We start from the raw sequence: 56,108 nt of genomic DNA on the forward strand, positions 1-56,108 counted from the left end.
AGCAATGTTCCTGCGCTGGCCGCGATTGGAACCGAAGAGCAAGCGGAGGTGAGGCAACTAGTCGCGGCCTAAAAAGTTAGAATGAATCCCTCACCAATTAGGTTACGCTACGCAATTTCCCCGGACATCGGGGCACGGCCGTCCGCGAGGCCGCTGAATTCTATGAATAGCGCTTGCCGTCCGGCGCCGGCGTCGAAAATGTGGATTTGCCGCGCTTCGATGCCGAGCGCGCTCAATTGGGATTTAATGTCGTTTACAGGAGACTGGTTCAGCGCGGCCCCGGGTATGAAGCGGTTCGGCGGCGCGGGGATTACCGCCGAAGGCTCCTCCGCCCGGGAATCGCCCGAAAACGACCCAAAAGACTTCGGGAACAACAGCGCGGCACGCTCGGCCATTTCGGTCATTTTATCGTGGACGGCCTTGCCGTAAAGCATGCCCATAGGATTGGAAAAAGCCTTGACCATGAGGAGCAGGTCGGCCCTGGCCACATCAGGCAAGGAGCCGTCTCTCGTCGCGGCTTCCTCGTATTGAGCCAGTCGAGCCTCGAACTCATCTGTTTCCGCGAGAACAGAAAGCTCGGCCTTTTCTCTGAATTTCTCCAACCGTTTCACGAGATTCTCCCTTTCAGCGTACGACAGGCTTTCGACATCGAGCATGGCTTGCCCGATATTCGAGCCATTCCTTTCGGAGCCGAACATGGCATAAATAATGGGGCTAACGGAGGATAAGCCGTCGAGATCTTTCATTAGATCTCCGGGGACGGAGCTCCATGGCGAGTTCGGGTCTAAGATAGCGGCCCCCTGCGGGGAGTGGGCGAAGGAGATGAACGAGGCGAATGCGGGAACCCAGCCGCTGTCGGCAAAGGGACGGGGGTCGAAAACCGATGCCTGGATCGGTCCCGCGAATAGCACGGCCAGGATAACCGCCTTCATTGGAGTTATTTTATTACAAAGCGCGCCCCGGGGTCTGAGCCTTGTGGACCGTTTTGACAAGGCCAAAGGGCCTAGAAAATCTAGGCCCTGAATTTCTTGAGCGCGGCCTTGAGCGCGGCCTTGGTCTCGGGAGCCGCTTCGGTCAGGGGCAGGCGCAAGGTCCCGGAGCAGAGCCCCAGGATTTCCAGGGCGGCCTTGAGGGGGATGGGGTTGGTTTCTAGGAATAGCGTCTTTACTAGAGGAAATATTTTAAAATGAAGTTTCTTTGCTTTTGCCATGTCCCCCGATAGGGCCGAGCGGCAAAGCAAAGCGGTTTCCTTGGGGGCGACGTTGGCGACGACCGAGATCACGCCCTTGGCCCCGGCCGCCATCATGGGCCAGGTCAGGCTGTCGTCGCCGGAAAGGACGGAGAAGGGCGGGGGCATAAGGCCGAGGATTTCCGAGACCTGGTCGAGGCTTCCGGAGGCTTCTTTCACCGCCGCGATGTTGGGGCAGGCCTTGGCCATGCGGGCCAAGGTCTTGGGGAGAATATTCACCGCGGTGCGGCCGGGAATATTGTAGACCACCACGGGCAGGCGCGTTCCCAGCGCCACCGCGCAGAAATGGCGGTAGAGTCCCTCCTGGGTGGGTTTGTTGTAGTAGGGTGCGAGCACAAGGAGGGCGTCGGCTCCCAGACTCTCGGCCTCCCGGGCCATCTCCAGAGCTTTCCAAGTGGCGTTGGTCCCGATCCCGGCGATGACCGGCACCTCGCCCCGGGATTCCTCCAGGGATATCTCGATGCAGCGCCGGAACTCCTCGTGGGTGAGGGTCGCGGCCTCCCCCGTGGAGCCGCAGGCGACCAGCCCCGCGCTTTTGCCCGCGATCTGCCGGCGGATCAGGGAGCGCAAGGCCGCCTCGTCGAGAGTCAGGTCCTTCTTGAAGGGGGTGGCCAAAGCGGCGTAGGAGCCTTCGAATTTCATAGCTCGATCTCTCCTTGAAAGGCGATTCGCGCGGGCCCCTCGAGGCGGACCTCGGACAGGCGCTGTCCCCGCGCCCGGAAATGGACCTTGAGCGTGTCCCCGCCGCGCGTGAGCACGCGGACGGGGGGACGGCACTTGCCGAGCAGGAACCCCGCTGCGGCCGCGGCCACGGCCCCGGTGCCGCAGGCCAAGGTCTCTGCCTCCACCCCGCGCTCATAGGTGCGCACGGCGACCGTTCCCGCGCGTATGCGGATGAAATCCACGTTGGTTCCCATCGGCTTGAAGGCGGGATGGCGCCTTAAGACCCGCCCGAGATCGAGGACCTGGGTCTTCTCCAGGTCCGAGACCTCGAGTACCGCGTGGGGAGCTCCGGTGTCGAGGAAGTGGACGCGCAAGATCCGGCCCGCGGCTTTCAAGCTCAGGCCGAGTCGGATATCCCGGGGCTCGGGCATGGAGAGGGAGACTTTTCCAGGACCGGCGATCCGGGCCTCCAAGCGGCCCTGGCTCGTGAGGATGCTAAATTGCTTCTTTCCGCGGGTCCGGCCGCTCCGGTACAGCCACCAGGCCGCGCAGCGCGAGCCGTTGCCGCAGAAGGCCTGGGAGCCGTCCGCGTTGAAATAGTCGAGAGCGGGCCTTGTCCGGGAGCCGGACAGGACCAGGAGCCCGTCGGCCCCGACGCCGAGGCGGCGGTCGCAAAGCCCTCGGGAGAGCTTTCCAAGGTCGGCGCCGCGCGGGCGGCTCGGCAGAAGCGCGAAGTCGTTCCCGGCTCCGGAGAGCTTGAAGAAGCGGATTTTCACGGTTTGTCCGCTCTCAAAAGCTTGAGAAGGCTTGCCGCGGCCTGGGCCACGAAGGGCGTCTTGGCTCCGGCGCGGGAGGCGGCCTCGAGGTCGGCAAGGGCCGGGTTCGTGCGGTCGGTTCTCAAGTAAACCCGCGCTCGTATCCAGAGAGCGAGGGCGCTTTCCGGATCTTTTTTAAGGATAGGATCGACCACGGCCTCGGCTTCCGGGAATCTCTTGGCTTCGAGCAGCCACAGGGCCCGAGCCAGAGCGATCTCCAGGCGTCTCGGCTCGCGCGCCCAAAGCTTGTCCAAGGTCTCGATGGCTTCCGCCAGCCGCCCGCTTTTTCTCTGGATCAGGGCCAAGGTCATGGCCGAGTCGGAGTCTGGGGAAAGCTCCAGGGCCTTGCGGATCGAGAGCTCTGCCGTGCGCCAATCCTTGAGCTCCAGGAGGAGCTCGGCGTACTCGCGCCAAACGGAGGCGTTGTCGCCCATGGTTTCCAGGGCCTTCTCGTAATGCTGGGCGCTCTCCTCCAAAAGCCCGAGGTTCTGGTCTATCTCGGCCAGTCCCAGGTGGGCAATCTTGTTGTTGGGATGGATTTTAAGCACGCGCTGATAAAGGGGCTCGGCGGACTCCTCCAAACCCATGCGGTGCAGGAGATTGGCCAGCTCGCTCAAGAGATTGATGTCCTTGGGGAAAAGCTTGATCCCCAACTGGTAGACTCCCAGGGCTTTTTCCATTTGTTGGGACTGCTCATAGCTCGAGCCCAGGAAAAAGTAGGCCTGCCTCAAGTGCTCCCCTTTCAGCTTCTGCATGGCGTCCGGGGGCAGGCTCTCGATGTCGGAGGCGTAGTGGCGCTGCTGGTAGAGGGCTTTGGGTTTTTCGAGGGGATCTATGATCGAGCCCCAGAATCCGGCTTGGCAAGCCGGGGCGAGCCAAAGGAGCGCGAGCCAACCCCGCATCATAAATTCTTGGCCGGCCGGGGCGGGATATACTCTGGAAGCAGAGAGGGCATCGAGAACAGGATGTACTCCTCCATGGCGGGATTGAGCCGCTTCTTGGCCGCCACGATGCCCTTGGCGATGGCCTCCTTGGTCCGGGAGGTTTCGTACATCCCGATGTCGCCCACCGGAGGCTCGATGAGGAAGTTGGCCTGGCGGCGCTGCTCGCGGGAAAGAAGGGAGCCGCGGATGTTTATTACCTGCTCCAAACTCTCGAGCACGTTTTCGGGCTTGGAGTGGGTGTAGTCGGGCTCGGTGACGCTGGCCAGCACCCATTGCGCGCCCAGGAGCTTGGCGGCGTCAACGGGTATATAGTCCACCACGCCTCCGTCCACGAGGTAGCGGTGGCGGTACTCGACCGGGGCGAAGATCCCGGGAAGGTTCATGCTGGCCCGCACGGCCGCGGCGAGATCCCCTTCCCGGAGGATGATCCCCTCTCCGGAGTAAAGATCCATGGCCACGCAGGCGAAGGGCTTGGGAAGATCCTGGAAGCGGGTCTTGCCCAGCACCTCCTGGACCAGCTTCTCCGTTTTCTTGGAGGAGAGCAGTTTGTCGCTTAGAATGAGGGAGAGGAGCCGGAAAGTGTTGAGGTTGTTCCCAGAGTTGATTTTGAGGGAGTTGGCCACTTTCCAGATCGTGGCCATGGGCTTCTCGGCGGCGACCATGGCGCCTAGGACCGCGCCCATCGAGGTCCCGGCCACGGCATCCACCGGGAAATCCACCGAGTCGAGCACGGCCAGAACCCCAACGTGGGCCGTGGCGCGCAGGGAACCCGCGGAAAGGACGAGCCCGACCTTGGGCCGCCGCCCGGCGGGAAGGGCAGTGATCTCTCTCCAGAGATGATCGCGCAAAAGCGAGTCCTGGGAGAGGTCGGGAGCGGTCCGCCCGAGGGCCGGGAGGGCCATAAGCGCCAGGACGAAAGCCGCGTCCCGCGCCCTCACTGGGAGATTTCCCGCCCCACGGCGCGCGCGAGGCGCGCCTTGGCCAGGATATGCTCCATGACGGAGGAAAGATAGGCCAGGCGCAGGTCGAGGAGCGCCTTGCCGGCCCTGATCCGGCCGAGGGTCGGGCCGGAGCGGCGCGCCGACGAGTCATAAAGGGCCTGGATTTTTCGGAATTGGGCCTCGCGCATGGGCCATTCCTTCTGCCAATACTCCAAGGTCTCGTAGGCCTGGCGGACTTCCAAGCGCACCCGATCCTGGAGTTCGGCGCGCTTAAGCTCCCCTTGGCGCTGCTCGGCTCTCTTTTGCTTCAACTGGCTCCAATAGTCGTAGGCGAAGGGGATGCGTATGCCGAGGGTGGCGTCCCAATTGTTGCGCCTCAAGGGGAACTGCGTCCCGGTGAGCTCGTAGTCTCCGGCGAGGAAAACGGTGGGGATTCGCCGGGCCGAGGCCAGGCTCACGGAGATGGCGTCCATCTGGGCCCGGTAGGTCTCCGACTGGAGCTCGGGCCTGAGCTCCATGGCCCAAAGCACGGCCTTGTCTATGTCGATGAGGGCGGGCTTGGTCTCGAGGGTGCCCGCCACTTTGAAGGAGGTGTCGAGCTCGATGTTGAGGCTCTTGAGAAAGGCCAGTCGGCTCAAATCCAGCTGGTGGCGGGCCTCGGACACCTCTGCTCGGGCTTGGGCCGATAGGGCCTCCGCCTCCACTTTCTCCCAGGAGTCCAAAGAGGAGCTCGCGGCCCACTCCTGCGCGTTCTCCAAAAAAGTTTCCGCGGCCAAGACCTTCTCCTGGGCCAGGATGAGGCGGTAGAAGACTTGCTTGACCTCGAGAGTCACGTCCATGCGCACGGAGTCGTAGTTGCTGTAGGCCTGCTTCTGGGCGGCCTGGGCCAGCCGCAAGGTGTTGATGGTCTTTCGGCCCTCGTAGATGGGCATGTGCATGTAGGAGCGCCCGGAGTAGATGTTGCCCGTATTGGGGGCGAAAAGCTGGGGGACGTCTGGGAAAAGCAGGATGTTGCGGGAATCTCCGGAGAGGCTGAAGGGGTAGCGAGCCTCGAATTTTGTGGCGCTGGCCTGCAGGCCGAACTCGGGGAGGAAAAGGAAGCGCGCCTCCTTGACTCTTTGCTCGGCGATGATCTTGTCCTGCTCGGAGGTGAGCAGTCTCGCGTCGTTGAGCAGGGCCAGGTGCCGGGCGTCATCCAACGTGAATACCTTTTCTGGCGCCGAGGAAGGTGAAACGGACTGGGCCGACAGGAGAGCCGGGAACAGCCCCAAGATTAGGGCAAGACGGGAGGTTTTGAGCATTCGGCTAATTTTAAACCTTGAACGATTTCGTCAGATGATCGAGCTCCACCTTGAGAGACTCCAGGTCCTCGCGCGCGGTCGAGCCCGCCCCGTTGTCTGGCAACCTCCTCAAGGCCGCACTCACGCGCTCCGAGAGGCGCCCGGCCAGATTGCGGTCCTTCTGCACTAGGGACTGGAGGCTCGCCACCATGCCGTTGAACTCCTCCTGGAGCTCAAGGAGCTCGTCTCCCATGCGCAGGGAGACTCTGTGCGTGAGATCTCCCGAGGATATGATCTGGGCCGACTTCTCGAAGCGGTAGATGGGCCCCGCGAAGCGGTGCGAGACGTAGAGCGAGATGAGCAGGATCAATGCCAGGTACAGCCCGAGCTTGACCATGATGATGAGGTTGAAGTGGGCCAGGCTCGGCGCCAGCGCGGGGTTGTCCTCCAGTACCATGCGGGTCATGGTGTGGTAGACGTCGGCCCCAATGATGAGGCATGCCAAGAGCACGCTTACAAAGACCAGCCCGATGTACTTGAGCTGGAGGGAGCGCTTGACAAGGACCGTCTTTCGCTGGAACTTGGGGGGCTCAGGCATTGACCGGCGCTCCTTGGGCCGCGGTCCTCTCCGTCATGACGTCCATGAGCTCGAACCAATCCGGGGTCACGGTCTTGAGCTTGGCCGTGGCTTCCTCAAGAGGAACGGGAAGCACGGCGTCGCCCTTTAAGGCCGCCATGTGGCCGAATTTTCCAGCGTGGACGAGTTCCGCGGCCTTGACCCCGACGCGGGTGCCTAGAATGCGGTCGAAAAGCGTGGGTGCTCCGCCTCGCTGAATATGGCCGATCACCGCGGCGCGGGTCTCGATGCCGGTCGCCTTCTGGACGGCCTCGGCGATCCGTTCTCCCACCCCGCGCTCCTTCAAGATCATGTGCCCGAACTCGTCGAGCTTCTCCTCCTTTTCCTGACCGGTGAACTCCACCGCCTCGGAGGCCACGACCAGGGCCACGTTTTTTCGGGCGTGCGCGGCCGTGAGCTTCTTGGCCATGTCGTTTAGATCCACGGGCCTCTCGGGGATGCAGATGCAGTCGGCCCCGGCCGCGATGCCGGTGAAAAGAGCGACCCAGCCGGCGTGCCGGCCCATGACCTCCAGGATCATGATGCGCCGGTGGGAGCGTCCGGTGTCCACCAGGCGCTGGGCCGCGTCCACCGCGATGGTGACCGAGGTGTCGAAGCCGAAGGTGTAGTCGGTGGCGGAAAGGTCGTTGTCCATGGTCTTGGGCACGCCCACGATCCTGGCCTTGTGCTCGCGGAAAAGCTTGGCGGCCACGCCCAAGGTGTCCTCCCCGCCCATGGCCACGAGGGCGTCCAGGGAAAGTTTCTTGAAGGTCTCTAGCACGGCCTGGGGCCCGCCTTCCTTCTTGTAGGGATTGGTGCGCGAGGTCCCGATAATGGTCCCTCCTTGGGAGACGATGCCCTCCACGCATTGCCGGGTGAGAGGCTTGGCGTTTCCGGATATCATGCCCTTCCAGCCTTCCTGGATGCCCAGGCACTCGTAGCCCAGGGCCGAGGCCTTCATCACGACCCCGCGGATGGCGGGGTTGAGCCCCGGGCAGTCTCCGCCGCCGGTCAGGATGGCGATGCGCTTGGCCATGTCAATAATCCCCGTGCGTGGAGGCGGCCTTGCCGGCCTTCTCGCCCTCTCTTAGGTACCAGGTCGGGCTCACGGCAGAGGCCAAATCCTGGGTAGATATCCCGTAGCGCGTGGTCCAAGGTTGGGCCGAGGCGTCCACGATCCTGTTGAGGGTCTTCATGCGCTCAATGCCGGTCGCGGCCAGAAATTGCGCGCGGGCCTCGCGGGTTCCGTGGTCGAAATATTCATTGAAGATGGCGCGCCCGGCCATGTAGCCGGAACAGCCCGCCTTCATGGCGAGCTCCACCTGCTTGACGAAGAGGTCGAATTTCTCGCCCGCGGAGAGCAGGACCCAGGGCCGGATCGCGGCCTCGTTGAGCTTGCCCAGATTGTCTTGGAGCTGGGCGGGGCTTTCGGCCTTGATGTCCCCCGGGAACTCGAGCTTCAGGATGTCGGTGTGGGGACCGATGAGTCGGGTGGCTTCGAGGATGTTCTTGACCTTGCGCTGCTTGTAGGAGGGGGAGGACTTATCCTCGCCCTTGCGCGGGAAGGAGAGCTCCTCGGTCATGAGCAGGATGTCGTGGCGCGCGCACTCGCGCGAGACTTTCTCGACGAAGATGAGTTGGGCCTTCACGTTCTCCTTGTCTTCGGCGTCGAGGTAGACCAGGAGCTTCACGGCGGAGGCGCCCATCCTCTTGATCTTCTCCACAGACCAGCCCGGCTCGTACTCCGAGGGGAGGCCGGCGTCCTTGGAGGCCTCGGAGCGGACTATGAGCCCCGCCCCTCTGGGCAGGGCGAAGGAATTGATGGCCTGGCGGGCGCCGTAGTTCACGTCCAGGAGCACCGCGCTGGCGTGAGCCCCCAGCACCCCCACCATCTCGAGCTTGGTGTCGCGAATTTCCTCGTATCCGGGCTCGGCCGGTTTGCCCGCCTTCTCGTGCATGGCGCGCAAGGCCTTCTTGAAGGAATTGGACTGGTCCAGGGCCAAGACCTTGAAACGGTTGTTCTCGTCCGTGATCTGGCGCAGCCCCGAAAGCTTCCCGGCGCTCAACTGCAAAAAATGTTTCTTTAGATTCGAATCCGCCTTTACTGCGGTTGCGTTAGCCATGATGTTCTCCTTGCGCTACCTTCTGACACTAGCTGTTCCTGTTAAAAATTGCCGCTGTAGCGCAGCTGCACGACGCGTTCGGGGCCGCGGGGGTCTCCCCCGTTGAAGCGTCCTCCCTGCCCGACGCCGCGAAACGCGAAATCCAGGTGGAAATGGGGGGTCATGTACACCCGCAGCCCGGTGTTGAAGCGGCTGTCCGCGAAATTGTTGATGTTGTCCCACTCCACGAGGATGGAGGCCCTGTCCTGTATGTTGAAGCTCAAGGGCAGGGCGCCGAAAATGGAGTTGCTGTCGAAATCGGAGATGTTGAAGGAGGGGTGGGCCTGGAGGCCGGGAAGACCCAGTTCCTGGGTGGCTACGAAATAGAGCCCCCTCTGGCGGTGGTTGTAGCGCTTGTCCACCTGGTTGTACAGGTGGCCCTGGCCGTCGTAGCCCAGGGCCAAAGACGGGATTTGCCGGTCTCCGTCGAAAAAGCGGTACTTGATCTGTAGGTTCGGGGCGCGCAGGCGGACGGTGGAGTTGTTGCCGATGATGCCGTCCATGTTCAGGGAGGCGCCGAGGTTTAAGTTCTGGAAGACCCCGAAAGAGATGTGCTGCAAGACTCCGCCGTTGGCGAAGAATCGGCTCTGGGCCGCGTAGCCCCCGTAGTCGAGGACAGCCGTGGTCGGGGTGTCTATGGTGTCCACGTCGGGCTGGAGCAGCGCCCCTAGTTCCGCCCCCCCGGGCTCTCCTCTCTTGGGCCTGATCTTGACTGTCCCGCCCTCGGTTCCCGCCGGAACCGGCGGATCGGCGGCCAGGGCCGGCTGGGCGAGGCTCAAAGCCGCCAAGAACAGCCAAAGACAGCCCGAGCCCGACGGCGGCCGCGATTTCGTCATGAAGGCATTTTATCTTTCTTGCCTAAGCTTTCGCAAGAATTTTAGAGATTTTTTCATGAAGGGCGTCCATTTCGAAGGGCTTCTGGATGATTTCGTTGGCGCCGCTCATGAGGGCGATGCCCTTTTCCCGGTTCGTGTCGCGGCTGGTGATGATGAGGATGGGGGGGGCTTTGGCGCCGAGCTTGTTGGTGACCTCATATGCCACGTGATAACCATCGACGTAGGGCATCATCACATCGAGGATCAGGAGGTCCAGCCGGCCCGAGAGCGCGGCCTGGAGGGCTTCCTTGCCGTTGGTCGCGGTCAGGATGTCGTAGCCCTGGTAGCCCAGGTCCATCTTTAGAAGCTCAAGAAGGTCCGGGTCGTCATCGGCAACTAGGATGCGCTTTCGATCCGCCATGCTTTCTCCCCTAAAATTTTCTCGATAGAGTCTAGCAGTTTTTGCGACAGGCGCACGCCGTAGTCCAGCTCGAGCACGGCGGTTCCCTCCGGGGTCTCGTATTCCAGCGCCACGCGGCAGGAACCGTGGTGGCTTTCCAAGATTTCCTTGAGGGACTCGAGCAGGTTTCCCTCAAGGACGGAAGGGGGCGTTAGAAGTCGCAGTTTTTTCCCGCAGAGGAAAAGCGCCATGTCCAGGGGCATGATCTGCTCGACGATGAGCTCGGGTCCCGCCTCGACCTCGGTCCCTCCCGCTCCCCGAAAGCTGAGGCGTCCCGTTACCGCCACGATGGAGCCCACCTTGAGCTGGGCCCCGAGCCCCGCGGCATAGGACTTGGGAAACACAAGGAGGTTGATTTCCCCGGTCAGATCCTCGAGCACGCCCCGAGCCCATTGCTCGCCCTTGCTCTTGGTGACCATGCGCTTGATTTGGGTGATAAGACCCGCCAACCGCACCGGGCCGGTGATTTCTTGGCCGAGCTTGTCTATGGCGTGGCTGCTCACCGCCTTGAGCTTCTCCTGTATCCCCAAAAGCGGATGGCCGGAGAAGTAGAAGCCCAGCACTTCTTTTTCGGATTTGAGAAGGTCATGCTCGCTCATCGGCTGAACCTGGATCTTGGCTTCGGACGGATCCTGGGCCAGCGAGACCTGCGTCCCGAAGAGCAGCCCTTGGCCGCGCAGGAGATCCTCGCGCAGGCGGGTCTGTCGCCCCATGCAATCGTCGAGCCGGGCCGCTAGGTCGGCCCTTCCGGCAGCCGGGGGCGCGCCGGGGGCCAAGTTGTCCAGGGCCCCGGCCTTGATCAGGGACTCTAGGACCTTCTTGTTGCAGGAGTGCAGGTCCACGCGCGCGCAGAAGTCATCCAGGTCCTTGAAGGGGGCCTCTTTTCGGGCCTTGAGCATGGAATCCACCGCGCCCTCGCCCACGTTCTTGACCGCCACCAGGCCGAAACGGATGGCATTGGGGTCCTCGATGGAGAAGTGGGCTTGCGACTTTTGTATGTCGGGGGGCCGGATTTCGATGCCCATGGCGCGCGCCTCTTCCAAGTAGGTGACGAGCTTGTTCTCCTTCTCGTCGGTTCCGATGGCGGAATGCCCGATCTCTGAGGTCGCCACCGCGGCCATGAACTCCAGGGGGTAGTTGGCCTTGAGATGCGCCGTCTGGTAAGCGACGATCCCGTAGGCCACGGAATGGGAGCGATTGAAGCCGTAGCCGCCGAACTGGACCATATGGTCGTAGATCTTGTTGGCGAGCTTAGGCGAGATTTTGTGCCCGGCCGCGCCCTTGACGAAGGTGTCGCGCATCTTCTCTAGCTCTTCCGGGATCTTCTTTCCCATGGCCTTGCGCAGGCCGTCGGCTTGGCCCGGCGTGAAATCGGCGAGCTTCTTCGATATCTCCATGACCTGCTCCTGGAAAACCATGCAGCCGTAGGTGTCCTTGAGTATCGGCTCCAGGAGAGAATGGTCGTAGGATATCTTCTGCTTGCCGTGCTTTCGTTCGACGAACATGTCGAGCATGCCCGACTGCATGGGGCCGGGGCGGAAGAGCGCGATCAGGGAGACGATATCGTTGAAGTCCGTGGGTTTGAGGCGGACCAGGAGGTCGCGCATGCCCTGGCTGTCGAGCTGGAACACGGCCAGGGCCTTGCCAGAGCGCAGAAGCTCGAAAGCCTTGGGGTCGTCCATGGGTATCTTATCGATCGCGAATCCCGGGTCGTGCCGCGCCCGAATGGATTTGACGCAGTTCTCGATGATGGACAAAGTGCGCAGGCCCAGGAAGTCGACCTTCAGGAGGCCTAGCTTGGGCAGGACGTCGCCGTCGTACTGGGTCGTGATCACGTCGGACTTTCCGCCGCGGGAAAGCGGCGTGTATTTCACCACCGGCTCCTTGGTGATAACGGTGCCGGCCGCGTGCACGCCGGTGTGGCGCTTCAAGCCCTCGAGCTTCAAGGAGAGGTCGAGGAGCTTCTTGATCTGGGGGTTCTTGGCCGCCTCCTGGAGTTCTGGAGACTTCTGCAGGGTCTGGTACAAAGTGACGCCGGGCCCGCCCGGAATCATCTTGGCGATACGGTCCACCTCGGCCAGGGGGACGTTCATCACCCGGCCCACGTCGCGCACCACCAGGCGCGCCGCCATGGAACCGAAGGTGATGATCTGGGCCACGTTGGCGGCGCCGTACTTCTGGCGCACGTAGTCTATGACTTTGTCGCGGCCGGTGTCGGCGAAATCGATGTCCAAGTCCGGCATGGACTTGCGGTCGGGGTTTAGGAAACGCTCGAAGAGGAGGTTGTGCTTCAAGGGATCGGCGTCCGTGATGCGCAGGGCATAGGCGACTAAGGCCCCGGCGCCGGAGCCGCGGCCCGGCCCCACGGGGATCCCCTCGCGCCGGGCGTAGGCGATGAAGTCCCAGACCACCAGGAAGTAGCCGGAGAACCCCATTCTCCGGATCACGGAAAGCTCGAACTTGAGCCGCTCTCCGTACGCTGGCGCCATGGCGCCTCCGAGGCGGATTTGCAGGCCTTTTAGGCAGAGGTCCTCAAGGTAAGAATCCTGGGTGAAGCCCTCCGGCACTTGGAATTCGGGAAGGAGGAGCTGGTCCGTGGGAATCTTGATATGGCACATCTCCGCGATCTTGAGGGTATTGGCGAGGCTCTCGGGGGCGAAAGAGAAGAGGGCCTGCATCTGGGCCGGGCTCTTGAGGTAGAACTCGTGGGTCTCGAATTTGAGGCGGTTGGTGTCCTCGAGCTTCCTCCCGGTGGAGATGCAGACACGCGCGTCGTGGGCCTCGAAATCGTTCTTGTGGGCGTAGTGGCAGTCGTTGGTCGCGACCAGGGGGATGCCGGTGCGCTTGTGGAGCTCCAAAAGGGCTTGGAGGACCTGGCGCTGCTTCTCGAGGCCATGGTCCATGATCTCGAGATAGAAGCAATCCGGCTCCAGGCTGTCTCGGAACCACGCCGCCAGCTTCTCGGCCTGGGCCAGATTCCCGTCCATGATGGCCTGGCTCATCTCGGATTTGAGGCAGCCCGAAAGGATGATGAGCCCCTTGGAGTGCTTGGCCAGGAGTTCCTTGTCCACCCGCGGGTCGTAGTAATAGCCCTCGGTGAAGCCCTTGCTCACCAGCTGCATGAGGTTCTGGTAGCCCTCGAAGTTCCTGGCCAGCACCGTCAGGTGACAATTCTCCTTCTGAGAGTGGCCGCGGTCGGTGAGCTTTCCCTTGGAGAAGTACATCTCGCAGCCCACGATGGGGTTGAGTCCGAGGGAGGAGCACTGCTGGTAGAACTCGACGGCCCCGTACATGTTGCCGTGGTCGGTGATGGCCAGGCCCTTGGCTCCCTCCTGGGCCAAGTCCTTCAAGGCTTCAGAGGGCTTGCCGTCGCGGTCGGAAAGGCGGATCACCCCATCGAGGAGGGAGTACTCCGAGTGGTTGTGGAGATGGACGAACTCGGTTTTGGGCATTTTTTGTTATACTCAACTCACGGCCATGACTAAGACTTCCGCGGGCAAGGCTTGCCTCGTCGAGACTCTGATCAAGAAAAACCCCGTTTACCGCGGCAACGCGGTCGATTTCTGCGTGGACCGTGTGCGTCTTCCGGACGGCCGCTCGGCCACGCGAGAGTACTTGGACCACCCGGGTGCTGTGGGAGTCGTCCCCTTCCTAGACGCCAAGACCGTGGTGCTCGTTCGCCAGTACCGCCATCCCGTGGGCGAGATCACCTTGGAGCTGCCCGCCGGAAAGCTGGATCGCGGCGAGAAGGCCCTGGCCTGCGTCAGGCGCGAACTGCGCGAGGAGACGGGCTACTCCGCCGGGAAGATTCGATTCCTCCTCGATTATTGGCCGACCCCCGCCTTCGCCAGCGAGAGGCTCCACCTTTTTGTCGCCGAGGGCCTGGTCCCGGGTGTCCACGAGCCGGATTGCGATGAATTCATCGAAACGGAGGTCCTGCCTTTTAAAAGAGCCTTGGGCCTGGTCCGCTCCGGGAAGATACTCGATTCCAAGACCGTGATCGGGCTTTTGGCCTGCGCCTTTTGGGGCTAGGCCGTCCGAATTATACTAAATGCCCTGACCCTCTAAAATGACCCCTGAAGAAATCCCGGTCTGGGAGCCTTTTCTCAAGAGGGTTCCTCTTTTCTCCGGGCTATCCTTCGAGGACATCTCCCGCATCGCGGCGCGGATGCAGGCGCTCTCCTTGCCCAAGGGTTCGGTGCTCTTTTCCCAGGGCGACGAGCCGGACTCCCTCTACATCATCACTTCGGGTCAGGTGCGGCTCTTCCATTCCTTGAATGTTGGTGAGACCTTGGTGGCTTTCCTGGGCCGGGGCGAGACCTTGGGGGAGGGGGGGCTTTTGACCGGGGAGCCGCGCAGTGCCACCGCCAGGCTCAACACCACCTGCGAGTTCTTAAAGCTCTCGCGCAAGGACTTCGAGGCAATTTTAAGGGAGACTCCCTCCCTTCTCCTTCATCTCTCCCGGATACTCGCCCGCAGGCTGGTCCCGCAGGTGGCACCCAAGCCCAGCAAAAAGGTCTCGAGCGCCCAGCTCATGGCCTTCAACGCGGCCCTGGGCAGGGCCGACGCGGCTCTGTTTTCCTGCCAGCTGGGGCTGGCTCTCACCGAGCAGACCCGCAAGCGGACGCTTCTTGTGGACATGGGGACGGACTCGGGGGCTATCGCCCGGGCCTTGGGACTCAAGCCCCAGGTCATCGCCGAGGCGGCCCTGCGCGAGGTGGACTTGAGGGACCCGGGGATGCTGCGGACCTTGGCCCAGGCCCACCCCTCTGGCTTGGAGATCCTAAGCCTCCCGGCCGCGACCTTGGGGGGGCGGCTCTATAGCGGCATTTATCTCTTCTTGAACTTCCTGCGCGAGGCCCACGACCTGGTCCTCGTGCATTTGAGCTCGGAGTTGGGCGACATCGAGAAGTCCGTGCTCGCCGAGGCCGACCAGGCCCTCCTGGTGGGGAACGCCGGGCACAAGCCGCAGTTTCGCCAGCTCGAGGGAGAGCTTCTCTCGGCCATGGATCGCAAGAAAATGCTCGAGGTTTGGCTGGGCGAGGCCGACTTCGAGGAGTCCACTTTGGCTTTGCCGTCCCAGCGGCAGACCATCCCCTGGTCCGAGGATCTGGCCGAGGTTTTCGAAAGGTCCGCCTCTCCCTACAAGGCCATGGAAGGCCATCCCAAGTCCCTGAGGGGCATCGAGCGTCTGGCCCGGCGCCTGGGCGGGGTCCAGGTGGGGCTTGCCCTGGGCGCCGGCGCGGCCCTGGGGCATTCCCTGATCGGTGTCCTCAAGGTCTTCAAGAAGGAGGCAATCCCCATAGACATGCTGGCCGGCACCTCCATCGGCTCGCTCATCGGAGGCTTCGCGGCTCTCGGCATGGAACCGGAGGAGATCGAGGACCTGGCCGCGCGCATCGACAAGGCCTGGGTCTACGAGAACTTGTTCTGGGACCTCACCTTGCCGCGCTCCGGGATTTTCGCGGGGGAGACCTTGCTGAGGTTTGTCCGGTCGTATTTCGGGAACAAGGAATTCCCGGAGCTGGAGATGCCCTTCGCCTGTGTCGCCACCGACATAGAGACCGGCGAGGAGGTCGTGTTGAAGGAAGGCCGCGCGGCCGAGGCCATTCGCGCGAGCTGCGGCCTGCCGTTGATTTACGCGCCGATACGCTTGAACGGCCGCTACCTGGTGGACGGGGGCCTGGTCAACCCCGTTCCCGCCAACGTGGTGGCCGACATGGGCGCCAACGCCCTGATCGCGGTCAACCTCACTTCTCCCGCCAGCGAACGCCCCACTCGCATCAAGGCCAGGCGCATGGCCCAGAAGACCACGCTCTTGAACGCGCCCGTGGATTTGGCGAGCTTGAAGGAACTGGCCCTTCCGGAGCTGCTCAAGGCGCCCAGCATGCCCGAGATCTTCTTCCAGATGATATACACCATGGAGTACGAGATCGCGCAGACCCGCTTGGACCTGGCCGACGTGGTGATCCACCCCGATCTTCCCGGCTTCTCTTGGACCGAGATGCACCGCGCCAAGGAGATCATCAAGGCCGGCGAGCGCGTGGCCGAACAGTACCTGCCCCAGATCAAGGCCCTCATTCCCTACTTCTCGGACTATTGCCGGGTGCCCTCTCGCAAGTAGCCTTAGTCGAATCTAAAGGCTGGCCAGGATCGCGTGGGCCGCGTTCAAGTCTCCCGAGGCTATTTTAAGGAAGACGTCCTTGAGTTTTTCCTTGAGGGCTTCTTCCCGCTTGAGGGCCCGAGCCCGGGCGCTGCCGGGCAAAAAGCGCATGATGAAGTTGTCGGCCAGCTCCCGCCACCGGAGCTTCGGCTTGATGGCGCCGGCCAGGCGATAAGGGACCGCGGCGTAATCGGAGGCGGCGCGGCCGAGGGCCTGGCCCAGGCCGCTATTGCGGGCGATGAGGGCGTCTGCCCGAGAGAGGTCCGAGAGCCAACTCTCGGACTCCAGGAGCCGGATCGCCAGCTCGTCGCGGGCCTTGAGAGCGGAAAGCTTTTCCTTGAGGTCCGCCCCACGTCTTTTATAGGCCGAGAGGTCGGCCGCGCCGAGAGGGAGCCGGCCGATCAAGTCCAGGAGCTCCGGGGTCAAGAAATCCCGCTCCTGGTCCAGACGCTCGAGCTCCTCCTGGAGGCTGGCCAAGGCGATCCAGCGCGCCGCCTCCTTTTGCTTGGCCCCCAGGGCGATCACGAGCGAGCGGGTGATTTTCTCAGGGTCCTGGGCCGGCTGCGCCGCGGCCTCGAATTCCCGCAGGGCCGACGCGGCATTTTCCAGGGCCGATTGCCGCTTGGCTTGACGCGGGCTCTCCTTGATCCCCTTGGCGGCGGCTTGAGCCTGGAGCTGGGCTTCTATGACGGAGTCGAGGAGCTGCTCGGGGAGATAGCGGCGTTCCAGGCCCAGGGCCTTGGCCCAGGCGTAGTTCTTGGAAAGGCGCATCTTCATCTCGAGAATCCGGATGTCGTGGCGGATGGAGTAGGCGGGATAGCTCAAAGTCTCGTAGTCGAGTTTTCCGGTCTCGATGAGCTTGGGAGCGCCGGGCGCCCGGCGCTGATTCAAGGCGCTTTGCAGGGTCTGGAGCTGGGGGGAATAGCCCCGCAAGTTGCTTCGGCTGAGCCGGTCGTAATAGCCAGAGCTCAAGGTCGAGGGCGCGCCCGAGGCCCCTTGGGCCGAACCGGAGGCTTGGCTCGGTTTCTGCTGGGTGATGATGCGGTTGTTTTGGCTGCCCTGGCCCTCGAAAAGGGTCTTAATGATCTCTCGCTTCTCCTCGTCGGCCATCTGTTCGTCCATGTTCGTCAGGCGCGAGTCCTTGCTGGCCTTCTTGAGCCGCCCGAAGAGGTTCTTGTCCGCTGCCGGGTTGGGTGCTAGATACGTGTCGGGAGGCTTGACCTTAGGCTGGTCTTGAGGGGAATCCGCGCCGTCTTGGGCCCACGCCGCCAGGAGGGCCAAGCCCAACAGGAGGGCCCTCATGGCTTAGGTTCCGCGTTGAAATCGAAGATCATTTTCTTTCCAGAGAAGACCTGTCCGTCGTTCGTTATCCGGGCCAGGCCCAGGCTGAGTTCGCCCGAGGGGATGTCCTTTCGCGCCTTGCGGGCGACGTCGAGAAAGGTATGGGTCGAGCTCTTGTCCAGCACGCTCCAGCGGGCCAGGGCGTAGCGGCCGTTGGGAGTGAGGGCCAGCATCTCGAGGCTCGGAAAGGGGCCGGCCTGCATGAGCTCGTTGCCGAGGTAATTCTTGACCGACGCGAACCACTTGTCCTGGACCCGGCGGCTCAGGAGCAAAGTCTCCTCGTCCTGGGAGAATAGGAGGGGCTCCCCGCCGTCCGGAATGTCGGCCTCCGCTTCGGACCAGAGCTCCAGGCCCTTGCCGCCGTAGAAGCGCAGGACCGCGCGGGACTCGAGTTTCTTGGTGCGCTGGGGATTCCAGGTCGCGGTGCGCTCCACGGTCCAGGCGAAATGCCCCAGGGAAGAGGCGCCGCCGCGGGTCTCGCGCGCGTTGATCCGGGAGCCGCTCGAGTCCTCCAGGACCCCGAGGCCGATCTCCTGGGAGAGGGTTCCCGCATCGTCGTAATAGAGGAGCGAGGCTCCTTGCTTTAGCCAGACCGCGGCATGGGTCGCGGTCGAGCCGTCCACCTGGGCATGGGCCGCCGGGGTTCCGGAAAGAAAAAGTGCCAGAAGGAGGCTCACTCGGCCTCCACCTTGACCGGTTTGGAGCTCTTGGGCAAGAGCTTGACGGCATAGGGCTGGGTCAGGGATTGTGTGGCCAAGCCCTGCGGGCTTTCGACCTTGTAGCGGATCGCGGTTTCTCCGGGGCGTGAGACGGGCTCCAGGAACCTGATCCCATAGCCGCCCGTGTTCTTGAGCCCGAGGAACACGGCCACCGCGAATTGGCGGCTGAAGTCGGCCGGAGGGGCCGGGCGGCCAAGCTCCTTCCAGAGGCGCTCCCATTCTTCTTGAGTTTTAACGATTCGCTCGCCGGGTTTGGACACCTCGCAATAGCCGCCGTGCCATTCCATGTTTTTCTTCCCCTGAGGCTTGCGCGAGAGGGCCAAAAGAGGCGATAGGGTCAAGAGCGCCAGCAGGATGCCCCAGAGCCGCGAGGCCGCCTTGGCCGGGCTCTTATCCATGCTGTCCGCCGATCAAAATCCTGGGAATGCGCAGCGTGGGCTGGGCGTCCGAGACCGGAACCCCCTGGCCGTCCTTTCCGCAGGTGCCGATGCCCCAGCCGATATCCCAGCCCACGCGGTCTATGGACTTTAAGATCTCGGGGCCTATGCCCAGGAGGTTGGCGTCCCTCACCATGTGCTTGACGATCCCGTCCTCGACCCAGAAGCCCTCGTCCACCTCGAACACGAACTCCCCGGTGGCGGTGTTGACCTGTCCCCCGCCCATGCGGGTCACAAGTATCCCGGCCTTGAGGCTTTTCACGATCTCTCGCGGATCATCCTTGCCGGGCGCTATGTAGAGGTTGGACATGCGCGGGATGGGCCGGCAGTGGAAGGACTCGCGCCGGCCGTGGCCGTTGGAGGGCTTGCCTTCCTTCATGGCGGTCACGCGGTCGTAAAGGTAATCCGTCAAAACGCCGTTTTTGACCAGGTAGGTGGACTTGGCCTCCAAGCCCTCGTCGTCGAACCTGAAGCTGCCGCGTTGGAAGGGCAAGGTGGGGTCGTCCACGACCGAGATGTTTTCGGGCGCTATGGCTTGTCCGACCTTTCCGCGGTACGCTGGGGAGGAGCCTTCCTGGACGTGGTCCACCTCCAGGGAATGCCCGATGGCCTCGTGGATGAAGGTGCCTCCGGCGGAGCTCGCGATCACGATGGGCATTTCCCCGGCCTCGGCCTTGGGCGCGTCGAGCTTGGCCAGGGCCCGGCGGGCGGCCTGGCGCGCCAAGCGCAGGGGGTTGGAGTCGAGGATGAGCTCGTAGCCCTTGAGGGCGCCCAGGATCTCGGTCCCGGTCTGGAGCACGCCGTTTTTCTCGGCCACCACGTTCACTGCCAGTATCACCGCAGTTCGCTTTTCCTTGCGAAAAAAGCCCTCGGAGCTGAGGATCGCGGTTTCCCTTTGGCGCTCCCCGTAGGAGAGGCTTACCTGCCTCAGATTTTGAAACTCAGAGCGCAGGGCCTGGTCCATGGATTTGAGCAGAGAAATCTTGCTCTCGAGGGGAATTCCCCCGGGATCGACCCGGATGGGGTGCTCGTAGGCCGACAAGACCCCGGTCGGGGCGCGGCCCTCGGGGGCCCGCGGGCCCAACAGCCCGCGCTTGAGCCTGGCCGCGGCTTGGGGGTCGAAGCTTTGAACGCTGCCCTGCCAGGTTTCGACCGACTGGCCCGCCCGCTTCAAAAAGCGCAGACCCATGCCGAACTCGGAGCTCGAGCTCATATCCTCGATTCGGCGGTCCTCAAGGCGCACGGAAAGGCCCTGGGAGATCTCCACAAAGGCCTCGCCGTAGTCGGTTCCGCCCAGGATCGCGGCGTAGTCCTCGGGGCGCAGGTCCGGGAGCCTTCTCACGGCGTCCCGCCGTCCCGGCGGCGCGGCAGGATCACGGTCACGGTCGTGCCTTCTTGGAGCTTGGACTTGAGCTCGACCCGGCCCCCATGCCCCTCCACGATTTTCTTCACGTAGGGAAGCCCTAGGCCCCAGCCCTCCACTTGTCCGGTGAAGGAGTCCTCAATCTGGTGGAAGCGGCTGAAAATCTTGTCCTGTTCCTCCGGCGGGATGCCGGGGCCCAGGTCCTTGACGCGGAGATAAACCTCGTTGGCGCCGCCCTCGAGCCAAAGGGCCACCTTCTTCTCTATTTTGGGATCGAACTTGACGGCGTTCTCGACCAGGCTCTTGACCACTTCCTTGAGTTGGACCGCGTCTCCGGTGACCTCGTGAGAGCCGCCGGGTTCCCAGAGCACCGTGGCCTTGCGTGAGGCGAGCCAGGCCTTCATGCTTTTTAGGGCCTCGTCCACCACCGCGTCCAGGCGACAGGGGCCGGCCTCCATGGAGTCCTCGGGGTTGGCCAAGATCGTGTAGCGCAGGAGCTTGTCCACGAGATCGGCCAATTTATGGCCTTGGGTCGTGATGGCCTGAAGGGCCTTCCTCTCGATGTCCGAGCGCTGGCCCGCCTTGAACTCCTCCTTCAATATCTCGGCGTAGCCCATGACCGAGGAGAGGGGGGTCTTGAGCTTGTGCGAGATAAGGGAGAGGAAGGTGCGCTTGAGCCGCTCCTTGCGCCATTCCTCTGTCTGGTCCCGGAACACGCAGAGCCAGCCCGCCAGGGGCTCTTCCCCGGCCTTGCGCTCGAGGTTGAGATGTATGCGGGTGGCCTTTCCCGCGAGGAAGAGCTTTTTTGGCTGCTCGCGGGAGGCAGTGAAGTCGAAGGCGTCCGCCTGGCTCGTCATGATCTCGCTCCAGGAGGGAGCGACGGTCATGCCCGAGGTGGCCTCGTCGAGGGTCTTGGGCTCCGTGCCAACGCCCATGTATTTCTTGGCCGCGGGGTTGGCCATGAGGATCGCGCCGGCTTGGTCGGTGAGGACCGCCCCGTCCTGCATTTGGGCGAAAATAGTGTCCAGCCTGAATTTCTCCTCCTTCAAGGAGGAAAAGAGCCGGGCGTTCTCGATGGCGATGCTGGCCTGCGAGGCGAAGGCCTCGAAGGTCTTGAGGTCCTCGGCCGTGAAGGTTCCTTCGCGCTTGTTGATGGCCTCCACGACGCCGATGATCTTGCCCTTGAGTATCATGGGCGCGGCCAGGATCGAGCGGGTGTGAAATCCCGTGCTGCTGTCCACCGCGGAGGACCAGCGCGGATCGGCGTGGACGTCGTTGATGATGGAGGGTTCGCGCATTTTAGCCACGTGCCCGGCCACGCCCTGCCCGAGTTTGAGGCGCAGGCCCGAGGTGCGCTCCCCCAGCCCCAGGGCCACGTGGAAATAAAGCTCTTGGGTTTGCTCGTCTAGAAGCAGGACGGAGGCGCTCTCGGCCCCGACCACTCGGGCGGCGAGCACCAGGACGGTCTCCAGGAGCTCGCCCACGTCCAGCTTGGAGGACAAAAGCCGGCCGATCTCGATGAGCAGCTCCAAAGTCTCGGCTTGGGAGGAGGCCATTTTACAACCATATGATACAATAACGGAAACAAAGCAAGCCCATAAGACATAGCCTCCCCCGCGGGGAGGCTGATTACGAGGAGGGATGGGTGAGCGGTTGAAACCGAGCGTCTTGAAAACGCTTAGAGGTCAAAAGCCTCTCGGGGGTTCGAATCCCTCTCCCTCCGCATCTATTTCAGGCTAGGGGTGCGGCCGGCGGAAATCTTCGTACGAATCCATCGCCTGGTTCAGGGCTTTTAGCTCCGCCTTGGCCGATTCCAGGCGCAGTCGAGCCTGGTCAATCGCTCCTTGGCGAGCGTACTGGAGAGCTATTCGGACGTCCCTGCCGATCTCCGACGGCAGGTCTTCCATGAAGAAAGAGGTCCCGCCTGTCTTCAGGTGGACCGTCACCTCGATGGTCTTGAAGGGTTCTGCGTAGTAGTCCGCCAGGCGCAGGTAGCGCGCTTGCGCGGGCAGGACCTTGGTTCGAGCGAACTGAGCGATTTGCGCGAGGACACCCTTCCTGGATCCTCCCTTCTTATACTTCCCCATGTAAATTGAAACGTAATCGAGCAGTTTCCTGGCCGAGGCCAGGTCGTCCTTGGCCGCGCTGATGTCGAGGTCCAGCGCTCGGGCTTCGGCCCGGGAAAGATGCTTTTTGACGCCTTCCAGGACCGCGGCGGGTTTGACGAAGCCGGGGACGTACTCCGTGGTCTCCAATACGCTCAAGATGGATTCCGTGAAATCCTCGCCGAAATCCCCGCTGAGAGCCCGGTAGCGGCCTTGGGCTTGGGCCAGGCGCGCCTTCAGCGTCGACGTCCTGTGCAGAACCGCCTGTTTGAGGCCTTCTTGCGCGGCGCCGGCCAAGGGCGACTCTTGGGCCCCTGACCGGGCCGCGGCGAAGGCTAGCGAGATCAGAATAAATATCCTTGTTTTCCGCATCAGTACACCTTGGGTCCGGGCGAGCCGTACACTTTCCCGCGACCGCCTTGGTCTTGGCGTTTGGGAACCAGCCGTATCTGGAATCTATCCATGTCTTCGTTGAGCGTGTTAATAATATCTAGTGCTTTATCCATTTCTTTTTTGTAAGACGTAACGTCGCCGGATTCAGCTCCAAATCGAGCCCATTTCAACCGATTATATGCAGTGTTTAAGAGAGTACGCCAGTCAGCGCTAGAGGTAAATTCCTCTCCATATTTTTGCTTTAGTTCTAAATGTCGATCCTGGGTGTTCCTGAGCTTGCTTTGCTTGAACCACTCGATTCTCTCCAGCATGATTTCCTTGCGCTTTTGCGCGAACTTGGCCGAGAGGTCTTCCTGGGCCGTGGCGGGGGAGAATGTTCCGGCGAGCAAAGTGAAGGCCAGCATGATCTTTTTCATGGTCACCTCGATATGGGGCATGGTTCAAGTGTAGGGCTCCCGCCCAGCCCGCGCGAGGGCCTGTAGGGCCCGCGGCAGATAGGTCTAAAGGCCCATATTGGAGCTCTTGGGCAAAGGCCTTGCGCGAGTCGTCCACCTCGCGCAGAAGGGCACGGATTAGGAGCCCAACAGTGTCTCTTTGGCGCTCTTGGAAAGGGCCTTGATCTTGGCTTCCCGCACCAGGGCCTGGGAGCGCGTCAGTCCCGGCTCGCAGCGCACCAAGGCCAGGGGCCCGCGCGAGCGGGTGTAGGCCGCACCCCGCCCCTTGGAGTGCTGGCCCAGGCGCGCCTCGACGTTCTTGGCGATGCCCGTGTAGAGGCTGCCGTCGCCGCAGCGCAGCATGTACACCGACCAATCGGCGGGCTCGCGCTTTTGGCGCGCGCCATCGCGCTCGGCCATAAGCATGCGCTTGTACTTTTTATGCACGGCTAATTCTACTAGAATACAGGAATGAAAATCGCCCAGCTCGTCTTGTCCGCGCTCGCCTTGTCGGCCTCCGTAGCCCTAGCCGAGGAAAGCAAGCCATACTTCCGGTCGGCCTACCGTTCCAAGGAGGCGCATTGCGCGTCCTGGGGCGTGGAGCGCTTCAGCCGCGGCATAGACTACGGTCTTTTCGTTGGAGCCCAAGGCGCGGTGGGTCATGGCTTCACATACGAGATCCCATTGTCGCGCGCCGAGGGGGACGTCCTATGGTGCGCCTTGAACCCCGAGGTCGCGGGCCACAATCATGTGGACTGCAAGGACGTGGCCGGGGCTCCCGCTGGCCGGCCTTTCGCGGCTTTCGAAGGCAAGCCCGCGGTCTCGCCGGACCGCTTCCCTAATATGGAGAAGGAGCTTGAAACCCACCTGGCCTGGATCAAAGAGGAGGCCGAGCTGCGAGGGGGAGACGACTTCGGCAGGATGGGGACTAGTCTCGAATTCCTGGTCCCGCATTACTTGCAAATCGAGCGAGGGCTTTATCCCGACGCCGAGTACGCGGTCGAGGGAGGCGTCGAGTACCGCGAGAGCGCCCAGGGCCGCACCTTGGGAGAGCTCGACATTTTGGTCTACCGCAGGAAGGACTGCGCGGTCGCGGCCGTGGGCGAGGTGAAATTCTCGGGCCCCGCCGGCATGGAGCGCGCCTTGAAGAAGGCCAAGGAGCAGATCCAGCGCTTCAAGGCTTTCCTCGACCCGTACCTCAAGTCCAAGCTAGACGTCCGCCTTCCGGAGCGAGTCCAATATATTTTTGGCGAAGGCGGAGAGCGAGGGATCGCGGGCGCCCATCACTAGGACTAGGTCCCCGGTCTTCAAGGACTTGATGAGCTCGGGGATTATCGCCTCGCGCGACTCGAGAAAGCGCGCGTCCTTGCCCCGCTCCGACAGGGCCAAAGCGAAATCCTTGGCCGATATCGTTTTCTGGGCCGTGCCCCCGGCGTAATATATCTCGGGCAGCCACAGGACATCCCTGGCCCCGAGGCCCGCGGAAAGGGCCTCGATGAGCTCGCTCTTCATGAACCGCGCCGGAGTAAAGCCATGCAGCTGGAATATCGCGTGGACTCTGCGCGCCCTCAGGTGCGCGGCGGAAAGCGCGGCGGAGAGCTTGGCCGGGTTGTGCGCGAAATCGTCCACCACTTCGACCCCCTTGGCCGTTCCCAGGGATTGGAAGCGCCGGGCCACGCCTTGGAAGCGGGAGAGGCCCAAGGCCGCCTGACCGGGCTCGACTCCGGCCATTTTGCAGGCAGCGATCGCGGCCACGGCGTTTTCCAGGTTGTGCCGGCCGGGGACCGGTAGAGTGAAGTCGATTCCCGAGAGCCTGAAGCGGACTTTGTCCGGCTCCAGGAAAACGCTCTCGGGCTTGATCTCTCCGTCCTCGAGGCCGAAGGAAAGCTCCGGGTGCTCGAAGGCCGCAAGCCGGGACAAGGATCGCTCCACGGCGAAAATGGCGCAGTTGCGGCGGAAGGCCGAGAAAATCTCGAGGAGCTCGGCTTCGTCCTTGTGGTCTTTGCTGAGGTTGAGGAGAACTCCGAGCCAGGGCTTGTAGCGGGTGAGGCTTGCGTCTGACTCATCGGCTTCGATCACCAGGAGGTCGGAGGCGCCACGGTGGGCGTTTCCGAAAAAACCCTTGTTCTTGAGCGCAAGGAGCGCCCCCCCGGTGATGACGGAAGGAGACTTCCCTGCGGCCTCCAGGATCTCGTAAATCATGGCGACCACCGTGGATTTTCCGCTGGTGCCGGCCACGGCCACGGTCTTGAACTGAGACACGTAGGAGGCCAGGAGGTCGGCCCGGTGGAGGATTCCCAGGCCCAGGGCCTTGGCGCGCTCAAGGTCCGGGTTGCCCGCCTCCACGGCGCTCGAGGCCACCACCGCGTCGGGCCCGAGCTCCGGGCCTTGCCCGTCTTGGGGCAGGATTTCGATCCCCAGCGCCTCGAGCTTGGAGCGCAGCTCCGCGGCCTCTCCCCGGTCGAAGGCGCGGTCGGAGCCGGTCGCGGCCCCGCCCCCCATGGTGTGGAACTGGGCCAAGGCGCTCACCCCGGAGCCGGCCGCGCCCACGAAATGCAATTTTCGCACCGCCTAGATACTATGAAAATTCGAGGACGCGGGCACGAAATCGCCGTGGGCCTTTTGGCCTACGGAGGGCCTGGGCCATAAGGCCCTGTCAGGGGGGCGTCAAGGTCCCTACACTGGGGAGATGGAGGAGAATGGCATGAGTCAGAACGAATTCTCGCAAGCCGAACGGCTGAGGACCCGCATCAGCCAACTGGAAGCCCGGGTGAAGAGCTTGGAGCTCCAGATCAGTGCCGCCAACCAGGGCGACTGTCGGGGGCGGCTTGCCGCCGAGCTCAATCTGGAGGTCCGCCGCAATTAGCGAAATAAATTTGCAACAGCAGCCTGGTATGCTCCCTCATATGAACATCATCATGATAGTGGGGGCCAAGGCACAAAGCGGGCTTCTGAACGGAACCGGGCAATTCGGCGGATTATGCGCCTGGATCCTTCTCCTGGCCGGCAGCGCTTCTTTGGTCAAGGCCTTCCGCCTGCTGCGCAAGGTCCCCTGCGCCACCACGACCTCCCCGGTCTCGGACTAAGTCGAATTCGGTGACAGTTGCCGAATTCCAAAAAAGCCAATTAAGTATACTGTCGGGAAATCGGTAACTGTTACCGAATTATGAGGGCATTTTTCGCGGTTGCGGTCGAGGCGGCGCTGAAGGAGGGCGCGGGGCGGCTCATCGAGGAGTTGGGACGGACCGGAGCGGATTTCAAATGGGTGGACCCTGGCCAGCTGCACTTGACCTTGAGCTTTTTGGGGGAGGTTGCGGAGTCCAAGGTTCCGACCCTGGCCGGGGCCCTTGAGGAGGCCGTGGGGTCGCGCCCGGCCTTCGACTTGGTCTTCGACCGATGGGGGGCTTTCGAATCCTGGGATTATCCCCGGGTGATTTGGCTCGGGGCCTCTCAAGGCGAGGAGGAGCTCAAGGCCTTGGCGGAAGACCTCAGCAAGGCCTTGGCCCGCGCCCATCTCCTGCCCATCGGCCCCTCCGGCCGGGAGTTCAAGACCCACCTGACCTTGGGCCGCATGCGCAGCCCTTCGCGCCTCGATCCCCTGAAGGCGCTCATGAAAAATCCGCCGTCCCTGGAGGGGCTCAGGACCAAGGTCGAAAGCTTGGTCCTCTTCAAGAGCGAGCTCGGTCCGAAAGGGCCTTCCTACACTGTCCTCAATAGCGCCGGATTGCCGCGGCCGTAGCCTGGCTTGAGTACGATATCATGTCCGAAAGAATCCGCGCGGACTCCTCAAGTTCGACGTCGGGAAGGGGGGAGGAGGGCTTCTCGGTTTCCCCGGGCTCTGCCGTCACGGTGACCGGGCCTGTGGACAGGACAATCGGCTTTTGGGCCAGGGCGTCATCGAGGCTGATTGCGGCCGTGGTCAATCCCGCGGAGCGGCGCTTTAGGCGCTCAATCTTCCGCGCCTCGAGGCGCTCCTCATCGCGCTTCTTCTCTTCCAGACGCTTACGCTCATTGAGGGAAATAAATTTCTCCTTCTTCTGCCGTTCGTAGCGCTGCATGTCCTCCTTGACCCAGGTGAACTCAGGCGACGCGGCAAGGCGCTTGGCCGAGCTTTCGCGTAATTGCTTCAGAAGTGCCGGCGTGACGGTGGCGCTGGGCTGGTAGGAGACCGGATCCACCTCGTCGTAAGGCAGGGCGCCAGGAAGCGAGGACTCCGTCATGTCTAAAAGGTCGTTGATCGAGGGCAGGTGGATGTCTGGAATGACCCCGCGGTGCTGGGTGGATCCTCCCGATATCCGGTAGAATTTTTGCACGGTCATCTTGATGGCTCCCGGCGGGTAGCTCTTGAGCGCGGAGGGCAGGTATTGCGCCAGCTCCGTGATGGACTGCACCGTGCCTTTCCCGAAAGTGCTTTTCTCTCCCACCACCACGGCCCGGCCGTAGTCTTGGAGGGCGGCGGCCAGTATCTCCGAGGCCGAGGCGGAGGCGCGGCTTGTGAGCACGAGCATGGGCCCGGCGTAGGAGACGTCTGAGACGGTGTCCTTCAAAACCTTGGTGACTCCGCGCGCGTCCTTGATTTGGACCACGGGCCCCTTCGGGATGAAGAGCCCGGTCAGGGACAGCGATTCCGGGAGCGAGCCTCCGCCATTGCGCCTCAAGTCCAGGATAAGCCCGGAGATGTCCTGCTTCTTGAGGTGCTCGAGGAGCTTCTCGACGTCTTGGGTCGTGCTTTTGCTCGAGATGATGGACTTGGTGTCGGCGTAGAAGGAGGGAAGGTCTATCACCCCGATCCGGAGGGCCCCGCCGGCCGGCTCTCGAAGTTCGATGAGGCGAGCCTTGGCCTCCTGGTCCTTAAGCCTGATCTCGTCGCGTACCAAGGAGACCACGACCCTGGTGGAGGGGTCTATGGCGTCGGCCGGAATCACGCGCAGGCGCACGACCGTGCCTTTTTCCCCGCGGATCATTCCCACCAGGCGGTCTAGCTTCATGCCCATGGCCTCCACGAAAGGCTCGTCCCCCTGGGCCACGGCCTCGATGCGGTCGTTGGGCTTGAGCCTCTTGTCGATGTCCGCCGGCCCTCCCGGGACCAGCGAGACGATCTTGGCGTAACCGTCTTCGGAGCGCAGCACAGCCCCGATGCCCACCAAAGAAAGCCGCATGTTGATGTTGAAGTTCTCCATCTGCGGCGCGGCCATGTAATCGGAGTGGGGATCAAAGGTATGGGCCAAGGCCGTGAGATAGTTCTGGAGGATGTCGCTCGAGTCGAGCTCCCGGTAGCTGCGCAGGAGCCTCTCATAACGCAGCGAGATCGTCTTATTCCGCTCCTCGGGCTTGGCCTTGTTGAGGCGCTCCTGTAGGAGTTCGTATTTGATCCTCAAGCGCCAGAGAGCCTGGGCTTCCTGGGGCGTGCGGGACCATGGCTCCTCATGGCGGTTGATGTTGAGGCGGTCATCGGTATTGAAAGTGGGGGTGGAGCGCAGGATTTGCCGCACCAGGGCCTCGCGCTCCTCCAGGCGCTTCATGAAGCGTTCGAATATCTCGTAGGCCGGCCGCAGGTCTCCCTGCTTGGCCTGGGCGGCCAAGGCGTCGCCGTAGCGCGCCTTAAACTCGTCCACGTCCGACTTTTCAAAAATCATATGGTTGTAGTCGTACATGTCGAGGTATTGCGCGAGCAGGTCCTGGGAGGTCTTCTTGTCCAGGGGGTGATGGTTGTAGTGGTTGTTCTCAAGGATCCGGGCCACCATTTGCCCGATCAGGGAGGCCTCGGGGTCCGGCTCGAGCGCGGCCTGGCCCCAGCCCCCCGCGCAGAAGAGGAGCCAGGACGCGCAAACGACCTTTAGGAGGGGTTTGGAGCGCACTTTACACGCTGTGGGCGGGCTGCCTTGTTTTTCCGTTGGCGCCCAGCCATTTCTGCATATCCTGGAGAAGGACCAAAGTCTTCCCGAGGTCCCCGTAGGAAAAGCGCACGCCCTTCTTGGACCAGCCCTTGTAGCCTTCCTCGTCCACCCACTCGCGCAGGTCGAGGCTCGTGGCGTCGCGGAAAATCGTGACCCTCAGGACGAGCTCGACTCCTATCTTCTTGGGAAAGCGCGCCAGTTCCTTCTCCTCCAGGGCTTGCGGCTCCTTGGGGAGCTTCGAGAGGCTCTCGACCAGTCCCGAGAGGATGGCGGCGTTCACGGTGACCCCCGACTTGGTGGGGCCTGTGTAGCCCTCGCCCTTGAGGAAGGTGCGGATGGAGCCGAATTGATGGCCCTTGAACTCGTCCGCGTAGAATTTGAGCTCGCTGTTCTCCGAAAGAGCCAAAGATCCGAACTCCTTTAAAGGCTTGAACTCCCTGGTTTCTGGCATAGACCCTCCGTTGGCTGTGATCTTAGCAAATTGCGCCATTAGCTATACGAGCGACCCCCTCAAAAAGTTCCATGGGTAATGGGGTATAATAGCACCCAGCCATGGCATGGGTTCTGTTGGTCTCGGTTTTCCTCATCGGGCTCAACGCCCTTTTCGTCCTCATGGAGTTCGCCTTGGTCAAGGTGCGCTCCTCACACATCGAGATGCTGATCCGCCGGGGCAGCGCCAGGGCCGTGGGGGTCAAGGAGCTCCAAGGGCGTTTGGACGATTACCTGGCCGCCATCCAAATGGGCATCACCGTGATCGCTTTGGCCCTAGGGTGGATCGGGGAGCCCGCCCTCGCCCGGATGATGGGCTCTCTTCTTCAATCCCTGCCGAGCCCCATGCCCATCCCGCTGCTAGAGAGCCTGGCCTTCGGGCTGGGTCTGCTCCTGCTCTCCTGGGCCCATATCGTGTTCGGGGAGCTTATCCCGCGCTCGATCGGCCTTCAAAAGGCCGAGTCCATCGCCTTGGGAGGGGTCTATGCCTTGAGGCGCTTCTCGAGCTTCCTGCGCCTGCCCGTGTCCTTCATGTCCTACTGCTCCCGGCTCTTTCTAAAGATTTTCGGTTTCAAGACCGCCGCGGAATCCGAGCCCGTCGTCTCTGAGGAGGAAATGCGCATCCTCCTGGGGGAGACCCAGGAGCGGGGGACCTTGCCCTTGGAGAGGCTGCTTCTTCTCGAGAATCTGTTCGATTTCGGCCGCACCAAGGTCTCCGAGATCATGGTGCCCAAGGACAAGATGGCCTTTCTGTCCTTGGCCAAGCCATGGGCGGAGAACTGGGACCTGGTCCGGTCCCGGAGACTCTCCCGCTATCCCCTGTGCGAGAGAGACATAGAATCCGTCATCGGCATGGTGCACGTCAAGGACTTGATGTTACGGCCGCCGGAGAGCTCCCAGGAACTGAGGAAGATCAGGCGAGACCTCGCCGAGGTCCGCGAGGGCGACTCCTTGGAAAAGCTTCTCAAGTATTTCCCGGACAAGGGCATCCACCTGGCCGCGGTGCGCGACGCCCAGGGCCAGCTCACGGGCTTCATCACGCTCGAGGACATCCTGGAGGAGCTGGTGGGAGAGGTGCACGACGAATTTGATCTTCCCCAGGCCTGGTCCTTGATGGACGTCCTGGTGCCCCAGAGCGTCTCGGTCGAGCTCCAGGCGGCCGACAGCGCCGAGGCGATTTCCCGTCTTTTGGAGAGGCTCGCCGCGGCCTGCCCCACCTTGAAGAGGGATGAAATTTTCAAGGCCGTCTGGGAGCGCGAGGCCAAGTTCTCAAGTGCCGTGGGCCACGGTGTGGCCGTCCCCCACGCGCGCCTGGCGGGCTTCGACAAGACCTTGGTGGCCTTGGGGCGTTTTGTGAAGCCCGTCCCCTTTCCCGCCCCCGACGCCGTGCCCGTGCGCCTGATCTTTCTCATCCTCACCCCGGCCGCGACCCCGGTGGCCCAGCTCCGGGTTCTCGGCCGCATCGCCTCCCTCATGACCAATGAGACCCTGCGTCGCAAGCTCCTCCGCGCCAAGACCGCCGAATCCATGCTCGAGACCTTGCGCACCGCCGACACCTTGCTCGCGATTTAGGCGCCAGCCGTTAACTTACTTAACTTGCTGCGGAATTAGTTCGGGATGCACGGCGCAATAGAACTTGCTTCCCTTAGGCGCATCGTGATCTTCAAATGATTCATCGTCTGACAGCTTGTATTTTAGGAGACGCACGGTTCCTATATGGGAATAACTCTTGTCAAGGAAGTCGGCGTGGGCTCTTGGAACCGCGGTTTCGGCGAAGCTGACTTGGAGCATGAATTCCGCTCGCTCGGTTTTCGATCGAATGAGGAAATAATCCCTGCCATGTTCAATAATGGCCTCGGAACCGTCCAGAATAGACGGACCTGAACCAAAGCATCCGGTCTGCCACAAGAAGGCGGACAATCGTTTGTCCTGGGATTCATGGAGTTTGAAGAAGAATCCGGTCGTGGTCCAATCGTTCTTTAGGTAACAAGAGACGAGCGTTTTCGGTTTTTGCGGAGAGAATTTTGGGATATCCTCGCTGACGGCTTGCAATTGCTGCTCCCATATGGGTTTGTCGAGCGCCCAGCAGGGCGAGACGAGCAGGAAGAGCTCGGCCAAAAGCAATCCGACATTTCTTGATTTCACAAACTCAGGATGGCCTGTTTCCGCGGTTGATTACAGGGCCAAAAGACCTAGATCAGACATAGGCACAGCATCGGTAATTATGCCTCAAAATAAAATAAAATAAGGCGTAATTTCCTTAAATTATGGAACAAAGGTCGTCCTTTCTTAGCGCCTGCCGTGGGCAGGCCGCGAACCGGATCCCGGTGTGGTTCATGCGCCAGGCCGGGCGCTATATGCCGGAGTACCAGGCCATGCGCCGGAAATACTCGATTCTGGAACTGGCCAAGACCCCGGAGCTCGCCTGCGAGGTCACCCTCCAGCCCGTGCGCCGCATGCCCGTGGACGCGGCCATCATTTTCGCGGACATTCTCCTGCCTCTGGAGCCCTTGGGGGCCCGCCTGCGCTTTGCTCCTGGGCCGATCCTTGGCAATCCCCTTAAGGAAGCGTCCCAGGTGGCGCGCCTACCGGAATTTGACGTGGAGGAGAAGCTCGGCTTCGTGTTCAAGGCCATCGCCTTGGCCGTCAAGGAACTCAAGGGCCTGCCCTTGATCGGCTTTGCCGCCGCCCCCTTCACCTTGGCGAGCTACTTGATCGAAGGCGGGTCCTCGAGCCATTTCCTGAAGACCAAGGCCTTCATGCACTCCGAGCCCCGGGCTTGGGACCTCTTGATGAGAAAGCTGAGGGCCGTCACCGCCCGCTACCTCGAGGGCCAGGCCGTGGCCGGGGCCTCGGCCCTTCAGCTCTTCGACTCCTGGGTCGGGGCCTTGTCGCCGGATCAATACCGGAGCCGCGTCCTGCCGCATTCGGCTTGGGTCCTGGAGAGGCTCAAGAAAACCAAGGTTCCCTTGATCCATTTCGGCACCGGGACCGCGGGCTTCCTCGAGGATTTCGCCGGAGCGGGGGGGGATGTGGTGGGAGTGGATTGGCGCATCGATCTTTCCCAGGCCTTCAAGCGGGCCGGAAAAAAGGCGGTCCAGGGCAATCTTGATCCTGCGCTTCTCATGGTTCCCAAGAAGGCCCTCCGGCAAGCCGTGGACGATATCCTGCGCCAGGCCGATGGCCGCCCCGGCTATATTTTCAACCTCGGCCACGGCATCCTTCCCCAGACCCCCTTCGAAAACGTGAGCGCCGTGGTCGATTGGGTGCACGGCTATCGCCGTTAGTTCCAGCCCATGAAGCGAGTTCTGGTCTTGGGAGCCGGCATTTCCGGGCTTTGCGCGGCTTATGAGATTGTGGCGAGGTCCAGGCGCGAGGGGTTGTCGGTCGAAGTTCTGGTCTTGGAGGCCTCCTCTCGCGTTGGGGGCAAGGTCTTCACCGAAGTCCGCGACGGTGCCGTTTTCGAGAGGGGCCCGGACTCCTTCCTGTCCGTCAAGCCCCGGATTCTTGAATTGGCGCGGGAGCTGGGGCTTGGCTCCGAGCTTGTGCCAACCAACCCCGCGCGCAAGGGAGTCTGCGTGGTCTCCCGTGGGGAAATGATTCCGCTTCCCGAGGGCGGGCTCCTGCCGAGGAAGTTTTCATCCTGGCTGGGCCTTGAGCTTTTGAGCCTGCGGGGAAAACTTCGGGCCGGGCTCGAGCCTTTCGTGCCCGCGGGCGAGGAAAACCTGGACGAGTCTTTGGCGGACTTCACCCGCCGCCGCCTGGGCTCCGAGGTCCTGGATAAAATCGTGGCCCCGCTTTTTGCCGGGATATACGCGGGCGACGCGGAGAAGCTGAGCTTAGCAAGTGCGTTCCCGCAATTCAAGGAAATGGAGAAGAAGGGTGGGGTTTTGAGAAGCCTGCGCCGGATGCCCGCTCCTTCAGGCCGCGGGAACACGATGTTCATGACGCTCAAGGGAGGATTGTCCAGCCTCACACAAGCCTTGGCCCTGCGCCTGCCGGGGCGGACGGTCCGCACCGGGGCGCGAGTGGAGCGCCTCTCCCGCGAGGGGAGGCAGTGGAAGGCCTTTGCCGGCGCTGGGAGCTTCACCGCGGATGTCGTGGTCTCGGCTTTGCCTGCCAATGCCCTAGCATCCCTTCTGCAGGATCTCGATGGGGAGCTTGCGGCGATCTTGGGCGAGATATCCTTCGTTTCCACGGCCACGGTCTCTTTCCTCTATGAAAAAAAGGGCTTCCCCCATCCCCTGGACGGATTCGGCTTCCTGGCGCCCAAGAGCGAGGGCCTAACCGTGTCGGCCGCGACCTTCACCTCCACGAAATTCCAGGGCCGCGCTCCCGAGGGGAAGGTCCTGGTGCGCTGTTTTCTGGGCGGGGCCGGGCGCGAAGAATCGGCCGAGCTTGCCGACGCGGAGGTCGAGCGTCTGGCCCGGGAGGACTTGGTAAGGCTCTTGGGTTTGGGTTCCGTCAGGCCCGTGCTCTCCCAGACCACCCGTTGGCTCAAGGCCAACCCGCAGTACACGGTGGGCCATGAGTTGAGGCTCCAGCGAATTGCCTCTTGCCTAAAAGGGCATTTAGGCCTTATCCTATGCGGGTGCTCTTACAAAGGGGTCGGCCTGCCTGATTGCGCGGCCTCGGGCCGCGCGGCCGGGGAAGCGGCGGTGAGGCTTCTGTCGGGACGTGCGCTCGACTCTTCCATGGTCTAGAGGATAAGAATGATAAACCAAGACTTGATGAAATTGTTGATTTCGCTGTGCTTGGGCGGGGTCATCGGGCTTGAGCGCGAGGTGAGCGACAAGGCAGCCGGGCTGCGCACGCATATTCTAATTTGCCTTGGAGCCACCTTGTTCACGGTGCTTTCGGTGCGCTTCTATGGGGGAAGCGATCCCACCCGGATCGCGGCCCAAATCGTCTCGGGCATAGGATTTTTGGGCGCGGGGGCCATCATGCGCGAGGGCGACCGCGTGACGGGACTCACCACGGCGGCAACCATCTGGACCGTGGCCGCTATCGGCATGGGGGTGGGCCTGGGCTACCACAACGAGGCGGCCTTCGCCACGGTTTTGGTGCTCTTCATTCAGCTTGCCTTCACCAAGCTCGACATCCTCATCGACGACTGGCGTGAGAGGCACACCTACAAGATCATCTCCAAATTCGATCACGGCCATATCGAGGAGATCGCGGGCATTTTCCGGGAAGCCCGCGTCCGCATCATGCGCCGCAAGCTCATGAAGAAGAACGGCTTCTATTACAGCGAATGGTACACCACTGGCAGTCGGGCCAGCCAAGAGAAGGTCATGAAGAGGCTCATCGATTTCAAGGACGTCATGGAGGTCTCTTATTAATCTGGCGCGCGCCCAGGAGGTCTTGAAGTCGCTGGGGGCCCCGGCCTATCGCCTAGACCAGGTGAGGCGCGCTGTGTTTCAGGACGCGGTCCGCTCCTACGATGAGATTTCCGTGCTCCCCGCTGAGCTGCGCCGGGCTTTGGCCGAGAGGGCCCCGATCCAGAGCCTTTCCCCGCGCAGCCTTTCCGCGTCCAAGGACGGCCGGGCGCGCAAGGCGGCGCTAGCACTTCCGGACGGCGCCTTGATCGAGACCGTGCTTCTGAGGCCCAGCGACCGGCGCTGGACCACATGCATCTCCTGCCAGGTGGGCTGTGCTGTGGGCTGCACGTTCTGCGCCACCGGCCTCATGGGGCTTTCCCGCAGCCTCACCGTCGATGAGATCACCGACCAGGTCCTGTTTTGGCGCCAGCATATGAAGGCGGAGAATCTCCCGGGACGGCTCGACAACGTGGTGTACATGGGAATGGGGGAGCCCTTCGCGGTCTACGAGACCCTCTCCGAGAGCCTGCGCGTCCTGATGGATCAGCGCCAGTTCGGCATCGGGGCCAGGCATATCTCGGTCTCGACCTCGGGGGTGGCTCCCAAGATCGAGCTCTTCGGCGCGGATTTTCCCCAGGTGAACCTGGCCATATCCCTCCACGCCGCCGAGGACGGCCTGCGCGCGCGCCTCGTCCCGCTAAACAAGGCCTACGACCTTTCCTGTCTTGCCCAGGCCTTGAAAGCGTATCTAGGGAAGAGCTCGCGCAAGGTCTTCTTCGAGTACGTCCTGCTCGCCGGAGAGAACGACCGGCCGGAGGACGCCCGCCGGCTCGTCGGCTACGTCAAGTCCATCGGAGCCCTGGAGCGCCTGCACGTTAATTTAATAGTATTCAACCCCACCGACACCCCGCACAGGCCCTCCTCCGAGGAGCAGGCCCGGCGGTTTCAGAGGGCCCTTTTGGACGCGGGGCTCAAGGCCACGGTGCGCCAGAATCTGGGGCAGGATATCCAGGGGGCTTGCGGGCAGTTAATCGTTCAGGAGAGCAAAATATGACGGAGCCGTCCTCGGCGCAAGAGAACTTGAAAGACAGGCCCTCGCGGGCGCGCTACAACAAGGTCCACCACGCCCTGGACACGAAATGGCGCCGGCGCACTTTGGAGGCTGAGCGCATGATGCGCGAGGTCGTCGACGAGCTCTGGGACCAGTTCGCGCAAAGCCCGTACTCTTGGTGCGGCTTCTACATCTTGGAACCGGCTAAAGAGCAGTTGACTGTGGGTCCCCACCGCGACAAGCCCGCCTGCTCTCCCCTTCCTTTGCACGGGGTCTGCGGGAAAGTGGCCCAAAGTGGGAAGCCCTTGATCGTCCCTGACGTTCGAGCCTTGGGCCAAGCCCACATCGTTTGCGACCCCAAGAATCTCTCCGAAATCGCCCTTCCCGTTTTCGATTCCCAGGGCAAGGTCTGGGCCGTGCTGGATGTCGACAGTGAGGAACTCGGGGCTTTTGACACCATGGACCAGCGCTGGCTCGAGCGCATCCTCAAGCCCTTCCAAGACATCGGCAAGGACTAAAAGCGAGCCGCCCCTTCGCGCGGAGAGTCGCGAAGGGGCGGAGCTCCTGGTGATGCCGTCCTGTTGCCGTACTAAGCTGTCGAGCCGTTGTATGCGCCTTGGGATTAGTCTACCAGGACCCTGTGACAGAAACATTACATGCCTGTGAAAAGATTGTTAACGGCTATTCCGACACGCAGGAAGGCACGCAGCCCTTGGGAGCCTTCTTGAACAGGCTCAGAGACCAGGGGACTTTTTGGCACATGGAGCACTTGTCTTTCTGATGTCGCCAAATCTTGACACGTTATAGTTCGGTTGTTATAAACTTAGGGGCTTCGTGAAAACACCTCGATTTTTAGCCTTTGCCGCCATGGGCGCGCTGTTCTCCTCCTGCGCCACCGCACCCGTGGGGGGCCCTACGCAATACGCGCGGGAGCGCGCCGCCCAGCTGGCCCCGGGCGCGAGCCCCGACCTTGGCGGCGAGGAGCTTAAATTCGGCCTTCTTTGCGCCGGCAAGATGTGCTCCGAGGAGTACAAGGTCAACGCGGCGGGCTGGGTTCCAATTCTCGGGTTCGCCGCCCTGTTTCCGGACAAGCCCTCCACCGTGAAGATGTTCTCTCACCAGAGGAAATACCAGTCCCTGAACTGGCTGGCGGACTACAATTCCCCGCAGGACAGCGATCTCATCATCAAGATGAGGCTCGCCAACGCCGGCAAGGCGGAGATGACCGAGGTGCTCTCGGCCTATTCGAGAAAACCCTTGTACCGCCTGCAGGGAGGCTACGTCGGCAGCGTGGGAGCCGCCGTATACGACGCCTTCAAGCCGGGGACCGCCTTGTATAGAGCCGTCGCGGCCGACCGGGAGGACTATTTCAAGCGCCGGGATCAGGCCTCCGCCGGGGGCGGCATCTCCAAGGAGGACCTAGAGGGCATCGTCAAAGCCGCGGTCTCAAGCGCGCAGGCCGTCCAGGTTCCCAAAGCCGCCGCCCCGGCCGCGGAGATCCGCTCCGACGTGGACGAGCCCTCCTACAAGGCCCCGGAGCGGCCGGATGATTTCGCCGTGGTGGTCGGCGTCGAGAGATACTCCGACCTGCCCGCGGCCCTCTACGCGGAGCGCGACGCCGAGGCCGTCAAGAATCATCTACTGGCCTTGGGATTTCCGAGCCGGAACGTGATCCTGATGTTGGGGGAAAAGGCCAGCCGCACGGCCATCGAGAAATACCTGGAGTCCTGGCTGCCTCGGAACGTCAAGGAGGAAAGCCGGGTGTTTTTCTATTTCTCCGGGCACGGCGCTCCGGACGTGAAGACCGGCGAGGCTTTCCTCGTCCCTTGGGACGGGGACGCCAACTTCTTGGAGAACACGGGCTATCCGGTCAAGCGCCTCTACGCCAGCCTCAATGCCCTGAAGGCCCGCGAGGTGCTCGTGGCTTTGGACGCCTGCTTCTCTGGAGCGGGAGGCCGCTCGGTGTTGGCCCACGGGGCCCGGCCCTTGGTCACCAAGGTCGAAACGGGCATCTTTCCCCAAGGCCGCATGTCGCTGTTCGCCGCCGCCGCTGAAAACGAGATCACCAGCACCTTGGACGGCCAGGGCCACGGCATCTTCACCTATTATTTCCTGAAGGGCCTCTCCGGCCAGGCCCGGGACAAGGACGGCAACGTCACGGTGAGAGGCCTCCAGGAATACCTCAAGCCCAAGGTCCAGGACGAGGCCCGCCGGCAAAACCGCGAGCAGAACCCCGTGCTGATGGGAGAGCAGAACGGGGACAAGGTGATTTTCCGGCCCTAAACTCAGCGCTTAGCCTTGTAGATGGTAAAGGCCTGAGCGTCCTCGGCCCAGTCGATTTTCTGGGCGTTGAGGCGCCCCAGGACGGCAAGAAATCCCTGCGCCGGATCGGTGACTTTCGCCGGCAGGGGCTGCCTGGAGGCCACGACCCGAACGGTTTCAACGGAGACGTCATAGCCCTCCGGGAGCTGGGCCGCCAAGGCCTTTACCCCCGCCCTGCGCGCCGCAGCGTCCGGATATTCCCAGGTTTGGCCCGCCTTGAGGCGGATCTCCGGAATCTGCGGGTTGGGCGCTATTAAGGACGTTTTCTGCCAGTCAAGCCACAGATCGTAGACGTATAGGTAGCAGTCCCGGGTCGCCGTGACGCTCAGCGTGACCTCATCTCCGTCAAAGAGGATGTCGCGCGAAAGGCCGAGGTCCAGGGAGAAGTCCTTGTCGGCGTAGCCGGGAGTGGGTAGGAGGCAGGTCTTGATCGCGGCGCGGTAGCGGCAGCGCGGACATCCTGGCGCGTCCTCGTAGCCGTCCCTAAGCACCTGCTCGTCCATGATGCGTCCTTGCCGGGTCGTGAGCAGCATGCTCTCGATGACCTGCTTTTGGTCGCGCAAGCCCTCCTGCTGGAAATCCATGGTGCGCGCTCGAACCGACACGCCCAGAAAATCCTGCATGGCCGAGCGCCTCGCCGCGTCCACGGCCTGGGCGCGCAGCTGGTGTGGGGTTTGATCCTCGCCGGCGGCGATAGACCCCTCGCTCGCGATCCAAGTGCAGCCGCGAGAATCCGGTCCTAGGACCGCCGCCTTGACCGGCTCTTTATTCTCCTCGAGAGCTTCGGCCCAAGCTCGCCGCGCGGCCTTGGGCGTCAGGTCTTCGCGGGAGGCCTCCCGCCTCTCATGGCAGGCTCCTAGAAAAGCTGCCAACGCCACCACGGCGATTCCGGGTCGCATGGGCTTCAGTATAACAAGTCTGTAACGTATTTTTTGTACTATTAGCCCTATGAAAGGCGGGTTTTTCGCCTGGGCCGTTGCTTTGGGCTTGGCGGTGCTCTCAGGTTGCGCCGAGGTCCCGGTCTCGACGGCGCCGGCCGGTCCCGCGGCGGTTATTCCCGGGGCCATGAAGACCGACGCCCAGATCACCAACGTCCTGGTGGATCTTCTCGAGCATCAGGACCAGGCCACAGTGGACCTGTCCAAGGCCGAGGGCGCGCCCGTGGGCGAGATTTTGAAAGTGGGCTCCCCCATCGGCTATTCCCTGCGCAACCGCTATCTCAATATCGGCATTCCCCTGGCCGAGGCCCTGTCCCGCAACCAGGACCCGGTGTTTCGCGGCCAGCTTGTCAATCTAGCCCGCTGGGACCGCAACGGAGAGACTCGCGCCGCGGCCTTGGTGGCTTTGGCCCGGGCCCAGGACTTGCGCGACTACGACGTGTTCCGGGAGGCTTTGGTGCACCTCGACCCGGCCGTGCGCTTCGGGGCCTTGGAGGCCCTCCAGGCCTGGGGCCACCCCGAAAAATCCTTGCCTCTTCTTGGAGCGGTGGCCGAAAGGGAGGTCGAGCCGATCCTTCGGGTCTACGCCTCCGCGGCCTTGGCCCGGCTCGGCGACTCGGCGGGTCTCAACCGCCTGCGCGCCTTCCTCGATGACGGAAGCTGGCTCGTGCGGGCCATGGCGGGGCGCTATTTGGGGGATTTCGGCGCTGGCGGGGATTATGACCGCCTGGTGGCCCGGATCGGGCGGGAGGCGGGCAACGACTTCGTGGTCGCGGAGTACTGTATCGCGGCCTTGAAGTTGTTTCCCAAGAAAGGCTCGTGAAAATCGCGCTTGCGGCGTTCTTGATAGGGTTGAGCCCGGGCCTTATGGCACAGACCGGGGCCATCCCAGATTCGGCCAGCGTTCTTCAGCTAGAGCCCTTGGTGATCACGGCCCCACGCCTTAAAATCCCCAAGAGGCTCGCCATAGACCCCCAGATCAACCTGCATCTCTTAAGGCTCCTGCGCGAGCGCCAGGACGCCCGTCCCCAGTCGCAGGAGGCCCTGGACGCCTCGGTCGGCAACTTGAACAAGCTTAGCACCCTCACCGGCTACAACTTAAAGACCCGCTACACCGAGCTCGGCTTTCTCCTCACCGAGGGCCTGGCCGGGGTGACCGACTTCGAGCTTTCGAGCGAGCTCGAGAAAACCGTGCGCCTGGGCAAGAACACCCAGACCCGCGCCGCGGCCTTGGTGGCCTTGGCCTACGCCAAGGATTTGCGCTACATGAACCTGTTCCAGTCCGCCCTCCAGGACCCCAATATGACCGTGCGCTTCGCGGCCTTGGAGTCCCTCCTCGTCCTGGGCGATCCCTCGGTCCAGTTCCTGGTCTCCAACGCGGCCCGGGACGACAACTCGCTCGCGGTCCGGATATACGCCGCGGCTGGGATGTGGCGCATGGGGGACATTTTCGGCCGAGAGATGCTGCTGCGCCTCTACCAGCACGAGGACTGGTTCGTGCGGGCCATGACCGCGCATTATCTCGGGGAGTTAGGCAAGGGCGACGAGTACCGCAGGCTTTTCCTGCAATTGGGCCAGGAGAGCCATCCGGCGGTCAAGGCGGAGCTTTGCTCGGCGCTTCTGCGCCTTCAGAGGTACCAGTAGTTCCGAGGGGGATATGGACATAACGTGGATTCTGGCCCTGGCGCTCACCGGCGGGGATTGGGTGGTTTACGGACTGCTTCTGTGCTCGGTCCTGTCTTTGGCCATCATCATCGAAAGGGGAGTCCTGTTGTTTCAGGAGGAAAAGGATTTTTCGGAGCTCCGCCAGGCTTTGATCAAGGACTTTGGCCGCGATCTCTCTATTTTGGAGAAAACGGCCCATAGGCACCAGGGGGCCGCGGCCCGCATCCTGCGCACGGCTTTGGCCCAGTCCCACCACGGCCCGGCGGGAGTGGAGGACTTGCTCCTGGCCGCGAGCTTCGAGGAGAAAAACCGCCTTGAGAAAAGGCTCTTGGCCCTTGGGACCTTGGGCAACAACGCCCCGTTCGTGGGACTGTTCGGCACGGTGCTGGGCGTTATCAAGGCCTTCCATGACCTCTCCCAGGCCAGCGCCGGGCCGGAGGTGGTCATGAAGGGACTTTCCGAGGCCCTAATCGCGACCGCGGTGGGGCTTTTCGTGGCCATCCCCTGCGTGGTGAGCTACAACTATTTCCAGAAGAAGGCCAAGGACCTGCTCCTGGGCACCGAGTCCCTGGGACGCTTCCTCATCGCCCAGATCCGGGCCGCCAAGGGCTCGCCATGAGCGCGCATGCCGCGGGAGACGAGGGTCCGATCACCGGGATCAACGTCACTCCCCTGGTGGACATCATTTTAGTCGTGCTCATCATCTTCATGGCGACGGCCCCCCTTATCCAGCGCCGAGCCCTCAAGGTGGACGTGCCCAAGGCCGCCCATCACGAGCGCGCCGCCACCGAGGCCGTGGCCGTCGTCTACAACGCCAAAAGGGAGATCCTCATGGGAGGGGTCGCGATGAGCCCGCAGGCCCTGGCCGGGGCCCTCTCGCGCCTGGTCCAGAGCCGTCCGGGAGCCGCGGTGACTTTGTCCGCGGACCGGGCCCTGTCCTACGGCGACATCGTCTCCCTTCTGGACTCGATCCGGGCCTCCGGGGTCAAGAAAATCGGCCTCGAAGTCTCCATTGGTAAATGAGGGCGGCAAGCCCGCATTTTTTCAGGAATTGCCTGGCCGCCTCCTTCGCTCTCCACGCGGGTTTCTTCGGCGCCGTCAAATTGTGGATTGCCCGTCCATTCCCGCCTCTCGTGGAGGTGGATCTGACCATCCCCATGCTGGGGACGGGGCCCGCGAAGCTCGGGGCCCCGAAGAAAGCCGCGGCCCGGCCTCTGCCGGGCCCAAGCCTTCCGGCTGAAAGCGCCAAGCCCCAAGAGGCGCTTAAAAAGCTCGTTGCCCCCAAGGACTGGGTCTTGCCCGGCCCCAAGACCGAAAAGATCGAAGCCGCTCCCGAGCCTTCCCCCACGCCCGGGGGAACCCCGGAGGGAGGGGGGACCTCGCCCCTGCCCGGGGGTTCCGGCGCGGGAGCCGATTACGGGGTTCCCGGCGGGACCGGGAATGGAGGTGCGGCCCTTCTGCGCCTGCCCCAACTCCTCAACCGCGATGAGGTCCTGGCCAATTTGCGTCGTTTCTATCCGGAGAGAGAGCGCCGGGCGGGGCGGGAAGGGGTGGTCAAGGTTATCCTCCACATCAGTCAAAGCGGGCGGGTGGCTTCCGTGGACGTCCTGGAGTCGGGGGGGGAGGCCTTCGACGAGGCAGCCGGGCAAGTGGGCCGCCTCATGCGCTTTTCCCCGGCTTTGGGGCCGGGGGGGGCGGTCGCGGTCAAACTCGGCCAAACCATGGTTTTTCGCCTGGAGGAATAGACAAATTTGGTAAAATAGGCCATGGATTCCATATTGAAATGGGAAACGCCGGCGAGGCTCTCCCGCCTCAAGGATTTAGCCTACAATCTCTGGTGGTGCTGGCATCCCGAGGCGCGAGCCCTTTTTAAGCAGATAGACCGCACCCTCTGGTCCAACACCCACCATAATCCCGTCCTTCTCCTTCAGCAGTCGCTTCCCCGTTTGGAGGCTTTGGCCAAGGATTCCCGTTTCCTGGCCCACTACGACTCGGTGATCCGGGCTTTCGACCAATACCTGGGAGACGAGGCAGCCTGGTTCAAGAGGAAGCACCCTGAATTCGCGGGCAAAAGCGTGGCTTACTTTTCCGCCGAGTTCGGCGTGCACAATTCCCTAAGGATTTACTCCGGCGGCTTGGGCATCCTGGCCGGGGATCATTGCAAGACGGCCTCGGATTTGGGCGTGCCCTTGGTGGGGGTGGGCTTCATGTACCCCCAGGGTTATGTCCAGCAGCATGTCTCGTCGGACGGCTGGCAGCAGAACGTTTACGAGCACATCGATTGGAACACGGCCCCGGTTCGGCCCGTGTTGGGGCCCTCTGGCGAGCGCCTGATCGTGGGCTTGAGCGTGGGCTCCTGGCAACTGCGCATCGCGGTCTGGGAAGTCACGGTGGGTCGGGTCAAGCTCTATCTCATGGACACCAACGTGGACGGCAACCCGCCGCACGACCGGGAGATTTCCGGCCGGCTCTACGGGGGCGACCGTACCACTCGCCTGCGCCAGGAGATCGTCCTGGGCATCGGGGGCGTGCGCATGCTGCGTGCCTTGAACATCCCCACCGCGGTCTACCACGCCAACGAGGGCCATTCCTCCTTCCTTTGCTTGGAGCTCATCCGCGAGTTGGTGGCGCAAGGCAAGAGCTTCTCGGAGGCGGCTCGGGAAACGGCGGCGGCTTGCGTGTTCACGACCCATACCCCGGTCGAGGCCGGGCACGATGTTTTCGACGAGCAGTTGGTGGCCGAGTATTTCCGCAATTATTGGCCCTCCTTGGGCCTGGACCAGCAGTCCTTCCTCGATTTGGCCCGCTCGCCGGGGGGGGGGCCGGGCTGGAACATGACGGCGCTGGCCTTGAGGCTGAGCGGGCGTCGCAACGGGGTGAGCCGGCGGCACGGGCAGGTTTCCCGCCAGATGTGGCGGAAGCTTTGGCCGGCCGAACCCGAGGAGAAGGTTCCCATCGCCCACGTCACCAACGGCGTGCACCTGGCTACCTGGGTCCAGCAGGACCTGGGCTGGACGTTTTCCAAGTACCTGGGGCAGGACTGGTGGGAGAACCAGGACGACGCGGCCCTATGGTCCCGGGTGGCCGCCATCCCGGACGAGGAGCTTTGGCAGGTGCATCAGCGTTCCAAGGAAGAGCTTTTTAATCTTCTGCGCGGCAGGGCCCGCCGATCCTGGATCGAGGGGCGCTCGGATTCCTCCCAGGTCGTGGCCCAGGGGGCGCTCCTGGACTCCACGGCCCTCACCATTGGGTTCGCGCGGCGCTTCGCCGGCTATAAAAGGGCGGCCCTCATCTTGCGCGACCTGGACCGCTTGAAGCGACTGCTCCTCGACCGCTGGCGGCCGGTTCAGATCGTTTTCGCGGGCAAGGCCCATCCCGCAGACGACTCCGGCAAGGCCTTGATCCAGCAGGTCTACCGCCTGGCCAAGGATACTGCCTTCGGCGGGCGCATCGCCTTCGTCGAGGACTACGACATGCACATCGCCCGCTATTTCGTGCATGGCTGCGACCTGTGGCTCAACAATCCCCTGGCTCCCCTCGAGGCCTGCGGCACCAGCGGCATAAAGGCCGCGGTCAACGGGGTTCCGAGCCTCAGCATCTTGGACGGCTGGTGGGAGGAGGGCTACAACAAAGGAAACGGCTGGCCCATCGGCGAGCCCGGAGGCCGGGGTTCGGGCGAGGCGGCCGACGCCGCGGACGCCCAGGAGATTTATGGCGCTTTGGAGAACGAGATCATTCCGCTCTTCTACGAGCGGGACCTAAGCCGCGTGCCCCACGGCTGGGTCAAGGTAATGAAGGAATCCATCCGCAGCGTCTCCCCCAACTTCTGCGCCAACCGCATGGTCAAGGAGTACGTGGAGCGGTTCTATGTTCCCGCTTTAGCGGCTCCCATCGGCGCCAAAATCTAAGAATCCACTTCTTCTAGGGCTTCGCCCTGGTCATTGAGAACAAAGAAAGCCGCAGGTTCTCCCTGGGCCCGGGCCGAGGCCCGGGCCCTATACATCTCATCCACGGCCTCGGGTTGCTTCTCGAAATCGCCCAGGAAATCAACCCCCGAGGCGCGGCGCTTGACCACCCTGAAATAACCCTTCTCGATCGGGCGCTCGGCATAGAGGAGCGCCACTTCCGCGGGGATTTTCGGGCGGCCGTATTTCTTGATGATTTTAATGAAGACCCAGCCCAGGAGGAAGGGCAGGACGAGGTAATAGAACACCAGGACGAGCATTAGGCGCTTTTCAAGGCCTGGAGCATGTCCTCGACGCGGGTGAATTTCTCGCGGATCTTCCTTTGACGCGAGCCATTCTCCACTTCGAGCTTGTCGAGGACCTTCCAGGAGGGAAAATCAATGAAGCGGACGCCGCGCTCGAGCAGGAGGCGCGGCATGGCCTCCGGGTCGGAATCGGGGGCCTCGGCCTTAAACAGCCCTTTGGCCGCGTCCTCGAGCATGGCCTTGACCGTGGCCACGGAATCGGCGCGATTAGTGCCGATGAGCCCCGAGGGGCCGCGCTTGGCCCAGCCCACCGCGTACTCCGCGGGAAGGACTTGGCCCGAGGCAGAGTCGAGGACGCGCCCGTCCTTGTTCGGGATCTTGCCGCTTTTTTCGTCGAAGGGCACTCCCGGGATCGGGATGCCCCGGTAGCCCACCGAGCGAAAGACCAGCCCCGCGGGAATGGTCTCGTATTGCCCGGTGCCCTTGGCGGAGACTCCTCCCTTGCCGTCCGGGACCAAAGCGTTCTTCTCGAGTTTGAGGGCCTTGACTTTCCCATCCGCCCCCAGAGCCTCCACGGGAGAGACGCAGAAGCGCAGGCGCACCTTCCTCTCCCGGCTTCCCTCGCCCAGCCGTGCGCGGCAAGCCGCGTACTCGACGTTCTTTTTGGTCTCCAGATCGGAGAGGGCGGCCTTGGAGGCCTCGTCGCCCAACTCGATTTCTTTGGGGTTGACCACCAGATCGGCCGATTCCAAGTGGCCGATCTCCTGGATCTCGGCAGGAGAATAGGCGGCTTGGGCCGGGCCGCGCCGACCCAGAAGGTAAATCGTCTTGATCCGGCTCTTCCTCAAGGCTTCCAAGGCGTAGCCCGCGATGTCGGTGCTCTTGAGCTTCTCCGGGTCCTGGGCCAGGATGCGGGTGACGTCCATGGCCACGTTGCCGATGCCGATGACGGCCGCGGACTCGCAGGACAGGTCGAAGGATTCCTCGCGATAGTCGGGATGGCCGTTGTACCAGCCCACGAAGGCCGTGGCGGAATGGTTGCCCGCCAGATCCTCCCCTGGAATGCCGAGGCGGCGGTCGCTTTCGTTGCCCACGGCGTAGACGATCTGACCGTAGCGCCGGCGCAAGTCCGCGGCCTGTATGTCCCGTCCGAGCTTCACGTTGCCGAAGAACCTGAACTCGGGCATGACCGCGATCTTTTCGTAGACCACGGTGACGCTCTTGATCTTCTGATGGTCGGGAGCGACCCCTCCGCGCACCAGGCCGTAGGGGGTGGGCAGGCGGTCGAACATGTCCACCCGCACGGGAATTTCTTTTTGCTTGAGAAGGGCCTCGGCGGCGTAGAAGCCGGAGGGGCCCGAGCCGACGACGGCCACGCGCAATGGGCGGCTGGCGCTTCCTCTGTCAGTCATGGATGTCACCTCATTTTATCAAAAATCTCAGAAACGCCTCAGACGCAACATTAGGACCAAGTGGTTTTTCAGTTCCCGCCACCGGTTTAGCTTGGAATAGCCCTGCTCGCGCGTGGAGAGCACGGCTGGGATCTCCTCGAGCTTGCGGTGATTTTTGACGAAACGCACCGCGATCTCGGCGTTAAGCTCGAAGCCGTTCGAGACAAGGCGCATGGCCTTGAGAAGAGAGGCCCGGTAGAGCCTGAAAATCGTGGTGTACGAGGTCAGGCGCCGAGAGAAGAGCAGACGGTAGAGGCCGTTGATGACCGCGCTCGGAAGCCTCCGGGTCCATGACACCTTAGCCAGGCCCTCGGGCGTGAGTAAGGGGGAGCCGGAGACCATGTCCGCCCAGGTCTCCTTCTGGTGGGCCAGAAGCTGGGCGATTTGGGATGGGTGGAAGGTAAGATCGGCGTCCAAGGTCATGATCCACTGGCCCTTGGCTTGGGCAAACCCAGTTCTTAGGGCCGCGCCCATGCCGCGATTGGAGCCGTGGCTCAGCACCTTGATGGAGGGATAGGCGGAGAGGACTTTCATGGCCTCGGCGCTGCCGTCCGTGGAGCCGTCGTCAACGAGGATGACCTCGTAGAGCATGCCTAGGCTTTGCAGGGAGGGGCAGAGTTCCGTCTCGAAGCGGCGTATGTTCTCCTCTTCGTTGTGGCAGGGGATGATGACCGAGAGCATGGCCGCGGCCTACTTCAGGCTCTGGCGGAAATAGTCGATGGTGGCCGACAAGCCCTTCTCGAGGCCGATCCGGGGCTTCCAGCCGAGTCGGGACCAGGCCAGGGATATGTCCGGGCAGCGGACCTTGGGGTCGTCCGTGGGCAAGGGCTTGAAAACGATTTTCGACCTGGAGCCGGTGAGGCGCCGGATGGTCCGCGCGATTTCCAGGATGGCGGTCTCCTGGGGGTTTCCGATGTTGACGGGGCTTTCGACGCCGCCATGCAGGAGAAGATCGAGTCCGCTCACGAGGTCGTCCACGTAGCAGAAGCTGCGAGTTTGGGAGCCATTTCCGTATATCGTGAGGGGCTTGCCCTTCAGGGCCTGGGTGATGAAATTGGGAACGGCCCGGCCATCGCTTTGGCGCATGCGGGGCCCGTAGGTGTTGAAGATTCGGGCGATGCGCACGGGCATCTTGTGCGAGCGGTGGTAGGCCGTGGCTAGGGCCTCGGCGAAACGCTTGGCCTCGTCGTAGACTCCCCGCGGGCCTATGGGATTGACGTTGCCCCAGTAAGTCTCGGGCTGGGGGTTGACCTGGGGGTCGCCGTACACCTCCGAGGTGGAGGCCAGCATGAACACGGCCTTCTTGTCCTTGGCCAGGCCCAGGGCTTTGTGGGTTCCCAAGGCGCCCACCTTGAGGGTCGGTATGGGGAATTTGGCGTAGTCCTCGGGGCTGGCGGGACTGGCGAAATGGAGCACTGCGTCGAGAGGGCCAGGCACGTGGATGAAATTGGTCACGTCCATCTTGATGAAGGAAAACTTGGGGTTCTTGAATAGCTCCTGGATGTTCTCGGGCTGTCCCGTGATAAGGTTGTCGAGGACGATGACATAATGGCCCTGCGAGAGAAAGCGCTCGGCCAGGTGGCTGCCCAGGAAGCCCGCGCCGCCCGTGATGAGGATGCGCATGGTGAGAAGCTAAGGCTTGCCCACGCCGCGGTAAGTGAAGCCCGCCTTGCGCAGGTCCTCGCCGGAGTAGAAGTTGCGGCCGTCCAGGAGGAGGGGCACGCGCATGATCTTCTTCAAGCGCTTCCAGTCGAGCTCGCGGAACTGGGGCCAGTCCGTGACGAGAGCGAGCGCGTCGGCGCCCTGGGCGCAGGCGTAGGCATCGCGGCAGAACTCGACGCCTTTCAAGGCCGCGAGCTTCTTGGCTCCCGGCATGGCCACCGGGTCCGTGGCCCGGACGCGGACCCGGCGCTCCAAGAGCATGCGGACGATGTCGAGGCTTGGGGCGAAGCGCATGTCGTCGGTGTGGGGTTTGAAGGAAAGCCCAAGGAGGCCCACCGTCTTTCCCTCGAGATTCCACAGGGTTTCCTCGATCTTGCGCGGGATCCAGGTTTTCTGGTGCTCGTTGATGTCCTTGACCACCTTGAGGAGCGAGAAATCGTAGCCCTTTTGCTTGCTGATCCAATAGAAGGCCTCGAGGTCCTTGGGAAAACAGAAGCCGCCGAAGCCGATCCCCGCCTTGAGGAAAAGCGGCCCGATGCGCCGGTCGAGGCCCATGCCGTGCGCCACCTGCGTCACGTCGGCGCCCACCTTCTCGCAGAGGGTCGCGACCGCGTTGATGTAGGAGATCTTGGTGGCCAAAAACGAGTTCGAGGCGTGCTTGATGAGCTCGGCGCTTTTCACGTCGGTGGCGATCACCGGGGCTGAGATCGGCTTGTAAAGCTTGCGCAAGGCCTCCTCGGCCCGCGGCGAAGATATCCCGAGCACGATGCGGTCGGGGTGGAGGAAGTCGTTGACAGCGCTTCCCTCGCTCAAGAACTCGGGGTTGGAGGCGACGTCGTAGGAAAACCCGTTCTTCTTGTGACGCGATATGGTGCGGCTCACCCATTCGCCCGTCTCCACAGGCACCGTGGACTTGTCCACGATCACGGCGTACTCCTTTAAATTTTTGGCGATCTCCTCGGCCACCGCCTCCACGGAGGAAAGATCGGCCGAGCCGTCGTGGCGGGGAGGAGTCCCCACGGCGATGAAGATGATCTCGGCCTGTCGCTTTCCCTCGCGCATTCCCGCCTTGACGCTGGAGACGAAGCGCAGGCGGCCTTCCTTGAGGTTTCTGGAGAAGAGCTCGGCAAGGCCTGGCTCGTAGATGGGAAGCCGCCCGGCCTTGAGTGCCGCGATCTTGCGCGGGTCTGAATCCACGCAAACGACCCGATGGCCGATTTCGGCAAGACAGGTTCCCGTGACCAGACCCACGTAGCCTGAACCAATCACGCAGACCTGGCAGAGGTCGGGATCACACTTGACCATTGTATAATTCCCATTCTTACAAAAAATGTCCGCCTTGTAAACGGAGCATTGCAAGAAGCGGATTTGTGAGTTACAATACCACCTTGATGGATTTCTTGGACCGCCTGAGGGAGCGCTCGCTCACCGTCGGGGTCTTGGGCCTGGGCTATGTCGGGCTGCCCCTGGCCATGGAGTTCTGCCGCAAGGGCTTCAAGACCGTGGGCTTCGAGGTCAACCCGGAGCGGGTCGCGGATCTCAAGCGCGGCAAATCCTACGTCTTGGACGTTTCCTCTGGCGAACTCAAGAAGTACCTGGAGGCCGGCCTCTTCCGGGCCACGGACGCCGTCAAGCTCCTGCCCGAGTGCGACGTCATCTTCATCTGCGTGCAGACTCCCTTGCGCAAGAGCAAGGAGCCCGACGTCAGCAACATCTGCGCCGCGGCCGAGCGCATTTCCCATAACCTGAGGAAGGGCCAGCTCATCATCCTCGAGAGCACCACTTTCCCCGGGACCACCGACGACATCATCCTCCCCATCCTCAATAAAAATGGGCGCAGGCTGGGCCGGGACTTTTTCCTGGCTTTCTCTCCCGAGCGGGTGGACCCCGGCAATAAGAATTTCAACATCGCCAACACCCCGAAGGTGGTGGGCGGCACGGACCCCATGTCCCGCAAGCTTGCCCAGGCGGTCTACTCCGAGATCGTGCGCGAGGTCGTGCCCGTCTCCTCCACTCAGGCGGCCGAGATGGTCAAGCTCTTGGAGAACTCCTTCCGCGCCGTCAATATCGCGCTCGTCAACGAGATGGCTCAGATTTGCAACAAGCTGGGACTCGATGTCTGGGAGATCATCGCGGCCGCGGCCACCAAGCCCTTCGGCTTTACTCCCTTTTACCCGGGGCCCGGGATCGGCGGGCACTGCATCCCCAAGGACCCCCAGCTCCTGGCTTGGAAGATGAAGACCCTCAATTTCGAGCCGCGCTTCCTCCAGATCGCCTCGGCTATCAATGGCACCATGCCCCGCTACACCGTGGAGCGCATCGCCCATCTCCTCAACGAAAGCCGCAAGCCGTTGAACGGCAGCCGCATCCTGATCCTGGGCGTGGCCTACAAGCCCAATACCTCGGACTACCGGGAGTCCCCTTCCTTGGACGTGATGCAGCTTCTCATCGAGGCCAAGGCCCAGGTCGCCTACCACGACCCCTTCGTGCCCAAGCTGTCCTTGGCGGGCCAGAGCTTCAGCTGTTCGCCGCTGACCGCCCAGGCGCTCAAGGCCAGCGACTGCGTCGCCATCCTCACCGGCCATCGGGACGTGGATTACGACAAGGTTCTGCGTCACAGCCCCTGGGTTTTCGACGCCCGCAACGCAACCCAGGGAATCGCCCGTCCCAATCTCCAGAGGCTTTGATGCCCGAGGCCAGCCCCTCGCCGTTCGAAAGGCAGTCCCTCGAGGCCTTGAAAGGCTTGGGCAAGGCCTTGGGGCAGATGTCGCTCTATAAGGTGGGCCATCCCGCGGTCGCCGAGACCCTGAAGGCGGTTTTGGCGGAGCTATCGGCGGTCTTGGAACAAACTTCCGAAGGGGAGCTCGCCTATTCCCTGGACCAAGACAAGCTCATCGCCAATGGCCGCATCGCGGGGCTTCTGTCGCGCCTGCCCTCGGCTATTCCGGCTTTTTTCACGCGCTTTAAGATAGGCAGTCTCACTTTGAAGCGGGGCTTGGAGTATCAGGAGTTGGTGGCGTTATGCGAGCTCTCGGCGGCGCGGCAGGACTTGGGCCAGCCGGGCCAAGCCTTCCTCGACGCTAAGGGAGCCTCCCATATCCTTCTCAACGAGGCGGTCTACACCAAGCTCAAGGCCGTGGACCTCAACGAGGCCCTGCAGAACAAGTCAGCGGAGAGCACCATCCAGGCCCTCATCCAGAAGGCCGTGCCCAACGCGGCCCAGCACGGGGAGCTTTACGAGAAGGTGATGCATCTGTTGCAGGACGACGTGGAGCGCCGCGTGGAGGAGGTCGTCTCGCCCATCCGCAAGGAGAAGAGCCGCCTCGAAAACGAGCAGGCCCGTACCATGAGCGTGCTCCAGAACGTGGCGGAGGGCGTGGTCATGGTGGACGATCAGGGCCGGGTTCTCATGATGAACCCCGCCGCGGAGCAGATTTATGGGGCCTCCTTGGCCCAGCTGGCGGGCAAGCCCCTGTCGGAGGCCGTGGGGGAGAACCATGTCACGGCCTTGGCCGCCGAGATCGCCACGCCCACGGACCGCCCCATCAAACCAGAGGTCAAGGTGCTGGCCGACGAGGAGACCCGCAGAGTGGTCAAGGCCGCCGGGGCCATGGTCCAGAACGAAGCCGGCAAGGTCGTGGGCATGGTCTCGGCTCTCACCGACTCGGTCAAGCATAAGGAGTTCCAGAGCCTCCAGCGCGACTTCGTGGCCCACGTGACCCACGAGCTGCGGGCTCCCCTGTCCTCCATACGCGCGGCGTTGGAGATACTGCAGGACGAGGTCTCGGCCAAGATCGAGCAAAAGGATAACCAGGTTTTGGGCACGGCCATCCGCAACAGTGAGAGGCTCTCGGGCCTCATCGACAGCATTTTGGATTTCTCCAAGATCGAATCGGGGCAGATGACGGTCTACCCCAAGAGGGCCTCCGCAGAGAGCCTGGCGCGCGAGGCCGTGGAAAGCCTGACCCCCTGGGCCAAGAAGCAGGGGCTGGCCCTGACCTTGTCGCTGGGGCAGGCCTTGCCTCTGGTCGCGGCCGATGCCAAGCGCACCGTCCAGGTCCTCGTTAATCTCATCTCGAACGCCATCAAGTTTACCCCAGCCGGGGGCCGAATCACGGTGAGCGCCAACTGGCCCAAGGCGCTGGGCAAGGCGTCTCTGGGCGAGAAGCAGCTTCTTTTTTCGGTGGTGGACACGGGCTGCGGGATTGCCAAGGACGATCAGGACCGGATATTCGAGAAATTCGTCCAGATCGCATCGGGCGAGCTGCACGTGGGAGGGACGGGCTTGGGGCTGGCCATCGCCAAGGCCCTGGTCCACATGCAGGAGGGCAAGATGTGGGTGGAAAGCGAGTCCGGCAAGGGCTCGACATTTTATTTCACTTTGCCCGTGCACCACGAGCCGGCCGAGCCGGCTTTGCGCAAGCCTGCGCCGCGCTCGCTCTGGCAGAGGATACTCGGCCTTTTTCAATGAGCTGCCGGGCGAAGACGTAGCCCAGCGCCTGCGTCGCGCCCGCGTCGAGCAGGGCCTCCGCCGCGGCCTCCAGAGAGGCTCCGCTGGTGCAGACGTCGTCTATGATCCAGAATCTTCCTCCCTCGAGCCGTTGCCGCGCTTGCATGGAATGCTGGAGGTTCTTGAGGCGCTCCTGGCGATTGAGCTCGAGCTGGGGCTTGGTTTTGCGCGTGCGGACCAAGAGCTCCCGCACGGGAATGCTGCAGGCCCGGGAGAGGGACTCGGCCAGGAGCAGGGACTGGTTGTACCCGCGCTCTCGCAGACGGGACGGGTGCAGGGGTACTGGCACCAGGGCCCGGGGCCGCTCAAGCTCGGGGAATCGGGCCAGCTCCGCCGCCATCCACAGACCCGCGGCCTTGGCCGCGCTTTTCTGGCCCCTGTATTTGAAGGCGTGAACTACTGATACCGCCGAGCCGCGGTAGAGATAGGCCGCGCGCAGGAGGGGGCAGCGCTTAAGGCCTCCCGAGGGGGAAAATTCCCAAGGCACGAGCAGCAGCAGGCAGGCCCGGCAAAGCGGTCCATCCGCGCCCTTGGGCAAATCCTCCCGGCAATGCGCGCAAGTCCTCGGCCAAATCCAATGCCATAGAGTTTCCCGCGCCCATTCCCAGCCCATGCCTATCTATACGACGCTCCCCCCAAAAAGGTTCCACCTGCCAACTGGCAGCTGGTGTCAGACTATTAACTTATGCAACTTGTGCAACTTATTTGAATTTCCTTGACGAAGAAAGTTTAATAAGTTGCATAAGTTAATAGTCTGACACCATTCGTGAAAGCGTTATTCTTGGGTTTGCTGGCGGCGGCAATTGCCGCGGCTGCGTTCTTGGGCCGCGGGTTCTGGACTTACAAGAACCTCGAGAGATCCGTGGTCCAGCGCATGGATCAATATTACCTTGCCATCACATCGCCCGGCCGCGAGGCGTATCTCCTGGGGAGCGACGAGGTTTTCGAGGTGCCGTACATGGCATCCAAGCTTTCGGTGGAGGCCCTGCCCACGCAGATATTAGACGCCCAGGATAGGCTCCTAGGAGAGTTCAGCCCGCGAAAGGGCCTGTACGTCTCCGACCCGGAGGATATCCCCGATTCCCTCAAGAAGGCTTTGGTCGCGACCGAAGACGGGAATTTCTACCAGCACCACGGCGTGAACTGGCGCGCGCTCCTGCGCGCCGCGGCGGTCAACCTCAAAAACCTACGGGTCAAGCAAGGAGGAAGCACCTTGACCCAACAGCTCGCCAAGATGATGTTCACCACCCGCCAGAGGACTTTCGGCCGCAAGCTCTTCGAGCTCTTTTGCGCGAGGAAGCTGGAGGGCAAGTTCACCAAGGACCAGATACTCCTCATGTATCTCAACTTCGCCTACTTCGGCGGCGGTTGCTACGGGATCGAATCCGCGGCCCGGGCCTATTTCGGCAAGTCCGCCAAAGAGCTCGAACTCGAGGAATCCGCGATGTTGGCCGGGCTCGTGGCCAGTCCTAGCCGCTACTCCCCATTCGAGAATCTGGAACTGGCCAAGGCCAGGCAAAGGACCGTGCTGACGCGCATGGCCCGGCTCGGCTTCATCTCTTCATCGGCGGCGAGAAACCAATCCCCGCAATTTTGGCGGCGGTTCGAGGCGGGGTCCGCCGTTCCGGAGATTTCTTTCTGGCGCATGGAAGTCAACGAGGCCCCTTATGCGGTGGAGTTCCTGCGCCGCCAGCTCCTCACCCGCTTCAGCCAGGAGAGGCTGATCAAGGGGGGATTGCGCGTTCGCACGACTTTCGACTTGGACATCCAACGCGAGGCCCAGCGCGCCTTGAAGGAGGGGCTGGCCCGCGAGAACCGGGGCTTGAGCCGGGAAACCCCTCCCGTGGAGGGGGCCTTGGCCGCCGTGAATCCTGAAGACGGGGCCGTTCTGGCCCTGGTCGGAGGCAGCGCTTTCAATTTCCAGAATCAGCTTATCCGCGCCGCGGACAGCCGCAGGCCCATGGGTTCGACAGTGAAGCCCTTCATTTTCGCGGTGGCTCTCGCCTCGGGCCGGTTCAGGCTTGAGGATGAGATAACGGACGCGCCGAGGCGCTACCCCATGGGCGGCGGCCGCGTTTGGTCGCCGCGCAATTACGGGAACAAGTATTACGGCGAGGTGACTTTGCGCTTGGCCCTGCAGAAGTCCTTGAATTCCGTGGCTGTCCAGCTTCTACGCGACGCGGACAAGGACGCGGTGGCGCGTATCCTCTCCCAGGCTTCAGGAGCGCCCGAGGCCCGGTTTCCCCGAAATCTGTCGCTGGCCTTGGGCGCTGCGGATCTCTCGGCCCTCGAGACGGCCCGGGCTTACGCCGTTTTCGTCAACGGCGGCCGCGCGGTGGAGCCTTACTTTATCCGCTCCATCCAGGATCGCGAGGGGCGGACTCTGGAGGAGCGCAAGCCCGCCGGGGAGCTACCGCAGGTGCTCGATCCCGGGGTCAGCCGGGCTCTCCTCGAGGCTCTCCGGGGAGTGCTCGGGCCCGAGGGAACGGCTTACGCCGCGGCCCAAAGGGCGGGATTCAGCCTGCCCGCAGCCGGCAAGACCGGGACTACGGATGACTACCGGGACGCGTGGTTTGCCGGGGTCACGGCGGACGTTTCGGCGGCGGTCTGGATCGGGCATGACGACGCCCGGGTCGCTCTCGGGGCTGGCAAATCCGGCGGGATCGTGGCGGCTCCGATCTGGATGGATTTCGTCAAGGGAATCTACCGCGGCAGGCCTACTCGGCCTCTTCCCAATTAGCTAAAATCGCATCATGCTGCGCGCGGCCCGATTTCCAGTCGTTCTTTGGGCGGCCCTCCTCTTCTGTTCCTGTTCCCGGACCACGCGGGAAATCGAGCCTAACGACGATTACGGGCAGGCCACCCCCATCAGGGCGGGACTCAGCGAGGGCACTATCGCCCATGCCCGGGACGTGGACATCTTTCGCATCGAAATAAAGCAGAAGACGGCCGCCCTCTCGGCTCATCTGGAAGGAGTCAGGGGCGTGGATTTCGCGCTGAGTTTCCGGGACGGCCTCAGGCGCGAGCTCAAGCGCTACGATGAGACCGCGGTCGGGGGCGATGAGGAGATGCTTGACCTGGGAGTGAGCGAGGGGGTCTATTACATCGTTGTCTCCAACAAGAACGAAAAGGGCGCAAACCCGAGCCAGGAGTACCAATTGCGCGTGAGGCTCGACCCGGGCCTGGGCCATGAGAGGGAGCCCAACGACAGCCCGCAGACGGCCAGCGTCCTGGAGCTTCCCGGAGTGACCAAGGGCCATTTTTTCCCGTCCAAGAATCTTCTGGCTCCGGACAAGGATTTCGAGGAGGAGGATTGGTTCCAAATCGATATCCCCCAAAGCGGCTTGTTTCTCCTGAACTTGGTCGTGAGCGAGGTGTCGCAGATCGATCCCTCCGTCGAGATATACGACTCCAATTCGTATAAAGTGAGGGAGTCGGACGCGGGAGGGCTCGGGGAGGGGGAAAGCCTGCGCCATTTCGGCGTGAGAGGTCCGGCCGCGTATTACCTGCGCCTGCGCAGCAAGCGCCGCAACGCCTCCCAGCCCAACACGTCCTATGAAATCCTGAGCGAGCTTGTCCCTTACCAGGGGCGCACCGAGTTCGAACCCAACGACCAGAGGACCGACGCCACCCCGCTCGAGGTCGAGAGCATATCCGGGGTTTTGTCCTCCGCGCAGGACGCGGACTGGTAC

General features: G+C 62.7%; 54 protein-coding genes and 1 tRNA gene (1 of these 55 running past the window's edge). 24 read left to right on the plus strand and 31 right to left on the minus strand.

Annotated features, from left to right (window positions below; translation table 11 throughout):
* Nucleotides 1-107 precede the first annotated feature (107 nt).
* From HY921_12545 to dnaE, 12 genes are all read right to left on the minus strand, one after another.
* Nucleotides 108-932, minus strand: a complete 825-nt coding sequence (locus tag HY921_12545; GenBank protein MBI5631699.1) for a hypothetical protein — start codon at nt 930-932, stop codon at nt 108-110.
* An 80-nt stretch (nt 933-1,012) separates the two neighbouring features.
* The gene (locus HY921_12550) at nt 1,013-1,891 is read right to left on the minus strand and encodes a 4-hydroxy-tetrahydrodipicolinate synthase (protein MBI5631700.1); all 879 of its coding nucleotides are present in this window, start codon (nt 1,889-1,891) and stop codon (nt 1,013-1,015) included.
* The gene (locus HY921_12555) at nt 1,888-2,688 is read right to left on the minus strand and encodes a diaminopimelate epimerase (GenBank protein ID MBI5631701.1); all 801 of its coding nucleotides are present in this window, start codon (nt 2,686-2,688) and stop codon (nt 1,888-1,890) included. The genes HY921_12550 and HY921_12555 overlap by 4 nt, the downstream gene beginning before the upstream one ends.
* Complete coding sequence (locus tag HY921_12560; GenBank protein ID MBI5631702.1) at nt 2,685-3,632, minus strand: tetratricopeptide repeat protein; 948 nt, start codon at nt 3,630-3,632, stop codon at nt 2,685-2,687. Before HY921_12560 ends, HY921_12555 begins: the two co-directional genes overlap by 4 nt.
* Nucleotides 3,629-4,609, minus strand: coding sequence for a patatin-like phospholipase family protein (locus HY921_12565; GenBank protein MBI5631703.1), 981 nt, complete (start codon nt 4,607-4,609; stop codon nt 3,629-3,631). Before HY921_12565 ends, HY921_12560 begins: the two co-directional genes overlap by 4 nt.
* The gene (locus HY921_12570; GenBank protein ID MBI5631704.1) at nt 4,606-5,913 is read right to left on the minus strand and encodes a TolC family protein; all 1,308 of its coding nucleotides are present in this window, start codon (nt 5,911-5,913) and stop codon (nt 4,606-4,608) included. The genes HY921_12565 and HY921_12570 overlap by 4 nt, the downstream gene beginning before the upstream one ends.
* Before the next feature lie 10 nt (nt 5,914-5,923).
* Nucleotides 5,924-6,490 carry a HAMP domain-containing protein gene (locus HY921_12575; protein ID MBI5631705.1) on the minus strand — a complete coding sequence of 189 codons (567 nt, stop codon included), beginning with the start codon at nt 6,488-6,490 and terminating at the stop codon, nt 5,924-5,926.
* Entirely contained in the window at nt 6,483-7,544 is a 1,062-nt protein-coding gene (locus HY921_12580) for an ATP-dependent 6-phosphofructokinase (protein MBI5631706.1), read from the minus strand. The genes HY921_12575 and HY921_12580 overlap by 8 nt, the downstream gene beginning before the upstream one ends.
* A gap of 1 nt (nt 7,545) precedes the next feature.
* Nucleotides 7,546-8,631, minus strand: coding sequence for a tagatose 1,6-diphosphate aldolase (locus HY921_12585; GenBank protein ID MBI5631707.1), 1,086 nt, complete (start codon nt 8,629-8,631; stop codon nt 7,546-7,548).
* Between the two features lie 41 nt (nt 8,632-8,672).
* Nucleotides 8,673-9,506 (minus strand): hypothetical protein, encoded by an 834-nt coding sequence (locus HY921_12590; GenBank protein ID MBI5631708.1) that lies wholly within the window; start codon nt 9,504-9,506, stop codon nt 8,673-8,675.
* 22 nt (nt 9,507-9,528) lie between these two features.
* Nucleotides 9,529-9,906, minus strand: a complete 378-nt coding sequence (locus HY921_12595) for a response regulator transcription factor (GenBank protein ID MBI5631709.1) — start codon at nt 9,904-9,906, stop codon at nt 9,529-9,531.
* Nucleotides 9,882-13,397 carry a DNA polymerase III subunit alpha gene (dnaE, locus tag HY921_12600; protein MBI5631710.1) on the minus strand — a complete coding sequence of 1,172 codons (3,516 nt, stop codon included), beginning with the start codon at nt 13,395-13,397 and terminating at the stop codon, nt 9,882-9,884. The genes HY921_12595 and dnaE overlap by 25 nt, the downstream gene beginning before the upstream one ends.
* A 25-nt stretch (nt 13,398-13,422) precedes the next feature.
* On the opposite strand from dnaE, the gene HY921_12605 reads away from it, so the two are divergent.
* On the plus strand, nt 13,423-13,977 hold the full coding sequence (locus HY921_12605; protein MBI5631711.1) for an NUDIX hydrolase: 555 nt from the start codon (nt 13,423-13,425) through the stop codon (nt 13,975-13,977).
* 37 nt (nt 13,978-14,014) lie between these two features.
* Nucleotides 14,015-16,069 (plus strand): cyclic nucleotide-binding domain-containing protein, encoded by a 2,055-nt coding sequence (locus tag HY921_12610; protein ID MBI5631712.1) that lies wholly within the window; start codon nt 14,015-14,017, stop codon nt 16,067-16,069.
* Between the two features lie 12 nt (nt 16,070-16,081).
* On the opposite strand, the gene HY921_12615 is transcribed toward HY921_12610, so the two are convergent.
* From HY921_12615 to HY921_12635, 5 genes are read right to left on the minus strand one after another with little or no spacing between them, the layout of a single operon-like run.
* Complete coding sequence (locus HY921_12615) at nt 16,082-17,410, minus strand: hypothetical protein (protein ID MBI5631713.1); 1,329 nt, start codon at nt 17,408-17,410, stop codon at nt 16,082-16,084.
* Entirely contained in the window at nt 17,407-18,126 is a 720-nt protein-coding gene (locus HY921_12620; protein MBI5631714.1) for a hypothetical protein, read from the minus strand. Before HY921_12620 ends, HY921_12615 begins: the two co-directional genes overlap by 4 nt.
* Entirely contained in the window at nt 18,123-18,566 is a 444-nt protein-coding gene (locus tag HY921_12625; GenBank protein ID MBI5631715.1) for a protease complex subunit PrcB family protein, read from the minus strand. Before HY921_12625 ends, HY921_12620 begins: the two co-directional genes overlap by 4 nt.
* Nucleotides 18,559-19,947: a TldD/PmbA family protein gene (locus HY921_12630; protein MBI5631716.1), complete on the minus strand. Its 1,389-nt coding sequence runs from the start codon at nt 19,945-19,947 to the stop codon at nt 18,559-18,561. Before HY921_12630 ends, HY921_12625 begins: the two co-directional genes overlap by 8 nt.
* A complete protein-coding gene (locus tag HY921_12635; GenBank protein MBI5631717.1) occupies nt 19,944-21,524 on the minus strand; it encodes a GAF domain-containing protein in 1,581 nt (526 codons plus the stop codon). The genes HY921_12630 and HY921_12635 overlap by 4 nt, the downstream gene beginning before the upstream one ends.
* Before the next feature lie 79 nt (nt 21,525-21,603).
* On the opposite strand from HY921_12635, the gene HY921_12640 reads away from it, so the two are divergent.
* Nucleotides 21,604-21,691 (plus strand) — tRNA-Ser (locus HY921_12640).
* A gap of 13 nt (nt 21,692-21,704) precedes the next feature.
* Here the strand turns inward: HY921_12640 and HY921_12645 are convergent.
* From HY921_12645 to HY921_12655, 3 genes are all read right to left on the minus strand, one after another.
* Nucleotides 21,705-22,445, minus strand: a complete 741-nt coding sequence (locus tag HY921_12645; protein MBI5631718.1) for a hypothetical protein — start codon at nt 22,443-22,445, stop codon at nt 21,705-21,707.
* Nucleotides 22,445-22,882, minus strand: a complete 438-nt coding sequence (locus tag HY921_12650; protein MBI5631719.1) for a hypothetical protein — start codon at nt 22,880-22,882, stop codon at nt 22,445-22,447. The genes HY921_12645 and HY921_12650 overlap by 1 nt, the downstream gene beginning before the upstream one ends.
* Before the next feature lie 156 nt (nt 22,883-23,038).
* Nucleotides 23,039-23,320 carry a GIY-YIG nuclease family protein gene (locus tag HY921_12655; protein ID MBI5631720.1) on the minus strand — a complete coding sequence of 94 codons (282 nt, stop codon included), beginning with the start codon at nt 23,318-23,320 and terminating at the stop codon, nt 23,039-23,041.
* Nucleotides 23,321-23,371: 51 nt separating this feature from the next.
* Between HY921_12655 and HY921_12660 the strand changes: the two genes are divergently transcribed.
* Nucleotides 23,372-24,190 carry a hypothetical protein gene (locus HY921_12660; protein ID MBI5631721.1) on the plus strand — a complete coding sequence of 273 codons (819 nt, stop codon included), beginning with the start codon at nt 23,372-23,374 and terminating at the stop codon, nt 24,188-24,190.
* Here HY921_12660 and HY921_12665 read toward each other — a convergent pair.
* Nucleotides 24,110-25,468, minus strand: a complete 1,359-nt coding sequence (locus tag HY921_12665; GenBank protein ID MBI5631722.1) for a UDP-N-acetylmuramate--alanine ligase — start codon at nt 25,466-25,468, stop codon at nt 24,110-24,112. The two genes, HY921_12660 and HY921_12665, sit on opposite strands and share 81 nt — an antisense overlap.
* 136 nt (nt 25,469-25,604) lie before the next feature.
* Here HY921_12665 and HY921_12670 point away from each other — a divergent pair, with 136 nt between their 5' ends.
* From HY921_12670 to thpR, 3 genes are all read left to right on the plus strand, one after another.
* A complete protein-coding gene (locus HY921_12670) occupies nt 25,605-25,766 on the plus strand; it encodes a hypothetical protein (GenBank protein MBI5631723.1) in 162 nt (53 codons plus the stop codon).
* 40 nt (nt 25,767-25,806) lie between these two features.
* A complete protein-coding gene (locus HY921_12675; GenBank protein MBI5631724.1) occupies nt 25,807-25,986 on the plus strand; it encodes a hypothetical protein in 180 nt (59 codons plus the stop codon).
* A gap of 80 nt (nt 25,987-26,066) precedes the next feature.
* The gene (gene thpR / locus HY921_12680; protein MBI5631725.1) at nt 26,067-26,639 is read left to right on the plus strand and encodes an RNA 2',3'-cyclic phosphodiesterase; all 573 of its coding nucleotides are present in this window, start codon (nt 26,067-26,069) and stop codon (nt 26,637-26,639) included.
* Here the strand turns inward: thpR and HY921_12685 are convergent.
* Entirely contained in the window at nt 26,611-28,758 is a 2,148-nt protein-coding gene (locus HY921_12685; GenBank protein MBI5631726.1) for a carboxy terminal-processing peptidase, read from the minus strand. The genes thpR and HY921_12685 overlap by 29 nt on opposite strands.
* Before the next feature lies 1 nt (nt 28,759).
* Nucleotides 28,760-29,248, minus strand: a complete 489-nt coding sequence (locus HY921_12690) for a hypothetical protein (protein ID MBI5631727.1) — start codon at nt 29,246-29,248, stop codon at nt 28,760-28,762.
* 101 nt (nt 29,249-29,349) lie between these two features.
* Here HY921_12690 and HY921_12695 point away from each other — a divergent pair, with 101 nt between their 5' ends.
* On the plus strand, nt 29,350-30,858 hold the full coding sequence (locus HY921_12695) for a DUF21 domain-containing protein (GenBank protein ID MBI5631728.1): 1,509 nt from the start codon (nt 29,350-29,352) through the stop codon (nt 30,856-30,858).
* 15 nt (nt 30,859-30,873) lie between these two features.
* Here HY921_12695 and HY921_12700 read toward each other — a convergent pair whose 3' ends face one another.
* Nucleotides 30,874-31,431, minus strand: a complete 558-nt coding sequence (locus HY921_12700) for a hypothetical protein (protein ID MBI5631729.1) — start codon at nt 31,429-31,431, stop codon at nt 30,874-30,876.
* A 122-nt stretch (nt 31,432-31,553) separates the two neighbouring features.
* Here HY921_12700 and hemE point away from each other — a divergent pair, with 122 nt between their 5' ends.
* The 6 genes from hemE to HY921_12730 all read left to right on the plus strand — a co-directional run bounded on the left by hemE (nt 31,554) and on the right by HY921_12730 (nt 37,941).
* Nucleotides 31,554-32,573 (plus strand): uroporphyrinogen decarboxylase, encoded by a 1,020-nt coding sequence (hemE, locus tag HY921_12705; GenBank protein MBI5631730.1) that lies wholly within the window; start codon nt 31,554-31,556, stop codon nt 32,571-32,573.
* A 9-nt stretch (nt 32,574-32,582) separates the two neighbouring features.
* A complete protein-coding gene (gene hemG / locus HY921_12710) occupies nt 32,583-33,989 on the plus strand; it encodes a protoporphyrinogen oxidase (protein ID MBI5631731.1) in 1,407 nt (468 codons plus the stop codon).
* 9 nt (nt 33,990-33,998) lie between these two features.
* Entirely contained in the window at nt 33,999-34,628 is a 630-nt protein-coding gene (locus HY921_12715) for an MgtC/SapB family protein (protein ID MBI5631732.1), read from the plus strand.
* A gap of 22 nt (nt 34,629-34,650) precedes the next feature.
* On the plus strand, nt 34,651-35,661 hold the full coding sequence (gene rlmN / locus HY921_12720; GenBank protein ID MBI5631733.1) for a 23S rRNA (adenine(2503)-C(2))-methyltransferase RlmN: 1,011 nt from the start codon (nt 34,651-34,653) through the stop codon (nt 35,659-35,661).
* Nucleotides 35,658-36,176: a GAF domain-containing protein gene (locus HY921_12725; GenBank protein ID MBI5631734.1), complete on the plus strand. Its 519-nt coding sequence runs from the start codon at nt 35,658-35,660 to the stop codon at nt 36,174-36,176. The genes rlmN and HY921_12725 overlap by 4 nt, the downstream gene beginning before the upstream one ends.
* Nucleotides 36,177-36,492: 316 nt before the next feature.
* Entirely contained in the window at nt 36,493-37,941 is a 1,449-nt protein-coding gene (locus tag HY921_12730; protein ID MBI5631735.1) for a caspase family protein, read from the plus strand.
* A 2-nt stretch (nt 37,942-37,943) separates the two neighbouring features.
* Here HY921_12730 and HY921_12735 read toward each other — a convergent pair whose 3' ends face one another.
* Nucleotides 37,944-38,879 carry a DUF4384 domain-containing protein gene (locus tag HY921_12735; protein ID MBI5631736.1) on the minus strand — a complete coding sequence of 312 codons (936 nt, stop codon included), beginning with the start codon at nt 38,877-38,879 and terminating at the stop codon, nt 37,944-37,946.
* Between the two features lie 49 nt (nt 38,880-38,928).
* On the opposite strand from HY921_12735, the gene HY921_12740 reads away from it, so the two are divergent.
* From HY921_12740 to glgP, 6 genes are read left to right on the plus strand one after another with little or no spacing between them, the layout of a single operon-like run.
* On the plus strand, nt 38,929-39,741 hold the full coding sequence (locus HY921_12740; protein ID MBI5631737.1) for a HEAT repeat domain-containing protein: 813 nt from the start codon (nt 38,929-38,931) through the stop codon (nt 39,739-39,741).
* The gene (locus HY921_12745) at nt 39,738-40,562 is read left to right on the plus strand and encodes a HEAT repeat domain-containing protein (protein ID MBI5631738.1); all 825 of its coding nucleotides are present in this window, start codon (nt 39,738-39,740) and stop codon (nt 40,560-40,562) included. Before HY921_12740 ends, HY921_12745 begins: the two co-directional genes overlap by 4 nt.
* Nucleotides 40,563-40,575: 13 nt before the next feature.
* Nucleotides 40,576-41,202 carry a MotA/TolQ/ExbB proton channel family protein gene (locus tag HY921_12750; GenBank protein ID MBI5631739.1) on the plus strand — a complete coding sequence of 209 codons (627 nt, stop codon included), beginning with the start codon at nt 40,576-40,578 and terminating at the stop codon, nt 41,200-41,202.
* Nucleotides 41,199-41,606 (plus strand): biopolymer transporter ExbD, encoded by a 408-nt coding sequence (locus HY921_12755; protein ID MBI5631740.1) that lies wholly within the window; start codon nt 41,199-41,201, stop codon nt 41,604-41,606. Before HY921_12750 ends, HY921_12755 begins: the two co-directional genes overlap by 4 nt.
* A complete protein-coding gene (locus HY921_12760) occupies nt 41,603-42,328 on the plus strand; it encodes a TonB family protein (protein MBI5631741.1) in 726 nt (241 codons plus the stop codon). The genes HY921_12755 and HY921_12760 overlap by 4 nt, the downstream gene beginning before the upstream one ends.
* Nucleotides 42,329-42,349: 21 nt before the next feature.
* Nucleotides 42,350-44,491, plus strand: a complete 2,142-nt coding sequence (gene glgP, locus HY921_12765) for an alpha-glucan family phosphorylase (protein MBI5631742.1) — start codon at nt 42,350-42,352, stop codon at nt 44,489-44,491.
* Here glgP and HY921_12770 read toward each other — a convergent pair.
* From HY921_12770 to HY921_12790, 5 genes are read right to left on the minus strand one after another with little or no spacing between them, the layout of a single operon-like run.
* Nucleotides 44,488-44,808 carry a hypothetical protein gene (locus tag HY921_12770; protein ID MBI5631743.1) on the minus strand — a complete coding sequence of 107 codons (321 nt, stop codon included), beginning with the start codon at nt 44,806-44,808 and terminating at the stop codon, nt 44,488-44,490. The two genes, glgP and HY921_12770, sit on opposite strands and share 4 nt — an antisense overlap.
* On the minus strand, nt 44,808-46,205 hold the full coding sequence (locus HY921_12775; GenBank protein MBI5631744.1) for an FAD/NAD(P)-binding protein: 1,398 nt from the start codon (nt 46,203-46,205) through the stop codon (nt 44,808-44,810). Before HY921_12775 ends, HY921_12770 begins: the two co-directional genes overlap by 1 nt.
* A 27-nt stretch (nt 46,206-46,232) precedes the next feature.
* Nucleotides 46,233-46,925, minus strand: coding sequence for a glycosyltransferase family 2 protein (locus HY921_12780; protein ID MBI5631745.1), 693 nt, complete (start codon nt 46,923-46,925; stop codon nt 46,233-46,235).
* Nucleotides 46,926-46,934: 9 nt separating this feature from the next.
* The gene (locus HY921_12785) at nt 46,935-47,867 is read right to left on the minus strand and encodes an SDR family oxidoreductase (protein MBI5631746.1); all 933 of its coding nucleotides are present in this window, start codon (nt 47,865-47,867) and stop codon (nt 46,935-46,937) included.
* A gap of 9 nt (nt 47,868-47,876) precedes the next feature.
* Nucleotides 47,877-49,211, minus strand: coding sequence for a UDP-glucose/GDP-mannose dehydrogenase family protein (locus HY921_12790; GenBank protein ID MBI5631747.1), 1,335 nt, complete (start codon nt 49,209-49,211; stop codon nt 47,877-47,879).
* Nucleotides 49,212-49,297: 86 nt separating this feature from the next.
* Between HY921_12790 and HY921_12795 the strand changes: the two genes are divergently transcribed.
* Together HY921_12795 and HY921_12800 are read left to right on the plus strand one after the other, a co-directional pair.
* Nucleotides 49,298-50,593, plus strand: a complete 1,296-nt coding sequence (locus HY921_12795) for a nucleotide sugar dehydrogenase (GenBank protein ID MBI5631748.1) — start codon at nt 49,298-49,300, stop codon at nt 50,591-50,593.
* Entirely contained in the window at nt 50,593-52,377 is a 1,785-nt protein-coding gene (locus HY921_12800) for a PAS domain S-box protein (protein MBI5631749.1), read from the plus strand. The genes HY921_12795 and HY921_12800 overlap by 1 nt, the downstream gene beginning before the upstream one ends.
* On the opposite strand, the gene HY921_12805 is transcribed toward HY921_12800, so the two are convergent.
* The gene (locus HY921_12805; protein MBI5631750.1) at nt 52,283-53,029 is read right to left on the minus strand and encodes a ComF family protein; all 747 of its coding nucleotides are present in this window, start codon (nt 53,027-53,029) and stop codon (nt 52,283-52,285) included. The two genes, HY921_12800 and HY921_12805, sit on opposite strands and share 95 nt — an antisense overlap.
* 153 nt (nt 53,030-53,182) lie before the next feature.
* On the opposite strand from HY921_12805, the gene HY921_12810 reads away from it, so the two are divergent.
* Both HY921_12810 and HY921_12815 read left to right on the plus strand, forming a co-directional pair.
* A complete protein-coding gene (locus HY921_12810; protein MBI5631751.1) occupies nt 53,183-55,156 on the plus strand; it encodes a PBP1A family penicillin-binding protein in 1,974 nt (657 codons plus the stop codon).
* A gap of 13 nt (nt 55,157-55,169) precedes the next feature.
* Nucleotides 55,170-56,108, plus strand: the 5' portion of a protein-coding gene (locus HY921_12815) for a hypothetical protein (GenBank protein MBI5631752.1). 621 nt of this gene lie beyond the right edge of the window; the window shows 939 of its 1,560 coding nt (coding positions 1-939); the start codon lies at nt 55,170-55,172; its stop codon lies beyond the right edge, outside the window.

The organism is Elusimicrobiota bacterium (assembly GCA_016218575.1).
Classification (GTDB): Bacteria; Elusimicrobiota; Elusimicrobia; order UBA1565; family UBA9628; genus JACRDN01.

Coding starts and splice junctions, on each gene's coding strand:
- HY921_12580 (MBI5631706.1), bottom strand. CDS start 7,544: ATGGCCAAGCGCATCGCCATCCTGACCGGCGGCGGAGACTGCCCGGGG.
- HY921_12755 (MBI5631740.1), top strand. CDS start 41,199: ATGAGCGCGCATGCCGCGGGAGACGAGGGTCCGATCACCGGGATCAAC.
- HY921_12605 (MBI5631711.1), top strand. CDS start 13,423: ATGACTAAGACTTCCGCGGGCAAGGCTTGCCTCGTCGAGACTCTGATC.
- dnaE (MBI5631710.1), bottom strand. CDS start 13,397: ATGCCCAAAACCGAGTTCGTCCATCTCCACAACCACTCGGAGTACTCC.
- HY921_12695 (MBI5631728.1), top strand. CDS start 29,350: ATGGCATGGGTTCTGTTGGTCTCGGTTTTCCTCATCGGGCTCAACGCC.
- HY921_12725 (MBI5631734.1), top strand. CDS start 35,658: ATGACGGAGCCGTCCTCGGCGCAAGAGAACTTGAAAGACAGGCCCTCG.
- HY921_12570 (MBI5631704.1), bottom strand. CDS start 5,913: ATGCTCAAAACCTCCCGTCTTGCCCTAATCTTGGGGCTGTTCCCGGCT.
- HY921_12805 (MBI5631750.1), bottom strand. CDS start 53,029: ATGGGCTGGGAATGGGCGCGGGAAACTCTATGGCATTGGATTTGGCCG.
- HY921_12545 (MBI5631699.1), bottom strand. CDS start 932: ATGAAGGCGGTTATCCTGGCCGTGCTATTCGCGGGACCGATCCAGGCA.
- HY921_12595 (MBI5631709.1), bottom strand. CDS start 9,906: ATGGCGGATCGAAAGCGCATCCTAGTTGCCGATGACGACCCGGACCTT.
- HY921_12670 (MBI5631723.1), top strand. CDS start 25,605: ATGAGTCAGAACGAATTCTCGCAAGCCGAACGGCTGAGGACCCGCATC.
- HY921_12585 (MBI5631707.1), bottom strand. CDS start 8,631: ATGGCTAACGCAACCGCAGTAAAGGCGGATTCGAATCTAAAGAAACAT.
- HY921_12615 (MBI5631713.1), bottom strand. CDS start 17,410: ATGAGGGCCCTCCTGTTGGGCTTGGCCCTCCTGGCGGCGTGGGCCCAA.
- HY921_12735 (MBI5631736.1), bottom strand. CDS start 38,879: ATGCGACCCGGAATCGCCGTGGTGGCGTTGGCAGCTTTTCTAGGAGCC.
- glgP (MBI5631742.1), top strand. CDS start 42,350: ATGGATTCCATATTGAAATGGGAAACGCCGGCGAGGCTCTCCCGCCTC.
- hemG (MBI5631731.1), top strand. CDS start 32,583: ATGAAGCGAGTTCTGGTCTTGGGAGCCGGCATTTCCGGGCTTTGCGCG.
- HY921_12560 (MBI5631702.1), bottom strand. CDS start 3,632: ATGATGCGGGGTTGGCTCGCGCTCCTTTGGCTCGCCCCGGCTTGCCAA.
- HY921_12780 (MBI5631745.1), bottom strand. CDS start 46,925: ATGCTCTCGGTCATCATCCCCTGCCACAACGAAGAGGAGAACATACGC.
- HY921_12770 (MBI5631743.1), bottom strand. CDS start 44,808: ATGCTCGTCCTGGTGTTCTATTACCTCGTCCTGCCCTTCCTCCTGGGC.
- HY921_12660 (MBI5631721.1), top strand. CDS start 23,372: ATGAAAATCGCCCAGCTCGTCTTGTCCGCGCTCGCCTTGTCGGCCTCC.
- HY921_12750 (MBI5631739.1), top strand. CDS start 40,576: ATGGACATAACGTGGATTCTGGCCCTGGCGCTCACCGGCGGGGATTGG.
- HY921_12635 (MBI5631717.1), bottom strand. CDS start 21,524: ATGGCCTCCTCCCAAGCCGAGACTTTGGAGCTGCTCATCGAGATCGGC.
- HY921_12590 (MBI5631708.1), bottom strand. CDS start 9,506: ATGACGAAATCGCGGCCGCCGTCGGGCTCGGGCTGTCTTTGGCTGTTC.
- hemE (MBI5631730.1), top strand. CDS start 31,554: ATGGAACAAAGGTCGTCCTTTCTTAGCGCCTGCCGTGGGCAGGCCGCG.
- HY921_12690 (MBI5631727.1), bottom strand. CDS start 29,248: ATGCCAGAAACCAGGGAGTTCAAGCCTTTAAAGGAGTTCGGATCTTTG.
- HY921_12650 (MBI5631719.1), bottom strand. CDS start 22,882: ATGAAAAAGATCATGCTGGCCTTCACTTTGCTCGCCGGAACATTCTCC.
- HY921_12760 (MBI5631741.1), top strand. CDS start 41,603: ATGAGGGCGGCAAGCCCGCATTTTTTCAGGAATTGCCTGGCCGCCTCC.
- HY921_12790 (MBI5631747.1), bottom strand. CDS start 49,211: ATGGTCAAGTGTGATCCCGACCTCTGCCAGGTCTGCGTGATTGGTTCA.
- HY921_12625 (MBI5631715.1), bottom strand. CDS start 18,566: ATGGATAAGAGCCCGGCCAAGGCGGCCTCGCGGCTCTGGGGCATCCTG.
- HY921_12775 (MBI5631744.1), bottom strand. CDS start 46,205: ATGACTGACAGAGGAAGCGCCAGCCGCCCATTGCGCGTGGCCGTCGTC.
- HY921_12800 (MBI5631749.1), top strand. CDS start 50,593: ATGCCCGAGGCCAGCCCCTCGCCGTTCGAAAGGCAGTCCCTCGAGGCC.
- HY921_12655 (MBI5631720.1), bottom strand. CDS start 23,320: ATGGCCGAGCGCGATGGCGCGCGCCAAAAGCGCGAGCCCGCCGATTGG.
- HY921_12740 (MBI5631737.1), top strand. CDS start 38,929: ATGAAAGGCGGGTTTTTCGCCTGGGCCGTTGCTTTGGGCTTGGCGGTG.
- HY921_12575 (MBI5631705.1), bottom strand. CDS start 6,490: ATGCCTGAGCCCCCCAAGTTCCAGCGAAAGACGGTCCTTGTCAAGCGC.
- HY921_12795 (MBI5631748.1), top strand. CDS start 49,298: ATGGATTTCTTGGACCGCCTGAGGGAGCGCTCGCTCACCGTCGGGGTC.
- HY921_12645 (MBI5631718.1), bottom strand. CDS start 22,445: ATGCGGAAAACAAGGATATTTATTCTGATCTCGCTAGCCTTCGCCGCG.
- HY921_12675 (MBI5631724.1), top strand. CDS start 25,807: ATGAACATCATCATGATAGTGGGGGCCAAGGCACAAAGCGGGCTTCTG.
- HY921_12550 (MBI5631700.1), bottom strand. CDS start 1,891: ATGAAATTCGAAGGCTCCTACGCCGCTTTGGCCACCCCCTTCAAGAAG.
- HY921_12715 (MBI5631732.1), top strand. CDS start 33,999: ATGATAAACCAAGACTTGATGAAATTGTTGATTTCGCTGTGCTTGGGC.
- HY921_12785 (MBI5631746.1), bottom strand. CDS start 47,867: ATGCGCATCCTCATCACGGGCGGCGCGGGCTTCCTGGGCAGCCACCTG.
- HY921_12610 (MBI5631712.1), top strand. CDS start 14,015: ATGACCCCTGAAGAAATCCCGGTCTGGGAGCCTTTTCTCAAGAGGGTT.
- thpR (MBI5631725.1), top strand. CDS start 26,067: ATGAGGGCATTTTTCGCGGTTGCGGTCGAGGCGGCGCTGAAGGAGGGC.